45 protein-coding genes are annotated in these 46570 nt (G+C 56.5%); 25 read left to right on the top strand and 20 right to left on the bottom strand.

The features are described from left to right. From ACYUCQ_RS15130 to gmd, 3 genes are all read left to right on the top strand, one after another. On the top strand, positions 1-537 hold a 537-nt coding region (locus tag ACYUCQ_RS15130), incomplete at its 5' end, for an ABC transporter permease (RefSeq protein ID WP_460255390.1). A gap of 2 nt (positions 538-539) precedes the next feature. After that, on the top strand, positions 540-1340 hold the full coding sequence (locus ACYUCQ_RS15125) for an ABC transporter ATP-binding protein (RefSeq protein WP_460255389.1): 801 nt from the start codon (positions 540-542) through the stop codon (positions 1338-1340). A gap of 75 nt (positions 1341-1415) precedes the next feature. After that, positions 1416-2393 (top strand): GDP-mannose 4,6-dehydratase, encoded by a 978-nt coding sequence (gmd, locus tag ACYUCQ_RS15120; RefSeq protein WP_460255388.1) that lies wholly within the window; start codon positions 1416-1418, stop codon positions 2391-2393. A gap of 958 nt (positions 2394-3351) precedes the next feature. On the opposite strand, the gene ACYUCQ_RS15115 is transcribed toward gmd, so the two are convergent. Further along, the gene (locus ACYUCQ_RS15115) at positions 3352-4551 is read right to left on the bottom strand and encodes an IS256 family transposase (protein WP_460255387.1); all 1200 of its coding nucleotides are present in this window, start codon (positions 4549-4551) and stop codon (positions 3352-3354) included. A 195-nt stretch (positions 4552-4746) separates the two neighbouring features. Here ACYUCQ_RS15115 and ACYUCQ_RS15110 point away from each other — a divergent pair, with 195 nt between their 5' ends. From ACYUCQ_RS15110 to ACYUCQ_RS15095, 4 genes are all read left to right on the top strand, one after another. Next, complete coding sequence (locus ACYUCQ_RS15110; protein WP_460255386.1) at positions 4747-5472, top strand: class I SAM-dependent methyltransferase; 726 nt, start codon at positions 4747-4749, stop codon at positions 5470-5472. A 35-nt stretch (positions 5473-5507) separates the two neighbouring features. Continuing rightward, the gene (locus ACYUCQ_RS15105; protein ID WP_460255385.1) at positions 5508-6200 is read left to right on the top strand and encodes a class I SAM-dependent methyltransferase; all 693 of its coding nucleotides are present in this window, start codon (positions 5508-5510) and stop codon (positions 6198-6200) included. Between the two features lie 11 nt (positions 6201-6211). Continuing rightward, on the top strand, positions 6212-7948 hold the full coding sequence (locus ACYUCQ_RS15100) for a glycosyltransferase (protein WP_460255391.1): 1737 nt from the start codon (positions 6212-6214) through the stop codon (positions 7946-7948). A 179-nt stretch (positions 7949-8127) separates the two neighbouring features. Next, on the top strand, positions 8128-10350 hold the full coding sequence (locus tag ACYUCQ_RS15095; protein WP_460255384.1) for a glycosyltransferase: 2223 nt from the start codon (positions 8128-8130) through the stop codon (positions 10348-10350). 222 nt (positions 10351-10572) lie between these two features. Here ACYUCQ_RS15095 and ACYUCQ_RS15090 read toward each other — a convergent pair whose 3' ends face one another. Beyond that, positions 10573-11685, bottom strand: coding sequence for a PD-(D/E)XK nuclease family protein (locus ACYUCQ_RS15090; protein ID WP_460255383.1), 1113 nt, complete (start codon positions 11683-11685; stop codon positions 10573-10575). 357 nt (positions 11686-12042) lie between these two features. Between ACYUCQ_RS15090 and ACYUCQ_RS15085 the strand changes: the two genes are divergently transcribed. Both ACYUCQ_RS15085 and ACYUCQ_RS15080 read left to right on the top strand, forming a co-directional pair. Further along, the gene (locus ACYUCQ_RS15085) at positions 12043-13215 is read left to right on the top strand and encodes a site-specific integrase (protein ID WP_460255382.1); all 1173 of its coding nucleotides are present in this window, start codon (positions 12043-12045) and stop codon (positions 13213-13215) included. Positions 13216-13384: 169 nt separating this feature from the next. Continuing rightward, on the top strand, positions 13385-13615 hold the full coding sequence (locus ACYUCQ_RS15080; protein ID WP_460255381.1) for a WGR domain-containing protein: 231 nt from the start codon (positions 13385-13387) through the stop codon (positions 13613-13615). Positions 13616-14043: 428 nt separating this feature from the next. Here the strand turns inward: ACYUCQ_RS15080 and ACYUCQ_RS15075 are convergent, their stop codons facing one another. The 5 genes from ACYUCQ_RS15075 to ACYUCQ_RS15055 form a co-directional block, all read right to left on the bottom strand. Further along, positions 14044-14274, bottom strand: a complete 231-nt coding sequence (locus ACYUCQ_RS15075) for a hypothetical protein (protein ID WP_460255380.1) — start codon at positions 14272-14274, stop codon at positions 14044-14046. A gap of 321 nt (positions 14275-14595) precedes the next feature. Then, a complete protein-coding gene (bcsA, locus tag ACYUCQ_RS15070; protein ID WP_460255379.1) occupies positions 14596-16980 on the bottom strand; it encodes a UDP-forming cellulose synthase catalytic subunit in 2385 nt (794 codons plus the stop codon). Next, positions 16862-17986 carry a cellulose synthase complex periplasmic endoglucanase BcsZ gene (gene bcsZ, locus ACYUCQ_RS15065; RefSeq protein WP_460255378.1) on the bottom strand — a complete coding sequence of 375 codons (1125 nt, stop codon included), beginning with the start codon at positions 17984-17986 and terminating at the stop codon, positions 16862-16864. The genes bcsA and bcsZ overlap by 119 nt, the downstream gene beginning before the upstream one ends. Continuing rightward, complete coding sequence (gene bcsS, locus ACYUCQ_RS15060; RefSeq protein ID WP_460255377.1) at positions 17983-18702, bottom strand: cellulose biosynthesis protein BcsS; 720 nt, start codon at positions 18700-18702, stop codon at positions 17983-17985. Before bcsS ends, bcsZ begins: the two co-directional genes overlap by 4 nt. Next, entirely contained in the window at positions 18699-20786 is a 2088-nt protein-coding gene (locus ACYUCQ_RS15055) for a cellulose biosynthesis cyclic di-GMP-binding regulatory protein BcsB (RefSeq protein ID WP_460255376.1), read from the bottom strand. The genes bcsS and ACYUCQ_RS15055 overlap by 4 nt, the downstream gene beginning before the upstream one ends. A gap of 336 nt (positions 20787-21122) precedes the next feature. Between ACYUCQ_RS15055 and ACYUCQ_RS15050 the strand changes: the two genes are divergently transcribed. Then, on the top strand, positions 21123-21710 hold the full coding sequence (locus ACYUCQ_RS15050) for a transposase (protein WP_460255375.1): 588 nt from the start codon (positions 21123-21125) through the stop codon (positions 21708-21710). A gap of 215 nt (positions 21711-21925) precedes the next feature. Here ACYUCQ_RS15050 and ACYUCQ_RS15045 read toward each other — a convergent pair whose 3' ends face one another. The 3 genes from ACYUCQ_RS15045 to ACYUCQ_RS15035 form a co-directional block, all read right to left on the bottom strand. Next, complete coding sequence (locus ACYUCQ_RS15045) at positions 21926-22291, bottom strand: helix-turn-helix transcriptional regulator (RefSeq protein WP_460255374.1); 366 nt, start codon at positions 22289-22291, stop codon at positions 21926-21928. Positions 22292-22425: 134 nt separating this feature from the next. Further along, positions 22426-25359 (bottom strand): EAL domain-containing protein, encoded by a 2934-nt coding sequence (locus tag ACYUCQ_RS15040; RefSeq protein ID WP_460255373.1) that lies wholly within the window; start codon positions 25357-25359, stop codon positions 22426-22428. Positions 25360-25449: 90 nt separating this feature from the next. Beyond that, a complete protein-coding gene (locus ACYUCQ_RS15035; RefSeq protein ID WP_460255372.1) occupies positions 25450-25803 on the bottom strand; it encodes a hypothetical protein in 354 nt (117 codons plus the stop codon). Between the two features lie 405 nt (positions 25804-26208). Between ACYUCQ_RS15035 and ACYUCQ_RS15030 the strand changes: the two genes are divergently transcribed. Then, positions 26209-26418 carry a hypothetical protein gene (locus tag ACYUCQ_RS15030; RefSeq protein WP_460255371.1) on the top strand — a complete coding sequence of 70 codons (210 nt, stop codon included), beginning with the start codon at positions 26209-26211 and terminating at the stop codon, positions 26416-26418. Between the two features lie 52 nt (positions 26419-26470). Here ACYUCQ_RS15030 and ACYUCQ_RS15025 read toward each other — a convergent pair whose 3' ends face one another. Further along, on the bottom strand, positions 26471-27613 hold the full coding sequence (locus ACYUCQ_RS15025; protein ID WP_460255370.1) for a hypothetical protein: 1143 nt from the start codon (positions 27611-27613) through the stop codon (positions 26471-26473). Positions 27614-27823: 210 nt separating this feature from the next. Between ACYUCQ_RS15025 and ACYUCQ_RS15020 the strand changes: the two genes are divergently transcribed. The 4 genes from ACYUCQ_RS15020 (at position 27824) to ACYUCQ_RS15005 (ending at position 30082) form a co-directional block, all read left to right on the top strand. Next, entirely contained in the window at positions 27824-28402 is a 579-nt protein-coding gene (locus ACYUCQ_RS15020; protein WP_460255369.1) for a PEP-CTERM sorting domain-containing protein, read from the top strand. 468 nt (positions 28403-28870) lie between these two features. After that, on the top strand, positions 28871-29251 hold the full coding sequence (locus ACYUCQ_RS15015) for a hypothetical protein (protein ID WP_460255368.1): 381 nt from the start codon (positions 28871-28873) through the stop codon (positions 29249-29251). Positions 29252-29453: 202 nt separating this feature from the next. Further along, on the top strand, positions 29454-29801 hold the full coding sequence (locus ACYUCQ_RS15010; RefSeq protein ID WP_460255367.1) for a type II toxin-antitoxin system RelE/ParE family toxin: 348 nt from the start codon (positions 29454-29456) through the stop codon (positions 29799-29801). Then, positions 29798-30082 carry a helix-turn-helix domain-containing protein gene (locus ACYUCQ_RS15005; protein WP_460255366.1) on the top strand — a complete coding sequence of 95 codons (285 nt, stop codon included), beginning with the start codon at positions 29798-29800 and terminating at the stop codon, positions 30080-30082. The genes ACYUCQ_RS15010 and ACYUCQ_RS15005 overlap by 4 nt, the downstream gene beginning before the upstream one ends. A 56-nt stretch (positions 30083-30138) precedes the next feature. Here ACYUCQ_RS15005 and ACYUCQ_RS15000 read toward each other — a convergent pair whose 3' ends face one another. From ACYUCQ_RS15000 to ACYUCQ_RS14985, 4 genes are all read right to left on the bottom strand, one after another. Beyond that, positions 30139-30471, bottom strand: a complete 333-nt coding sequence (locus tag ACYUCQ_RS15000) for a ribbon-helix-helix domain-containing protein (protein ID WP_460255365.1) — start codon at positions 30469-30471, stop codon at positions 30139-30141. A gap of 86 nt (positions 30472-30557) precedes the next feature. After that, positions 30558-31178 carry an AAA family ATPase gene (locus ACYUCQ_RS14995; protein WP_460255364.1) on the bottom strand — a complete coding sequence of 207 codons (621 nt, stop codon included), beginning with the start codon at positions 31176-31178 and terminating at the stop codon, positions 30558-30560. A 241-nt stretch (positions 31179-31419) separates the two neighbouring features. Next, the gene (locus tag ACYUCQ_RS14990; RefSeq protein WP_460255363.1) at positions 31420-31728 is read right to left on the bottom strand and encodes a hypothetical protein; all 309 of its coding nucleotides are present in this window, start codon (positions 31726-31728) and stop codon (positions 31420-31422) included. Then, positions 31721-32356 (bottom strand): nucleotide-binding protein, encoded by a 636-nt coding sequence (locus ACYUCQ_RS14985; protein ID WP_460255362.1) that lies wholly within the window; start codon positions 32354-32356, stop codon positions 31721-31723. The genes ACYUCQ_RS14990 and ACYUCQ_RS14985 overlap by 8 nt, the downstream gene beginning before the upstream one ends. A 449-nt stretch (positions 32357-32805) precedes the next feature. On the opposite strand from ACYUCQ_RS14985, the gene ACYUCQ_RS14980 reads away from it, so the two are divergent. Then, the gene (locus ACYUCQ_RS14980) at positions 32806-33138 is read left to right on the top strand and encodes a type II toxin-antitoxin system PrlF family antitoxin (RefSeq protein WP_460255361.1); all 333 of its coding nucleotides are present in this window, start codon (positions 32806-32808) and stop codon (positions 33136-33138) included. A gap of 14 nt (positions 33139-33152) precedes the next feature. After that, complete coding sequence (locus ACYUCQ_RS14975; protein WP_460255360.1) at positions 33153-33671, top strand: type II toxin-antitoxin system YhaV family toxin; 519 nt, start codon at positions 33153-33155, stop codon at positions 33669-33671. Positions 33672-34000: 329 nt separating this feature from the next. On the opposite strand, the gene ACYUCQ_RS14970 is transcribed toward ACYUCQ_RS14975, so the two are convergent. Both ACYUCQ_RS14970 and ACYUCQ_RS14965 read right to left on the bottom strand, forming a co-directional pair. Continuing rightward, positions 34001-34411 carry a type II toxin-antitoxin system PemK/MazF family toxin gene (locus tag ACYUCQ_RS14970; protein WP_460255359.1) on the bottom strand — a complete coding sequence of 137 codons (411 nt, stop codon included), beginning with the start codon at positions 34409-34411 and terminating at the stop codon, positions 34001-34003. Beyond that, positions 34408-34674, bottom strand: a complete 267-nt coding sequence (locus ACYUCQ_RS14965) for a type II toxin-antitoxin system Phd/YefM family antitoxin (protein WP_460255358.1) — start codon at positions 34672-34674, stop codon at positions 34408-34410. The genes ACYUCQ_RS14970 and ACYUCQ_RS14965 overlap by 4 nt, the downstream gene beginning before the upstream one ends. Before the next feature lie 454 nt (positions 34675-35128). Here ACYUCQ_RS14965 and repC point away from each other — a divergent pair, with 454 nt between their 5' ends. Then, positions 35129-36529 carry a plasmid replication protein RepC gene (gene repC / locus ACYUCQ_RS14960; RefSeq protein WP_460255357.1) on the top strand — a complete coding sequence of 467 codons (1401 nt, stop codon included), beginning with the start codon at positions 35129-35131 and terminating at the stop codon, positions 36527-36529. Positions 36530-36569: 40 nt separating this feature from the next. On the opposite strand, the gene ACYUCQ_RS14955 is transcribed toward repC, so the two are convergent. Continuing rightward, complete coding sequence (locus ACYUCQ_RS14955; protein ID WP_460255356.1) at positions 36570-37037, bottom strand: type II toxin-antitoxin system VapC family toxin; 468 nt, start codon at positions 37035-37037, stop codon at positions 36570-36572. Then, the gene (locus tag ACYUCQ_RS14950; protein WP_460255355.1) at positions 37030-37278 is read right to left on the bottom strand and encodes an AbrB/MazE/SpoVT family DNA-binding domain-containing protein; all 249 of its coding nucleotides are present in this window, start codon (positions 37276-37278) and stop codon (positions 37030-37032) included. Before ACYUCQ_RS14950 ends, ACYUCQ_RS14955 begins: the two co-directional genes overlap by 8 nt. A 299-nt stretch (positions 37279-37577) precedes the next feature. On the opposite strand from ACYUCQ_RS14950, the gene ACYUCQ_RS14945 reads away from it, so the two are divergent. Further along, complete coding sequence (locus ACYUCQ_RS14945) at positions 37578-41216, top strand: relaxase domain-containing protein (RefSeq protein ID WP_460255354.1); 3639 nt, start codon at positions 37578-37580, stop codon at positions 41214-41216. 90 nt (positions 41217-41306) lie between these two features. Here ACYUCQ_RS14945 and ACYUCQ_RS14940 read toward each other — a convergent pair whose 3' ends face one another. Continuing rightward, positions 41307-41741, bottom strand: a complete 435-nt coding sequence (locus tag ACYUCQ_RS14940; protein WP_460255353.1) for a DUF6444 domain-containing protein — start codon at positions 41739-41741, stop codon at positions 41307-41309. Between the two features lie 189 nt (positions 41742-41930). Between ACYUCQ_RS14940 and ACYUCQ_RS14935 the strand changes: the two genes are divergently transcribed. From ACYUCQ_RS14935 to ACYUCQ_RS14910, 6 genes are all read left to right on the top strand, one after another. Further along, complete coding sequence (locus ACYUCQ_RS14935) at positions 41931-42701, top strand: hypothetical protein (protein ID WP_460255352.1); 771 nt, start codon at positions 41931-41933, stop codon at positions 42699-42701. A 648-nt stretch (positions 42702-43349) separates the two neighbouring features. Continuing rightward, positions 43350-44162: a hypothetical protein gene (locus ACYUCQ_RS14930; RefSeq protein WP_460255351.1), complete on the top strand. Its 813-nt coding sequence runs from the start codon at positions 43350-43352 to the stop codon at positions 44160-44162. 260 nt (positions 44163-44422) lie between these two features. Then, positions 44423-45025, top strand: a complete 603-nt coding sequence (locus tag ACYUCQ_RS14925) for a recombinase family protein (RefSeq protein WP_460255350.1) — start codon at positions 44423-44425, stop codon at positions 45023-45025. 179 nt (positions 45026-45204) lie between these two features. After that, positions 45205-45447, top strand: coding sequence for a DUF4160 domain-containing protein (locus tag ACYUCQ_RS14920; RefSeq protein ID WP_460255349.1), 243 nt, complete (start codon positions 45205-45207; stop codon positions 45445-45447). After that, positions 45431-45694 carry a DUF2442 domain-containing protein gene (locus tag ACYUCQ_RS14915; RefSeq protein WP_460255348.1) on the top strand — a complete coding sequence of 88 codons (264 nt, stop codon included), beginning with the start codon at positions 45431-45433 and terminating at the stop codon, positions 45692-45694. Before ACYUCQ_RS14920 ends, ACYUCQ_RS14915 begins: the two co-directional genes overlap by 17 nt. A gap of 521 nt (positions 45695-46215) precedes the next feature. Beyond that, on the top strand, positions 46216-46570 hold a 355-nt coding region (locus ACYUCQ_RS14910; RefSeq protein ID WP_460255347.1), incomplete at its 3' end, for an ABC transporter permease.

Raw genomic sequence — 46570 nt, 5'->3', positions numbered from 1 at the left:
TTTGATATGGATTCATGTTTCAGCCAATCAGATTCCTTGATTAAGGGAACTCGGATGCCCTTCACGGTTCATGCGGCGCGAAGTGTCGTCCGCAACACAATCATCCTGGCCCATAATATCGTGGTAGTGGTGGTCGTATTCGTGATCATGGGCGTGCATATGTCTTTGTATTCGCTCTTCGCGATCCCCGCCTTCGGCCTCTGGTTAATCGATGCCTTTGCAATTTCGCTTTTGTTTGGTGCGTTTTGTGCTCGGTTCCGGGATGTGCCACAGATTATCATGTCGGTGATGCAAATTGCTTTCTTCGTGACGCCAATCATGTGGTACGCTAAAATCCTCGAGAGCCATCCGGAAGCCGATCTGCTGATTCGGTTCAACCCGTTCTTTTATATTCTTGAGATTGTGAGAGGGCCACTTCTGGGTACACCCTTGGCACTTGATATAGTTCTGAAGGCATTGATCGTATCCGCCACTCTTATCATCGTCGCCGCCATCGGGTTCGCCCGGACGCGGGGTCGCATAGCTTATTGGGTATAACAATGGTCCATCTGACAGCTTTCAATATTTCAGTCGATTTTCCTCTTTATCATAGTGATAATCGATCGTTGAAAAAGACAATTCTGGGCAAAGCTTCGAATCGGTTCGCACAGGACCATAAAAACCGTCCTGTGGTTCAGGCACTACAAAATATCTCATTCACACTGAGATCTGGTGATCGCTTAGGTCTTGTAGGCTCAAACGGATCAGGCAAAACCACCTTGCTGCGCGCTTTGTCGGGGATCTATCAGCCAACGGCCGGATCGCTGTCGATGGAAGGTCGTCTCGTTTCCCTCTTGGATCCGGGTCAAGGTATGAACATGGATTTAACCGGGCGCGAAAACATTAGATTGCGTGGATATTTTCTTGGCCTTCCCCGCGCTGAAATCGACCATCTCGAGGCCGACGTAGAAGATTTCTCTGATCTGGCTCAATTCCTCGATCTGCCAGTTCGAAACTATTCCTCTGGTATGGTCGTTCGCTTGGCTTTTGCGATGGCAACAGCATTCCCCCCAGAACTTCTCCTCATGGACGAATGGATCCTAGCTGGCGATGCTGCCTTTATGGAAAAGGCAAAAATTAGGGTCGAGAGCATGGTGCGTCATGCGGATATCCTCATCTTGGCAAGTCATTCCGCACCGACTTTAGCAGAGTGGTGTAATCGGTTGATCTGGCTCGAGTCCGGAAAAATCAGAGCTGATGGCAAGCCGATGGACGTCCTAGGCAGATATCTGCCGGAACATCAGTTCCAAGAACTTGTTTTGGGTATAAATTCAGTGATCCCATTACCGTCTGCAACATAAATGATCGCAGCAGCTTGTGTTGCCCGCAAAGGGTAATATCCATGATTTTTGGCGTGAACTCATAAAGGGAATTCTATGACTGTTGCTTTAATCACAGGAATAACGGGGCAAGATGGGGCATATCTCAGCGAACTACTGCTAAGCAAAGGATATCAGGTAATTGGTGTCATGCGCCGTTCCGCGTCATCGGATGTGGTTGGCGAGCGGCTGCGCTGGCTCGGTGTGCTCGACAAAATAACATTGGTAGAAGGAAACTTGACTGATCTTGGTAGCTTAGTTCGGATTATGCAGGAGTATAAGCCAGATGAAGTTTACCATCTGGCAGCACAGAGTTTCGTGGCCACTTCATGGCAGCAGCCTTCGCTGACCGGCCTAGTGACTGGATTAGGCACGGCAACGATGCTTGAAGCTGTGAGGATCGCTCGACCGCAGGCGCGCTTCTATCAGGCTTCTTCCTCAGAGATGTTTGGAAAAGTCCAGGCGATACCGCAATCAGAGGGAACGCCATTTTATCCGCGTAGCCCCTATGCCGCCGCCAAACTCTACGCCCACTGGATGACCGTGAACTACCGCGAGAGCTTTGGCATGCACGCTTCCTCAGGCATTTTGTTCAACCATGAAAGCCCGCTGCGGGGGATCGAATTCGTCACCCGCCGGATCACCAACGGCGTCGCACGGATCAAGCTTGGACTTGAAGACCATCTGACCTTGGGTAACATTGCCGCCCAGCGCGATTGGGGCCATGCCCGCGATTATGTTCGCGCCATGTGGTTGATGCTGCAGCAAGATCGCCCTGACGATTACGTGATCGCGACGGGTCGCACCGCGAGCGTTGCCGCCTTTGCCGATATGGCCTTCGGCGTGGTTGGTCTGAAGGCTGCCGATTATATTCGTGCCGACACAAAATTAATGCGTCCCGCCGAAGTCGAATTGCTGCTCGGTGACCCCAGCAAAGCTGCCCGCGCCCTGGGTTGGAAGGCCGAGGTGACGCTCGAACAGCTCGCGACCGAAATGGTTGAGGCCGATTTAGATCGTCTCAAGAAGGGGATGTAGTGACTGCGCATATTCTGATCACCGGCGCGTCAGGGTTTGTTGGTCGGGCCCTGCTTTGCTGATTTTGCCCAGGCAGCTTCGACTTTGCGAGTGGTGAGGTCAATGTACCTCTGGTTCGCCAGTTGCTCCGTTGCGATTTTATCGAGCTTCCTGACGCGGCGTTGTGCTAAGTGGTGTAATGGGCGAGTTGGCGGTTGCTGGGTTGGATCATGGCTATGATCGCGGTGCTGTTCAGTTGGTTGAGCAGTACGGCCCTGGTTTGGTGGGATACCGGAAGGACCAACAAGTTGCAGGACCGGATCGCGACGTTGCAGGCCAATCATCGGACCTGGGTGAAGGCTGGAATGCTGGGTGCGCTGTGTACGTGCGACCCCGATCGTCGCCCTTGCATTCGGGTGAATGAGAGCGTAAGAAAATTCCAAAAGCATGCAGATTACTGGCTCATTCGTGGGTATTAAAGCGGCTCGCGCAGGCGGGTGTGACATATCGCCATCAAAGTTGATCCGGCGCGGTTCAGCAACACATTTCGTCCCAAGTTTAGCAACGGGTAGACTATTTCCAGGGGAGGAACCGGACACTTCATGCCACTGTCCGTCAGAATAAGGCAACAGGCTAAAATCGTCCTTCGGCCGTTAGCCCGACCGCTACTATATCGCCTTCATCTCCCCTTTGACCTTCTTCTACCGCGTATCGAGCAACTGGAGCAACGACTAAATACAACGCAGCCCCCAACGGCTTCACTTATACCCGTCCAATCGATTCAGGCTATACAGGGTACGGTGAGAAATTTAACCCGTTCTTGGATGCGGCAACAACAAGAGATGGCGAGCTTTTCCGCGATGACGGAGAAACGCCTCGCCGAGATTGAGCAGCGCACGGCAGCGATAGGGGAGACGCGACTGGTCGTGCCCCCCTACGTGGTGTAGGAGCGATATCCTGAGCAGCATTGGCTGCGTGTTCAGGCTGCCAGTTCTGGCATTCTGACGAGCGCAGTATCGCTCATTGGCGCGATGGTTTCCAGTGTCATGTATCGGGCGCGCTGTGTTGCCCATTCGTCGTTCTGTTCGAGCAAGAGCGCTCCGATGAGCCTGACGACGGCGGCCTCGTTGGGGAAGATGCCGACGACATCGGCGCGGCGTTTGATTTCACCGTTGAGCCGTTCTAGCGGGTTGGTGGAATGGATTTTGGCGCGGTGCTGGGCGGGGAAGTCCATGTAGGCGAGGACGTCGGTCTCGGCTTCGTCGAGCAGGCCGGCGAGCTTGGGTAGGCGCGGGCGCATCTGGTCTGCGACGGCGCGCCATTGGTTGTGGGCGCTCGCGGCATCGTCCTGGGCAAAGGCGGTGCCGACCCAAGCGGAGACCACACGCTTCTGGGTTTTGCCGGCATAGGCCAAGGCATTGCGCATGAAGTGGACGCGGCAACGCTGCCAGGTGGCGCTGAAGATTTTGCCAATTGCCGCCTTCAACCCTTCATGGGCGTCCGAGATCACCAGCTTCACGCCACGCAGGCCGCGCCTGGTCAGGCTGCGTAGAAAGTCCACCCAGAACGGCTCGGCCTCGCTATGGCCGGTGGTCATCCCGAGCACCTCGCGCCTGCCGTCGGCATTAACGCCGACGGCGACAATCACGGCCGCCGATACGATGCGGTGGTCGCGCCGGACTTTGATGTAGGTGGCGTCCAGCCAGACATATGGCCAGTCGCCCTCAATGGGGCGGGTCAGGAAGGCGTTCACCCGTTCGTCGATCTCGCCGCACAGGCGCGAAACCTGGCTTTTGCTGACACCTTCCATCCCCATGGCCTTCACCAGGTCATCGACGGAACGGGTAGAAATGCCTTGGATATAGGCTTCCTGGATCACAGCGGTGAGCGCCTTTTCGGCCATCCGGCGCGGCTCCAGAAAGGCCGGGAAATAGCTGCCGCGGCGTAGTTTGGGGATGCGCAGCTCAACCGTGCCGACGCGTGTCTCCCAGTCGCGGTCGCGGTAGCCGTTGCGCTGGTTTTGGCGATCGGCGCTGCGTTCGCCGGGGGCGGCGTTGCAGATCACCCCAGTCTCCAGCTGCATCAAGCGTTCAGCGGCAAAGCCGATCATCTCACGCAGAAAACTGGAATCAGAGGACTTCTCCAAAAGGCTGGAAAGAGCAATCTTGTCTTCGGTCATCGTGGTGGTTCCTTGGATTAGCGTTGAGAGTCGCAACCCAACTCTACCCAAAAATCGCCCCGGTGACCGCCAATCGGCCCGCCTCCGCCAGACTCTTGGCGGTCGCTACGGCAGGCCGATCAGCGGCCACCTACACCACAAGCTGGGACACGACCGACGCGACTGGCCATCACCGCTGAAAATCTTCTGACTACAGTGGAACAGCGTGTGGCTGCGGTAGAGAGTCAGTTGCAGGAAGAAACCGAGAGTCGTGCCAAGCGGGTAGATGACACGCTTCGCTTCTTGCTTGACCGCGTGGAGTTCGTCCGTCGTGAGTTGATGTTCGAGATTCGCTACAATGGAAGCATCGGCGCGCCCACGACGGTGCGGCCCAAGGCGCTGCAGCCTCATGTTCTTGAGCCGGACAAGGTCGCGGCCGCACGTGCCGCCGGATTGCTGCGTGTGAATCTCGGCTGCGGACACATCATGGCCGTTGATTATATCAATGTCGATATGCGAGATTTGCCTGGTGTCGACGTAGTGGCAGATGTCAGTAATCTACCTTTCGAGCCAGGAACGATTGACGAGATTGCCTCATCACACCTGATCGAACACTTTCCCCAGGAAGAGTTACGCCGACGCCTGCTGCCTTATTGGTACAGCCTATTGAAGCCCGGCGGAACCCTACGTGCCGTGATGCCCGACGGCGCCGCAATGCTTTCTGGCATTGCCGACGGCAGCTACAGCTTTTCTGACTTCCGCGAGGTGTTGTTCGGAGGCCAAGACTACGAAGGCGATTTCCATTTCAATTTGCTTACACCGGACAGCTTTCGCCAGCTGGTAGAGGAAGCTGGTTTCGAAGCCGTTGAGATTCCGGTCCAGGCACGCCGCAATGGCCGGTGCTTTGAGTTCGAATTGGTTGCTATGGTTCCCGTTCGGTAACGGAAACAAATGTCTAACATAACAAGGAAATAACCGTGATCGATGATATCTTCTACCCCGGGGTGCCGACAGCCGAATGGCAAATGCTGCTCGCCGAGCGCATGGCTCTCACGGGCCTACTTGCCCGGCTCAGGCCACGGCACGCACTGGAGATCGGTACCTATTACGGCGGCAGCCTCTCGCTTATCGCGCAGTTCGCCGAGCGTGTCTGGGCGGTCGACATCGACCCCGAGGTGCCAAACCGCTTCCGCGTGCCGCCAAATGCCGATCTGCGCATCGGCAACTCGGAAGGTCTTGTGGCTGGGATGCTCAACGAACTTGATGCAGCAGGGGTTGCGTTGAACTTCATTCTGATCGACGCCGACCATAGCGCCAATGGGGTTCGTCGCGACATTGAGACGGTGATCCACCGACCGACTCCGTTGCGGGAGCCTTGCTTTATCCTGATGCACGATAGCGGGAACCCGGAATGTCGCCGCGGCATCGCAACGGCGGACTGGGCTTCCTGCTCCTATGTCCATCATGTAGAATTGGATTTTGTCCCCGGTCAAATCATCGAACATGCCGTGCAGGATAACCGCAGCGAGGTATGGGGTGGACTTGCAATGGCTTATCTTTCGCCGCAGCCACGACAGCATCCCTTGGTGATCTCCTGTAGTTCGGCGACAAGCGTTGCTGCCCTGCATCGCTGTGCGGCGGACTTAAGCCTACTCGGACAGACCATCTAGCCGTGACGGAGATGCGGACTTCTGGATCGAGGCAGTTACTGATCGTCAGCAACTTGTATCCGCCGCATATTATCGGTGGCGCTGAGGTCGTCGCTCATCGCCAAGCGCTGCAGCTTCGCGATCGTGGCCATCGGGTGAGTGTTTTCGCCGGCTGGATCTCACCGCCTGAGGAGGTCGGGCGCCTTACCGTCGAGGAAGTAGATGGACTGCGCATCTACCGTACGCCGGTCGCCTCCTTCCATCCCAATGACAATTTCCATGATCCGGCCATTGCCACACGCTTCCAAGCGGTGTTGAGAGCTGAACAGCCGGATGTTGTGCATTTCCATAATTTGGCGGGCCTTGGCTTTTCCTTAATACCAATCGCCCACCGCCTTGGCCTGCCGAGTGTAGTCACCTTGCACGACCATGCCGGCTACTGTTTCCGCGCCACTGCCCTGCGCGAGGATGGGACGATCTGTGACGACGCAGAAGGATGTGCTATTACTTGCCTTGGTGCCGTCCAGCCGCGCGATGCAGGCCGCGCTCTGCCAATGCGGCTGCGCCGCGATTATGTCTCTTGGGCGCTTGGTCATGCCGACCGCCTCGTCTCACCGAGTGTCTATCTGGCTGATGCCTACCGGACCGCTAATGCCGTGGACCCAGCGCGACTCACTGTTATCTCGAACGGGATTGACCTTGCACCCTTCGACGGGATCGGCCCAAGGTCGGCGGATGACAGGGCTGGCAAAATCGTGCGCTTCTTCTGCGCAGCCTATCTGGGCATTCACAAGGGTATCCTGGAACTACTCCAGGCAGCCGCGCTGCTCACCGCGGAGCCTGATCTTGCAGGGCGATGGGCCTTGGCTATCGCCGGCGACGGCTTTTTGCGCCCGCAGGTCGAGGCAGAGATCTCGCAGGACAAGTTTGGCCACGCCGTGACCTACCTCGGACGTGTTCCCCGCTCTCGGATCATCGAGGAGCTGGCGGCTGCGGATGTGGTTGTACTACCCTCCCTCTGGCCGGAGAACGAGCCGGTAATTCTGCTGGAGGCGATCGCTGCCGGCCGGGCACAGCTCGCGACCGATATCGGCGGAATACCGCAGTTGGTGCAAGCCGGGGTAACCGGTGAACTGGTTCCACCAGCCGATGCAGCGGCACTTGCCGCCGCAATGGCGGCTTACATACGGAGTCCCGAGCGGGCGCATCGGCAGGGAGAGGCAAGCCGCACGCGCTGCTCCAGTGTCTCCGAATCGACGACGATTGACGCGCTCGAGGGTATATATGCTGGTCTCGCCAATAGTCCGTTGTCATTCGGACCCCGCGATCCCCTGATACTTTGTGCTGGGGACTGGCCGCTCCCGGAGGTCGCGGAGATCTGCAACCAGTTGTACCAGTTAGAGTCGTCGGAATGTCGTATCCGGCTTGTTTGGCACGGCTGGATTGAGTCCGAGGCTTGGCAGTATGCAGCACTGCTGTGGAACTGGAGTTCCGGTGCGGACCATGTTGCGATCCAGCGCGCCCTTCGGTCAGGTGTTTCGATCCTGGCACCGGCCGACTGCACCATGGCCGTGGGTCTGGAGGCAAGCTTTGGCGCCGCAGTAACCTACGACACCTTCCAGGAAGGTAAAATGGCACTCGCGCACGTGTCGCGCGAGAACCAGGCGCTTAAAAAGATTTGCCGCCGCACCCGACTTGCTGCGGACCTAATCGCCGCGAGCGCCCCAGCAATCCGCTACCATCTCCCGACGCCGAGCATTATAATTTGACCATACGCCCGCTTCACATCGTTATTTGTAACGAACGCCTGTTGCCACGTTTCGGTGTGGACCGCCTCCTACTCCTCCTGGGGAGAGGGCTACGCGATAGCAGTTACCGAATCACCTTTGTCTGTTTGCGCTGCGACCGGGAGGTCGTCCAGAGCGTCTCGCCCGAACTTCACATCTTAATGGAGCTCCAGCACCTCGATCTATACGGGGCGGAGCAGGCGGCTGCAGTCTGGTTGCGTGATCACTGGGTGGAACTCAACAGTGATGGCGGCCCTGCCCTCGTCGTCTCCGGCGGATGGCCCTTTTTCGGCATCGCGGATGTTTGCGCCGAGATTGGCGTGCCAAGCATCTTCATTGATGCCGGCGCCGTCCCGCATGACGGTATGCCGGATGAGGCTATACATATTCAGCGCGAGCTCCGGCGCGTGCGCGCTCTGACGCTGCCGCGTTTCAACCAGGTTCTACCGATCAGTGACTTCATCCGCGACACACAGACTCTACCGGATCGTGGTACCTCGCAAGGGGTGGAGACAGTGTTGCTTGGGGCCGACCATCTTGACACCCCTATGTTTCCACAGGCCGTGGGGAACGAGGCAGATGCGCGGGCGCTCGTGGTAGTGGACGAGCTGCTGACCGCTGGATGTAAGCCCATCATCTCTCTCGGGCGGTTCGAGCCGCATGGCTATAAGAATAGTGCAGCAGTCTTCGAGGTGCTTGCGGGAATCCTTCGACGAGAACCGAAAGCGCGGCTCCTACTCCTCGCCCGTGAGGAGGAACTCTTGCTGCCCGAGGCTTTACGGCATGCTGTGGTGCCGCTGGGGTTCATCAGCGATAAAACCCTCAGCACCATAATGATGCACTGCGCGGTTGGCTTGAGTGTCTCGCTCTGGGAGGGGTTTAACCTTCCGCTTGCCGAAATGCAGTGGCGCGGGCGCCCAGTGCTGGCCTTCAACCTGGGTGCCCATCCCGAGGTTACGGCCGATCCTTGGATGTTGTGCGGCAACTTGACCGAAATGGGAGATAAGGTGGTCTCGCTGCTGCGTGATGGCCTGCCGCCGCACATTCTAGCGGAAGATCGATTCGGCGCTTTCCGGGCACGTTTCCGCTGGAGCGACGTGATCGCACGTTACGTTAGAATTGTAGAAGGGTTGTCAGTAAAAACGGCTCGACCAGCTGCTGATCGGTCCCAATTCGCCCGCATAGTGCTCGTCGATTGCTCCTGCGCAGCCAGGGACCCGGCCAATCCCGGCGTCATCCGCGTGGTGCGCCGTACCTGCCACGAGTTGCAGCAAGACCCAGACCTGCTGCTGGTCTTCCTCCGGTGGGACTCCTGGCTCGGGAGTTATCGCTTCCTCACGGAGGAGGAGCAACACTTCCTTGCCTCCTATGGAGGTCCGACTGACGGCATCTCGCGGCTGTTCAGTTCCGCTGCCCAGGGCGCCAACTGGCCGGTTGAGAACGCATTGGCCCTGCTGCCTGGCGCTGGGATACCAATACTATTCCTGCCAGAGGTCGTTTTGGACGGCCAATTCCCCGAGCGGCTTGCCTGGGCTGTGGCCAACCACCTGCCTGTCGCGGCTATCCTCTACGACCTGATCCCTGTAACCCACATGCCGTTCTGCACGACTGAGGTCGTGCAGCAGTTCGGCGAGTACCTTGAGGTGCTCTCCTGTATCGATTGTCTCTGGGCGATCTCCGGCGAAAGCCTGCGCCAGTTTGAGCGCTATGTTAAACATCACGGGTTACCCCTCCCACCGGAACGGGACACTATTTGGCTGCCTGGTCAATTCGGTACAATATCACGTAATCCGGCTACCACTAAAACAGCGTCGACCGATGATCCTATCATTATTGTATGCATCAGTTCGATTGATCCACGCAAAAATCACCGCAGCCTCATAGAGGCATTTCGATCGCTGCTTACCCACCGTCCAGATCTTCCGCTGCGTTTAATTTTGGTCGGTCATCGTTTCGCTGGTGCGGAGGATCTAGTTGATTGGCTGGAAGCGCAGGTTCATGAGGAACCACGCATTAGCTGGAGCGGCCTGCTGTCTGATGCAGATTTGGCCGGGTTGCTCCAAAAGGCAGCTTTCACCGTATATCCCTCCCTTGTCGAAGGGTTTGGTTTACCTGTGTTGGAAAGCCTTTGGATGGGTTGTCCATGCTTATGCCATTCCGAAGGAGTCATGGCCGAACTAGCGGCGGATGGAGGATGCCTAACGGTCGATATGCGAGATGTGAGTATGATCGAATATGCTATCGAGCGCTTAGCGGAAGATACCGATTTTCGTCAGAAACTCGTTCTCGAAGCAGAAAGTCGAAATATTGATGATTGGTCTAGCTATGCACAAAAATTAGCCGCTCGCTTCAAAATAAGCGCAACCATATCAGATATTGATTGATAATATTCCTGTTGTTCGGGAGAGCCGTGAACTGGACCCTGCGGTGAGGACCAAGTTCGGGTGGGGTGCCCACGTCTTTCTCGTAAGCGCTGTTTCGCTGACCTTGTTGGCGTGAGGGTAACCGTTCGCTGCAGACCGTCTCTGGATTTTGTGAGTGTTGAGCGGGCGGTCAGGCGCTCTGGTTTATTGCCCAGGGGAGAAGTTCATTGATCCGGGTAGTGTTTATTTCCGCTGAGAACTTCTTTCTAACCGCGCCTTGGTATCACGGATGACCTGATCGGCTGCGGCCATGGCCGCTTCGAGATCGCTGTAATCAAAGGTGTGCCGGACGAACGCTGGCTCGGTCGGAACCGTCGTCACATCCGGCGGGATCGTCTGCTCAGGCGCCGGGGGCTCAAGCCTGGGTCGCCCCCTGCCGCGCCCCGGCTGTGGGCGGCGCGGTGGTGCGACATGGTCGCGCAATCGTTCGAGGCCAGCGAGCCCGAATAATTTCCGGCGAGCCCGGTGGCTGACATCGATCACGATCCCCGCGGTTTGGAACTCGTGGAGCAGGGCGGTAGCATTGTTGGTGGCCATGCCGAGCCGGGCCGCCAGGGTGGTGGCGGAGAGTAGTGGGGCTGCTGCGAGTAGATCAATCGCCAGTGCGGCCCGGCTGTTGCGTCGGCGATCACCGATGGCGGCACGGGCGGCCCGCCAGGCGCGTTCCAGATCGCGGAGCAGATCCAGCCCGTCTTCTGCCTCGCTTGCCAGGGCTTGCAGAAACAGTGCAATCCAGCGCGGGCGCCCAAAATCAACCTCGCTACTCAACGCGTGAGGTCCGGTCAGCGGCAATGGCGCGCGGATCAGGCGGGTTTTCTGCCAATACCGGATCAGGGCGCCGCGCAGGGGCGCGCGGGTGCCACCCTGATCCAGCCAGTGATGGGCGGCGTAGGCGGCTTGGAGCAAAATACCGCCTTGCGGCGGATGGGTCTCGATCGCCTGTAGTGCCTGCTGGATTTCCTGCTCCTGATCCAAATCCGGCGCGGTGATCCATTGGTGCAGATGCAAGGCGCTGCGCGCGGCCTCGAAGATCGTGCCGCGCTCGAAGGGGCTGAGATCCGGGTCCATCCGTAAGCGGAGTCCTTCCAGCAGGGCGGCGAGGTGCCAGGGATCGATCACCTGGCCATCGACGGCGGCTTGGCGGCGCACGGCGATCAGTCGGATGCGGTGCAAAAAGGCGGGGCGGAGCGGGTGGTGGGCGACGGTTTGGTCGAGCCGACCGATGGCGCTGGCGGCGCGTTCTAGGGCGCTGTTGGTGTCGATGGCGCTGGTGGGGGGCGCGGTATCGAAGAACATGATGGGTTTGACCAGCTTAGGGTTACACAGGAGCGGTTGGGATTGGGCACGGCATGGTGTGATTTGTCGGGGTAGCGCTGGTAATTATATCAGAGGGTTAAGCGTTTATATATCTAAAAATAGCCATAAAATTGAATTACCTTTTTTATTTTTCGGATATGGTTTTATGGCCTATGTATTTGTGATAAGGATAGTTGTCGATAATACATAAAACTGCTAGTTTTTCGCTCTCATCTTGTCGCAAAGCCCAGCCTGGTCGCCTCCCGCCTCCCGCCTCCCGCCTCCCGCCTCCCGCAGCGCCGTCATCTCACCATCAAGCCAAGATCGTATCTCGTCACCACGCCGGAGACCCGCTCAATGCCCGCCCCACTCGATGTCCCCCCGGCTCCCGATCCCAGCGCCGATACTGCGTCGCCACCACCTACCATCATCGCCGACGCAGTCCCGTCCGCGGTAGTGCCCGCACCCCGCGACGCCGCGACCCCTGCCGACATCATCGGTGACGCGGTTAGCATCTGGTTCGATGGCATCACCATGCCCGTGACGCTGACCGGTGACGGCTCCCTCGCGGCAGCTCGGCAGGCGGCTGCCGACTACGCAAGGCGCGCCAAAGCCGACAATACCCGTCGCGCGTATCGGGCCGCCGTTCACGCCTGGTGTAATTGGTGCGATCATCACCAGCTGTCGCCGCTCCCGGCCTCCGGCGCTGATGTCGCCGCCTTCCTCGCCGCTGAACGCGGGCGCGGCCTGACCCCCGAGACCCTGAAATTACGCCGCGCCGCCATCCGCTACCTGCATCGCGCAGCCAATCAGCCAGTGCCAACCGATGATGTCTGCGTATCGGACACGCTGGCCGGGATCCAACGCGAGGCCGCAGGGCGTGGCGAGATGCGGCGCAAGAAGGTCGCTGCCACTGCCCCGATCATCCGACGGCTGATCGCGCCGATCCAAGATGATCTGCGCGGCCTGCGCGACCGGGCCGTAATCCTGGTCGGATTTGCCGGTGCGCTGCGGCGATCCGAGTTGGCCGCCATCCAGATCGAACATCTTGAAGCGACCCCGCGCGGGATTCGAGTGATCCTCCCACAAACCAAAGGCGAGCAGACCCAGCCCGTCACCGTCCCGCTCCCCTACGGCGACACGGATCTATGCCCAGTTGCCGCCCTTGAGCGGTGGCAAGCGGCCGCGCAAATCAGCACCGGCCCGTTGTTCCGCCGCATTTGGTTGCCTCCCCAGCGTCGGGCCATCACCGCGCAGGCCGCGCCCCCAGCAATGCGGCTCGGCACCACTAGCCTCACCGCGCAGAGCATCGCGCTAATCGTGCAGCACCGGGCGATGCTCGCCGGGTTCGGTCAGCGTGATCTGGGGGGGCACAGCCTCAAGCGCGGCGCGCTGACCAGCGGTATGGAGGCCGGCGCCCATCCCGCGCGGCTCAAGCGGCTCGGTCGGCACAAATCGTATGCTATGCTTGGCGAATATTTGGAGTTTGGTGATCTGTTCGAAGGACATCCGCTCAATGGCATCCTGTAGCAATCGGCACACCCCGCATTCACGAAGACTGCGTCAGGACGGAGTAAAAATCGCGTCCGAAGCGGCCCAGCCGATGCGCCGCGAGGCTATCATCCGGCCCGCGTCGCGCCCACGCTCTGTTCGAGACGGCCGCGCCGGCGCGAGGCAGTTGACGCTGTTTCCGGAGGCCGTGACCCTCACCCGGATCCAGCCCGTTTTGAACGAGTGGCGCTACTATCAGATCGAGATCCAAGTTGATTTGTTCGGCACCATTATCCTGGTGCGACGCTGGGGGCGGATTGGCTATACGTGCCGGACACGGCTTGACCCGCATCGGGATTTTGGGAGTGCCCTAGATGCGCTGGCTACCCTCGCCCGCCGCAAACGTCAGCGCGGTTATCAGGATCAGCAGCCCGTCTGATTGAGGTGCGGCCTGGAGTCCGGGCAGTTATCCACAGAACTAGGGATAAGCCTGTGGATAAAGGGCCTGGACTTTCCAAACATAACGCACAACCCTAGAGAAATATTAAATTATTAATACACGTTTACCGCGAAAAATGATTAGGCTCTTCTTTGTGGCAATCGCGGTGCCAGGACCGTACCATTGATAATGAGGCCGTAGGGTTCGATTTGCGCCATCGATTCCTGCTCTCGCAGCTTGGCGACGTGGTTATGCTAATGCCGATCGAAACCGCGCCGATGCAGCGCGCGGAGGGCTGAACCACCATAGCCATAACAGCAACAAAAGGCTGTTTAATTTTATGGAGATCAGAACGGCATCATTTCCAAATTAACGTCGCCCACGTTTGCACCTCAGCGCAGGATCCCCCTCTGATCTAAAACGGCGAATCAAGAAGCGCGGCGGCCAAAGGGTTCGACAATCTTGTCAGATCTCGTGGACTCATGATCGTCTATCGCTTCTGATAAACGCGAACGTACTGACTCAACGATCAACTCAAGCGCACGCCCGTTTCCGGCCTTGAACCCTTCCTCGTATCCAGCTTTGTGGCCTAGCATATAGGCCTCTTCAAAAATAGCATCGAGGCGCGTCTTGATTTCTGGCGGGATAGAGACGGACATTGGAAACCTCCGGACGATTGAGATGTCGATTTATACTAAATTTTAAGAATAACACAATCAAAATTCAATAAATAAATATCTTATTTTATCTATAAAATATCAAAAATAAGACAAATAAAGCTGATTGGTTTGTTTGCTACCAATGATCATAAAATCGAGAAGCCAAAGATCCACCAGCTATTCGAATAGATCCCCCGTTCTCTGGATAGTCCGAATGAGCCCTGTCTATATGTGCGACAATTGAGCGATCCGCCCAGGGCAGTCCCTCATAGTCTCGGCCTGATGGCTAACCCAAGTCGGCGATCGTTGCGGGTCGAGATGCTACCGGTTAACGCTGGCGAGCGGATTGTCAGATTCCACGCGATCTGGGGTTTTTCGCCGGCGTCCCGAGAATTTGCGGATCACACGGACGCGGATCAACCGGGTCGAGAGCCAGATGAACCGGGAAAAATTGATCGTTCCGACCTGCACCAGGAACGCGAATGCTCGAGCCGCACTCAACCCGCCGTGTCGCCGATTGACGCGTGATACGATTGTAGCGCTGTCGCCAAATGCGAGCATCACCGCGTAGCGTTCATCGGCAGCTGATTCCAACTCATAGACAAGGCCGATCCGGCGTAATGCGCCGGTGCCTTTAGTGTTGCGTACCCGCCCCAGCAGACTCATGCCCCGTCTGCGGAAAAACACCTCGATATAATCACCGACCTTGAAGGGCGGTAAATCAGGTGGCATCAAGACGCTGGCACCGTGCCGCGACAGATCATAAGTCTTGGTCGTGTGCCATGGTCCGGTATTAATGCGGATCCATACCGGCTCGCGGCGCACGGCGCGGGGGGTTGATCGCGTTTGTCTGCGCTCAGACAGTGCTCCGAGCACATTCATCAATGTGATGGTATCGAGGAATACCCAGAGGCCGACCAGTATCAGCGCGTCGCGAAGATTGGGCTCGGTGAGCAGGCGCCATGCCCCAAAGATCACCGACACAAAATTGACCAGCGTGATGATGTAAAATGGCCAGATTAAGCTGGAGACGAAATCCTCCTCAAGGAATTCGCCTTTTGGCGTGACCTTGAAGGTCGGTCGGTTTGGATGACGGATTACAGAAAACACCCCAAAGGCGAGAAAAATCGACTGTGCGGTCTCATAGACTTGCGAGAAGAACGGCCAGCGGACCTGCCCGTAAAAATACTGGCTGTTGATCAGAGTCGCCGCATAATATGGCGCGGCGAAAATCAGTAACTCGCGTGGAGTTGTCACCGCAACATTGATCCCGAAGAATAGAAAGGCAGGAGGCATGGTCAGTAGGATCATGCGCGCGATCGGGAACAGCCAGTAAAAGGCGAAATTCGTGAACATCAGCCGTTGCATGAACCGCAACCCGGGCTTCAGCCAGACATTTTCCAGAATGAAAATTTGCACCATGCCCTGTGCCCAACGGATCCGCTGTAGGATGAAGCCGCTGAACGTTTCCGGCTGTAAGCCTGAGACCATCGGCCGATTATAAAAGGCGGTTCGCCATCCCGCCGTCAGTGCCTTCACCGATGTTTCGGCATCTTCGGTGATGGTGCGTCCAGAAATCCCGCCGATTTCATCAAGCGTGGCGCGGCGCATCACGGCAGCTGAGCCGCAGAAAAACGCAGCTCCCCAAAAATCCAGGCCCGGCTGCATGACCGAGTAGAATAGCTCGTTTTCTGAGGGCATGTTGCGGAAGGTGCGCAGATTTCGCTCGATTGGGTCTGCCGTCACGAAATTATGAGGCGTTTGCAGGAGAAACAACCGAGGATCATCGAGGAAGAACCCAACGGTGCGCCGCAGGAAATCCTCGGTTGGCACATGGTCGCAATCAAGAACGAGGACCAGGTCGCCATTGATCGATGACAGGGCTGAATTGAGATTGCCGGCTTTGGCATGCTCGTTACGTGCGCGGGTGAGATACTGCGCGCCGAAGCGTGACGCGATATTTTTCAGCGTGGTCGCGCGTTCTCGAGCGGCAAGACCGGCGGCACCGGGCTGGGCGCATTTTGCATCGGTTCCACCATCATCGAGGATATAAACTGTCAGGCGATCCGCGGGGTATCGCATCTGCGTCGCGGCGATCACCGTGGTCTCCACGATCGATGGGTCTTCGTTGTAAGTGGGCACCAGCACATCGACCCTGGGAAGATGTTCCGGATCGTCGGGAAGCGCGCGCGGACGTCTTTGCAACGGCATAGCGTTAATAATCTGACCCAATAGACTGGACACGATGCCATGACCTTCGGCGGCTAAAAGCAGAAATGCCAAGAACACATCGATCCAACCATAGCCGTAAGGCATCGTGTTGTTGAAGCGCCAAGAAAAATAGCGTGCGGTCAGGATCACGGTCAGCAGGCTGACCAGGGTGCGCGCGTAGGGATTCCGATCCTTACGCCTATATCCGCCATCGATCCGATAAATAAGAAAGAGTGCGCTGATAATGGCGATCTGACTGATCACTAGGCTGATCCCAAGCACCGGGACCATACCAGCGGATACCACCAGCATCAGCAGCATCACGGCAGCTGTCTCCAGCAACTTGCCGCGAACACGCGGTTGATCGATTGGTGCTTCAGTCAATAAGGATGCCTCCCCGATCAAATCGGATCCGGCCGGTGAACGCCCCGATCCCGAACAAGAGCAGATTTTCCGCGTAGTAAGCTGATTTGCCCGGCAGGCTGCCATCACCATCGAGTGCGTGGCGCACCCGTGCAATCTGTTGGGTCAATGCGGGCTCAATGCCAAGCCGCTGCAGATAGGGAACCAGCGCGCCAGAAAATCCGGCGTTGGCGTTACCATGATATTTGCCGCTCGCCACGATCACGTTGATAGGCGGGACTGCTCTCTCCCTCATGATCCCGGCCATGCCGGTCAGATGCGCGAGAATCTCAGGCGCTCCTGGCATCGTCGGTGGGTTCATGCCGGCCCACAGATAGCAACGGATCGCATTATAGCTGCCGATTTTGGTGCCAGGATAGCCGGTCGGGTGTGATAGTGTTCCCGGCAGCCAAGACCAATCAGGGGCAAAGCCGTTAACAGTGGTCGCGCGGATCATTGGGACAACAGCGTCAGCCAGATCTGCCCAATCGCGATTTCCCGTCATGGTCGCCAGTCCCCGCGCGAGAAATAGCGGCGTGTAGCTCGGATTAACCAGAACCGGGCTCCGCCTGGGAAAATAATCAGCCCCGGGCAGCAAGACCCGACCGATCTGCGTGATGGCAGTCTCCTGCTCGATGATCGTGCGGACGAGGTCGATGGCCAAGGAGCCATAGTCATGCCGCTGCCAGCGCATACCCGCCAGAGCGATCGTATAGGCCAACCAAGAATCGGCATCGGCAGCCGAGTTGCTGCCAAGAACGCCCCAATGTTGCCCCGTCTGCCGCCCCCATTTCCAAGCCGGCAATTTACGACCGAGTTGGCCGCCAGCGAGATTGGTGTCAGTCCAGGAAAGAATTTTCTTGAACAGCGAGCGGTCATTATCGACGAGGCTGAAGAACAGGGCGTAAGCCTGCCCCTCGGAGGTGGTGATGCCGTCATTCTCGCTAAAATCGATCACTCGCCCTTGATGGTCGATGAACCGGTCGCGATACGCGTTCCACAAGGTGACCCACGACCAATCTGCAGCACTGTCAGCCATCTCGCCGGTGAGGCCATTGGTGGCCGCTATGGTCAATAGGAGGTGGCGTCTCAGCATCATCGCAATGGCAATGTCACGCCGAGCCCGACATAGGGATGGTAGCTTCCCGGGATGTTGGTGATCGCACCCAGCGTTCCGGAGAGTTGAAGTCGATGCGCGATATCGGTGCCCAGTCGCAGGCCGATCGTGCGGTTCCGGTAATTGGGGCCGCCGCCCATATCGAACTCCGGTCCGAATGTGAAGTGTGGTGCAATCTGGTATTGGGCATAGGACGTAAACCAGTAGCTGCGTAGGCCAGTCAGATAACCGCCATTGACCACCACGGACAATTTGGGTGCGATCGGCGCCATGACCCAGAGCGATGGTTCCAGAAACCCCCTACCCCCATGAACCGCGCCAGCTGGCAGATAGGGCGACAGGCTGGTGTTGGCATAGCCAGCGGCCAGAGACAGGTTGGTGTTTACCCCCGCGATTGAGAACGCATAGCCCAAACCAAGGCTAGCGGAGGGCTGTAGACCGGTGAACCGGGTATTGGACTGGGTGAAGCTGTAGCGGCTCACGCCGATGATCGGGGCCAGGAAAAATCCCTGGCCGAGACGACCTCCCCAAACGGGATCGATCAGCCCAAAATACCCATAGTCCGATGCACGGCTGGCCTGTGCGCCACCGATCAGCAGCGACTGCGCCACCGCGACGTCCGGTGCAGCGATAAGCACAAGCAGACCGGGCAGCAGGGTGAGCAGAACCGGTTGGATTCTGAGGGTAACCCGGCTCATGACGCGCCACCCGGTTTCTTGCCAGAGCTATTGCGTTCCGCATATCGCCGATTGAGCGCCTTACGGACCACAAGGACAGTCACCACCAATAGCGCTAGGAAGCCAAGCAGCGCGATGATGATGTTACGGGTGGCAAAATAGCCGATCCGACCGGCAACGCTCTCAACCTTGAGATTGGCGGGAGCGATCGCCAATGTCTTGGTACCCGGCTCGATCACTGCAACATGCCCGCCGAGCTGTGACCAGTGCGACCATCCAATTAGCGTATCCACGCCCGATTTAAGCGACGGCCCGGTTTGGGCCGCCACCACAATCGTCCCAAGCTTGCCCGACGGGATCATGGCGACATAGGTGGCGTCGTGCTTGCTGCTCACCGCGACCACCGGTCCAGTTGGCGGGATCGAACCGGACATCCCGCGGCTCGGGCGATCGGTAGCATTGTTGATATCGACCATAAGATGTGATGGCGCCGACGCGCTGGCGCCCGTGATAATGCCGGTCTTGGCGACAATGGCAGCAGGGATCGCGGCCAATTTGCCGATGATCACCGCCCCTTCGATCGGTGCACCGGGTTTGAGCATCCGCGCGTGTAACGTGATTCCGGAATCCGTCTGGGTGATCTTCGCCGCGAGCGTTGCTGCCGCGGACAGGACCGAGGGTGAATTGCCTGCGAGTAGTAGCCGATGCGGCAGGATCTGAGCATAGCTCAATTCAGCCAGATTATCCGGGATCAACCGCGAGCCACCAGCAATCCTGACCGTGCTATCGTCAAAGAGAGTGATTGGAATGCCCTTGCTATATCCCGCCGAGGTGCACTCGCCGCCATGCACGGGTTGGTGGCGCAACGTGCCACGGAAAACCAGCTCGTTCTTTCCTGGAACCAGGACGTGCGCCGGCACTGCAATCTTATAATCGGTATAGACCCCCCCGATTGATCGGTTAAGCGGAACATTGCCTACAAAAATACCGTTGACATAAACGCCAAGCAGATTGTCCGGCGCCCCACCTGCCCCGTAGACGAGATGCGCCGTAATCAGCGCGCGACCGCCCCAGTAATCGTTCCAGAACGTTATAGGGCCAAATTCCACGTTCGGCCCAACCAGGGTCGAGGTCAACGTATGCAGGTCGAGCAAGGACTGATCGAGGTTATCAGATGGCGTGGTCTTTTGATGATTGAGATAGGACGCGGTTGAAATCGTCGCACTGTTGGCATCGGGCCATGAGAATTGTCGGGTTCCGAGCAGCCGAGCGGCGACCATCACCGATTGCGGGGAGCCGCTAATCCGTATCAGCGTGCCACCATTCGCTGTCGGCTTTATGGCAATCTTGGCGTTGGTCGAATTCTTCGGGTTCGTCGATGATGGACTGGGCGCGAGAACAATTACTGCCCGCGAGGGCGGGTCCGCGATGTCAGATTGCTGACCGGTCAGCGGCACGACATCGATCTTCACCGGCACGTAATCATAAAGGCGAGCGATCCCTTGCGCAGCGGCGACGATAATATCCGGATGCTGGCGGGCCACCGCGTTATACAGGATTGTGACCCGCGCATCCTTCTGTAAGCTGTGTTTGTCGAAAATCCTACCGAGATCAGCCAGATTGCGAGTGATCGGGCGCGGCACCGACACGATGGTGACGGTCGAGAGCGGCGACAGACGCGTCCAGAGAGACGGTTCGTCAAACTTCTCGCAGATCTGACCCGTCGTCTGCACCACACGCAGCGTCACCACGTTATAGCCCGGCGTGAAGAACTTACCTGGAATCGTGATCGTCTGGTTAATCTCAGGCTGAGATCCATCTAGCGACAGCGTCGATGCAGGATTACCATTCACGCTCACCAGGATCGATGAACGTTTCTCCAACAGACTCGGGGAATTGATGCCACGCAGATGCAGCGTCACGCTGGTGAAGCTGCGGTCGTAAGGCTCGGGTATGGTAATCTGGGCCGAGGAGATTTCGTGTTGGAATGACAGCGCGCCACCCCCCTGAAACCAAGTGATGCGATGATGGATCGTCAGCTGGTCAGGCACCGGTAAGGGCGACATTTGAGCGTCGGCCTGCGAGAAAAACAGCAAAGCTGACATGATGGAAATCAACAGCAATAACAATTTTCGGCATATCGTGGAATTCAGGCAGTCATTTGATCGGCATGGGTTCAGAAAATCCAACACTGCTCGTGATATCATGCCTGCGCTTTCATACGTCGGGTGAAGCTGGATCGCTGACGCCGAATCGACCAGCTTGGTTGCTTGTAGAGAAACTCTATTGGTCGTTCAAATACTCCTATAAGAAAGTATGCTGATGTTTCCTGGCCCATAAACGGCCCCATATAGCCATTCGAATTCTGGGGCGATCTGTCGCGGATGGGTATGTGCTTGGCTGTTGAACCGTCGATCTGATCTGTGCCCCCTGTTGAAGGGGTGGCTGCGCCCAAGCAGCGTAACACCGAAGCCGAAAAGGCCGCAGTGAAGGATGGCAAGACGGCTGCCGAGATCTGGCTGGACGATCCTGCCAAGGCGCGGCCGACTGCCGATGGCAAACCGCAGGCAGACATTGCGATCCCAAGCTTTGGCTACAAAAGCAATATCTCGATTTGCGGCACGTTCGGCTTCATCCGCAAGGGCAAGACCACGGATGGTGCGCGCTACGACGGGCGCATGCTGCGCGATGTGGTGACAGGCGACAACACCGCTTCGGACGTCTGGGCGGATACCGCCTATCGCAGCCAGAGCAACGAACGATGGCTCAAGGCCCAGGGCCGGGTTAGCCGCATCCACCGCAGGAAGCCCAAGGGGCGCCCGATGCCGGAGAATGTCCGGCGCGGCAACGCCACCAAATCCAAGGTCCGCGCCCGGGTCGAGCATGTCTTCGCGCATCAGAAGGCGAAAATGGGCTTGTTCATTCGCACCATCGGCATCGCCCGTGCCGAGACCAAGATCACGTTGGCCAACCTCGCGTTCAACATGCAACGCCTGATCTTCCACGAGCGGCTGACCACGACAGGATAGCTGCGCCTAAAATCACCAAAAAACGCGGAAAAACTGAAGCATGAAGGCATAAACCCACTCGTTCCCGCGACTCCACGCCCGCAACACAACAAACCGCTCAAACCATCAGGTTGATGGAGGTGCCCAGGTCGCTACCACATCCTCCGCCGACCGCCCCAAACCGAGAAGTCGCTTGTGTTTTACGCCGGCACGTGCATGGGGTTTAATTTTTGACGCTATTTGACGTCAACAGACCGGAGTAGAGCCATAATTTTTTTCTTAATATCATCGGGCGCTGCTTGAAATTTTTTCATGAAAACAATGTGTCCAGAGGCAAAGGCCGGTTCAACCACTTCTGTGCCTTCGGAAAATATATTTTGCTGAAGAACGGCATTAATTTCGCTATAGCGTTTTTTAGCCGGAAAATTAATGCCGGCTTCCCAAAATGATACGGTGGCTCGCGTTACGCCGAGTAAATAAGCGACATCCGCTTGGTTGAGACCGACTTGCATCCTCGCTTTTCGAAAGCGATCTGTCCACGAGTCTTCTGAGGATATTTTGAGAGTTTCACCCGAGCGCCGCTTGTGTTTTTTCTGTCCCACGTAAACATCCCTGATCAAAAAATTGAGACATGGGTTCTTGTTCGGTGTTCTATTTCTGGTTGTAGAAATTGCCTCGGACTGCCTCCCTCCGATTCAATGATCATGACGGTGTCAGGCGACGAGATCAAGATGCATTAAGGTGGGCGGCTCTCCGAGACTCGCTGACATCCTTCCCGCCTTGAAGGTTGGATATTATTGTTTATCGTAATATTTTGCTTCAAACGAGCACGTATGGCGTTTGCCGACAAGGGGCGACCGAAAAAATAGCCTTGCACGAAAGAAACGCCCTGTTGGGTAACGAAATCAAGTTGGCCCTGGGTTTCGACCCCTTCGGCCGTAACAAGAAGATTCAGGGCCGTCGCCATACCCATAATGGCCTCGAATACCGGCTGGCGGTCATCGCGACTTCGCACGGTTGATATGAATTCTTTGTCGATTTTGAGAAAATCGAAGCGAAACGTATTCAGATACGATAGTGAGGAATAACCCACCCCAAAATCATCCAGAACGAGACTGACACCCAACCCTCTCAGGTCCTGCAGGGTCCGTATGTTTGCTTCATGATTGGCGACCAGAACGGACTCAGTCACCTCGAGTTTTAACCGTTTCGCCGGCAGCCCCGATACCCGCAAGGCTTCCTTAACCACCGATACAAAGCCTCCAGGCTCCAATTGGCGCGGCGAAACATTGACCGAGACCATCACTGAGTCTGGCCACTCGAGAGCCGCCACACAGGCACGATGCAAAACCCACGTGCCGAGTTCACGAATAAGACCACTTTCTTCCGCGATGGGAATGAACTGGGTTGGTGAGATGAGGCCGCGATCTGGATGACGCCAGCGAAGGAGAGTTTCGACGCCCACAATCTGTTGGTCTGATAGCTGCACGATGGGCTGAAACATCAGTTCAAACTGGTTGCGCTCCAACGAGATCTTGAGTTCCCGCCGTATATTGCCTCTCAACTCGAATGCATTCTGCATCTGCGGTTGAAATAGCTGATAGCTGCCTCGGTTCGATTTTTTTACCTCGTGCAGCGCGAGATCTGCCTGCCGGTAAAGATCCTTAGGGGTGCTATCGGGCGTTGAGATCGCGATGCCGATCGACACGGTGCACGACAACATATGCTCGTCGAGTTCAATCGGGTTTTGGATCGCGGCAATAACCCGATCGGCGAACGCCATTACACCCTTCAAGTTCCGGATCCCGGTCAGCATAACGACGAATTCATCGCCACCGGTCCGCGCGAGAATGTCTGTTTCCCGCAGACACGACTTCAAACGGGTTGCAATCTCGATGAGGATGCTGTCGCCAACGGTATGGCCATAAGTATCGTTGATTTCCTTGAAAAAATCGACGTCGACAAAAAGCAGTGCAACCGAGTCCACTGGATTTTGTTGTGATAGGTGAATTTCAAGTTGCTTGACCTGTGTCTCACGGGTGACAGCACCCGTCATCATGTCATGCGTGGCAGCATATCGTAGCTGCTGTTGTGCTGCACGGCGCTCGGTAATATCCCGCATGAAGAGAGAGATTTCATCGTCGTTATTAACGATGGCTACCTCTAGCCATAGATCAGTAGGGGGCCAGAAAATCTCCATCGGCCGACTTGTCTCGTTTTTGAGAGCTTTGCCCACCGTGCACCTGATTTTCCTTGCATGGGCTTCGCCAAATAGATCGCTTAATGTCTTCCCCTTGAGGTCGCCCGACAATCCGAGCTTGATACCAAATTTTTTATTGGCAAAAATCACACGCTGATTGCGATCGCATATGATGACCGCATCGCTGGTTGCTTCCAGCACCCGAAACGCAGCCGCTTCCGCAGCCCGTCGGGCGGTCTCGGCAAGATGCCGGTCGGTCACGTCTTCAAGCGTGCCATACCAACGAATAATTTTACCGCGATCATCAAAGCGAGCCGAAGCCCGCGCGCGGAACCAGCCATGATCACCATTCGCCAGACGTAATCGATATTCGGTATCAAGCCGTGTGCCAGATTCAAGACAATCTCGCCACGCTGCAATGATCGCTGGGCGATCTTCCTCGATGACCGCCTCTAGCCAACCATTGGGCAGTGTCTGATCAAGAGGGATGCCGGTAATGATATGCCACTGCGGCCCGACCTCGATAATCGCGCCATCCGGTGCGGCGAGCCACGGGATTTGCGGATGGAGTTCAACCATATGGCGATAATGGTCTTCACTTTCTCTGAGAGCCGTTTCGATCTGCCGATGTTCGGTGACATCTTGAGACGTCCCTCGGAGACTGAGAATCTGCCCGTCAGGGCCGACAATAGGCTCCGCGTAGGTTAAAATATTGCGGATCGAGCCGTCGGGATAGACGATCCGATATTCCGATTTGATCGCCGTCTTTGTCTTCACCGCTTCATAAAAGCGAGCCATCACGGCCTGGTAATCGTCGGGATGAAAAATTTGTCGCATCCGCTCATAGCTGACCGGCTCGTCCCGAGGCCGCAGTCCCATCATCCACCAGACTTCGGCCGAGAACCATAAGCAGCGCTTCAACAAATCCCACCGCCAGGCGCCCATTCGGGCCAACCGATGCGCGGCCGCGAGCTCGTCACCTTTTTGGATCAATTCGTCCATGAGGAGGGACAACCGCCGCGCGTCTTCCTCAGCCCGAATATTTTGCGCTTTCAAATCTTCAGCCAATTCGCGCAGACGTGTAATATCCATCGTCGTGCCCACCATCCGCAGAGGACGACCGGTGGCATCATGCTCGATGATCTTGCCGCGGGAGATGACCCATTTATAGGAACCGTCGCGGCAGCGCAGGCGATGTTCGACCTCGTACATCGTGGTCTCACCCTCGCAATGCGCTTTGATCTGGGCCTGGACAAAAGCGAGATCGTCAGGATGAACTCGCTTGTAACTCTCCTCGATATGGCTGAGTAAAGGCATATCGTCATACCCGAGGATCGCAAGCCAACTGCGCGAATAACGAATCTCGCCAGTCAAAATGTTCCGATCCCAAACGCCAAGACCGCTGCAGTCGATCGCCTGCAACCCGATATCCGAAAAGTCATCGACTTTTCGGCCGTTGAACGCCGTCATTAGGTTTCCAATCTAGCAGGGGCCAGTGGTCGTTTTATGTCTGATATTGTGAGATTTTACCAAGACACGGCGTATTATCGCCATTTCCGACTAATTAAAAATGTCAAAAATGAATGCCAGAAACCCAAAAATCAAAGCCCAGATCATAACGGATATTATGAGAGCGCTTAAAACGCCACGCGCCTCTCTGAGGTTGTCTTCGACGAGACCGTCGCCCGCGAAATTGTTTGAACGATCCTTTGCGATCAGGCTGCTCAACTCAGTCCTATCGACTTGGTTTCCTCGTAGCAGATCATAGAGGGCAGGATTTATATCGTTCATCCTTCCCGGACGACGACGATCCACCAATACGTTTGATTCACCCGGGCGCCCGTGTCCGAACGATTGTTTGCCCCTATTACGCGAATCCATACCCAACCCCCTTTGTGAATTGATTTTTTCCACAACCTTAATATCTTTTTACATGTCAAACAACAACTCTCGGTTGTCAAGCTCTCAGCGGGGTCAAATTCGATGTTATGTTACATTTCGAGCCACGTCGGAAACCATGTTTGAGCCTTAAATTTCAGAGATTGCCCTGGCATTCTCTCCCATGATCATCCGGCGTGTTGAAGACGACAGCGGGGCATTGCTGGCAATGGTTGGTCGCGAAATGCAGCGCGGCAGCCGTCGTGGCGGCAAGGCGCATCTGACGAAGGACAGTCTCGCCACAGCACCCGCCCCGCGGCGCCAAAATTCACCCGATCATGCATTCGATGTGCTAAATATCACATCTTTGCGCCCGCCAACGCGCTATTCATCATCTCAACGCTGCACACCCCGAACCACACCCCGCCAGGAGCAACCGCCATGAACGCCATCGCCCTCACCCCCGCCGTCACCAGCACCACCACCGCCCTTCCCGTCAAGCCTTTTCGCACCGACGCAAAAATCGCCTTTTCGCGCCCGCAAACCATTGTCGATCGTGATTTCGACATCTCGCACCGGATCAAATATTTTGGCACCTTGGCCGCCACCGCCGTCACCCTGATCACCGGCGCTGTGTTCCTGTTCATGTAATTGTCGCGCCACACCAATCGCCGCGCCAAATTTCGCACCGCTCGCGAGCGCCCTATAGCCCGAATTTCAGCTCGAGCGCCGCACGGAGCGACAAGGTGGCCCCTTGCGCCATCAGCGCGGCACGAGTTTCCGCAGGCAGCGTGCCCGCCACCGCCGCCGCGTCGAACTGTGCCATCAGCGCATCCCATACGCGCTGTTCGATGGGCTGCATCGTCTCTTGATGCGCGGTCCAAAAATTCTCGGTGTGTCCCGCGAGTTGTGCCGCCACCGCCAGCGCGCCCGCCCGCGCTGCCAGCAGCGCTAAGCTGCCGGTGAAGCATGCGCCGATATGGTGATCCTCCAACTCAATGACCAAGGGCACCGCCTCCCGCGCCGCCTGCGCTGCCGCCGCATCATCCCCCGCCAGCAGCGCATAGCTGGTCAGGTTCAAAAGGCTATAGGTGAGACCATACCAGTCACGTTGGGCGCGGCTCAGAGAAACGTTGCGCTTTGCGCTCGTGATCGCACCACCATAATCCCCAAGTTTAGCCTGGAGTTCAGCGAGGTTGCCAGAGACATTGAGCACACCGTTCTGGTCGTTGAATTTTTCGTAGATCTCAAGAGAGGCCGCAAAATCCCGCCGGGCCGCTTCGATCACCGTCGCGTCGGAACCAGCGAGATATTGATAGGTTGCGAGGTTGCTCAGCATCCCCGCTTGGATCAGGTTTGGCTTGATGATTGGCAATATCGCCCGTGCCGCTTCGGCAGATCGTCGCGCCCTAGCTTCATCGCCCGCGCGGAGGAGGTAAAATGAAATCCCGGATGCTGCCAACCCGGCCATGGGCCTGTCTTGCAGCATCTCATACAGAGCCCGCGCTGTCTCAGAGGTAGTCGCCTGCGCCCGCGCACCCGCAGATGGGTTAAACGAAAGAGATAGCCAAAGCCGGGCAGCATCTTTGGTCGGCGTGTCGTGCGTCAGCTTGGTAATCGCCGTTCGCACAAAAGCGAAATAAGTGGGCCTCGCGAGCAAAGCCTGTTGTCGCAGGGGCTCCAAGCGGGCCGCGAGGGCAATCGCCAGCGCGTCATCCCCCGCATCGCTAAACACCCACTCCAGCGCCGCCAGCAAATTCTCAATCTCTGGCTCAATAGCAGCCCGCCAGATCAGCGTGTCCGTGTCCCAATAGCGATCCTGGGCCGCACCAAACAATGTGACCATGTATTCGGCATGGGCGCGGCGTACGGCATAAGGAGGAGTCCTCCGACGCGGGAAGATGTGTTGAGATCGACAACCCAGCGCCATTGATTTGTCGGAAAATTTTACACCAACCCAAGCGCGAAACCTTAACTCATTGTATAATAATAAGAAAATATTTTGGCATGATTCGTGCGTGCATATGTGTGTTAACTCACTCTTGAGGAATTGAAAATGAAGAAACTACTGATTGCGTTCGGCTTAGGCTTGTCTGCCCTCATTGCTTCGCCATCGAACGCGTTTGCAACGACGCTCGCGGCGCCGCCAATGTTTAATGGCCAGATCAGCATGAATGGGGGTGGAAGTTACACCGCCAGCGAATTTACCTTCAATGGTTCGGGCAATATTGTTTACGATACCGCCTATGGTAGCTTTGCGCCCGCATTCACGCCTGGATGCAATGGATGTGTCGCATTGTCGAATATCTCGCTCACTAATTTTACGCCCGAGACGATTTACAGCGCGACCTTAAGCGGTGAAACAACCACCTTTATTTTGGACTCTTTCTCGTATAGCGAGACGGCTAGCGGTTTCTCGTTGGCCGGTATGGGCTATGCAACGTTGACCGGCTACGCGAATTCCCCTGGCTTCTTCGAGTTGACCAGCCAAGGGGGGGAAGGCATGAACGTGTCATTCTCTTCGACAACGAACGTCCCTGAGCCTGGCTCCCTGTTGCTATTGGGAACTGGGCTTGTGGGTTTAGGTTTACTAGCCAAAAAGCGCCGCAAAAATAATTTCAAAAAGACCGTTTAATTTCTCAAACTATTTTCATTGTGAACGGAAAACCGGCAGAAACCAAAATTTCTGCCGGATTTTCTGATTACAATGATGACTAAATGACTCCATATAGCCATTGACCCAGCGGCTACTCTGACCCTCTCGGTCCTATTGATGCGCACTAGTCGCTGCTTTAATAATAAGAGATGATATTGTTCATCGGTAAGCTATGATCGCTGGTAAAGAAAAGTTGATACCCAATGAATCACTCTGGCAGCGTGATGGCGCTGATCGATATCGGAGGGTGGGTGGTTGTGAGGTTGTGTGTGATTCCAGTATGTCGGGCTGGAGAGCGATGGTGCCAGTTCAACCAATAAAGCTGACGCCAGTCTGGCAGAGCCTTATGGTCGCTGATCGCGTACGGCACTTTCAATCCGCCACCGCTGCAATCGAAGCGGTTGAAGCGTATCTAAGTTTTCCGTCCCTCAGCGGATCATAAAATCAATGAACGAAGCCATCCCACCCAAAACAGACCTCGTGATCAATTTACACGAAGATAAACAGAACATTACTATACTAATTCGAAATGAAAATAAAATCACCCTCGACGCGAAATCTCTAAACGAATTGATCAATCTTTTGTCGAAGATCCGCTGCCAAATGGTCCCCCCTGCAAGAGCTGCAGATGCAGCAAAGCCCGTGCAATTGTTGACCGATAGCACTAGTCGGCTAATGGTCGACCGCGCTGCTCATGACGCTAATTCGATCGTCATCGGCGTTTTTCATCCTGGGCCGGGATGGATTGGTGTGTCATTAGACAAAGTAGCGGCTGCTGGCTTTAGGGACCAAATAGAATTTGCGGCGAGACTAGTTTCAACCCATTAGGCCGGTAAACGGTCGCGTGTCTACGCTCTCGGCCATCTCCCAGTTTAGTGGTCGTCTATTGCCGTGGCCCTTTAGCGGCCACGGTTTCCGATCTGATTGTGCTTATTCGACTATGGGTGCCAAGCGTCCGACGCCCTCCGATCGACTGACGGATAGCAGGAAATGGCTTGCATGATTATATAAAATTTTATATAGCATAATTATGCTTGATAGCCTCGCACCCAAGCCCGCAACATTCCTGGGCACCTCGTTGGAAGACCTCCGTGCCTTCCCAGCGTCAGCCCGCAGGGAAGCTGGCTACCAACTCGACAAGGTACAAAACGGAGAGCCGCCGACCGACTGGAAGTCCATGACCGCGGTCGGGCCAGGCTTGCAGGAAATCAGGATTCGGGACGAAGCAGGCGCGTTCCGGGTGATCTACGTCGCGAAGTTCGCTGATGCGGTCTACGTCTTGCACTGCTTTCAGAAGAAAACGCAGGCGACGAGCAAGGCCGATCTGGATTTGGCGGGAAAACGCTATCGGGATTTGGTGAAGGAGTTGAAGATATGAGCGAAAAACAGACCTTTGTGAGCATCTGGGATGCCATTGAGGATACCCCGGCCGCAGCTGAAAACATGAAGCTTCGCTCTGCGCTCATGCGAGCGCTGGAAGCACATATCCGTGCCAAGGGATTGAGCCAGGCCCAGGCCGCCAAGCTGTTTGGCGTCACGCAGCCGCGTGTCTCTGATCTGCTACGAGGCAAAATCAACCTATTCGGCTTGGATACCTTGGTGAACATGGCCGTGGCGGCCGGCCTGCACGTGGAAATGCGCTTGCGGGAAGCAGCTTAAAAAACGAATGGCTGTTATCAGGTAAACTGGGTTATTTCGAACATCTCCGCCATGATTCACATTTTTTGTTTCGGCGGAGTTTGGGCATGCTTTATTAAGAGGTCCGAAATCGCTTCTGCCAACAACGATTCAGTTGTCACTTCTTTATCGACCGCCAGGGTCTTGAGCTTCTTGTGTGTGGTTGGGTCTAGTGTGGCTGTAACTTTTTTCTTCCCTGCCCGTGTGGCCGCATAAAAGCCTGCCGGTCGTGGTGCAATGTCTGGTTTAGACTGGGCTGATGTCAGTGCCTCAGTTGCTGAAGAAGCCGGAAGTGCCGCTACCATGGGAGATGGATCAGCCTGAACGGCTTGGCGCATGGTCTCGGCGAGGCTGGGGCGCTTTGCGTTCATAAATGGTTCCTTTTCGTGCTGAGAAAAATTGGATTATTGCCATAATGCCGTTTTGCCGGATTGCTGGCAATAAGGCGTTGTGGCAACTAGGCAATTACGCTCCGAAGCCAAGTATAAAGTGAAATTATCTCATCGCCCGCCTTGCCGTCTTTTTCGTATTCCTGGGCAGTTAGCCCAGCGATCAACGAATGAGCGTAGGCGGCACGTTGCTGCAAAGCGACTGGCGCTACATTGAGCCCATGCACTGCTACCGCCGCCCGCGCATCGGCCAAAACATTAGGCGCACGTACGGGCATGCTATTGAGAACCACATGGGCCGGCTTGCCTGCCAGCTTCACGATACGTGCCGTTGTTCCTATGGCGCGTAGATCAAGAATACCGGGCCTACACGGAATCAGGATTAGGTCTGCAGCTTCTGCTGCGGCGAGGGCAACCTCCCCCGAATGGGGTGCGGTGTCGAGAAACGCTATATCTGCGCCCCCGCTCTCGGCAGCCTGGATCGCTTGTGGAAGTCTCGAGGCCGGTACGGAGATCACAACCGGAATTTCATCCTTGCGACTATCCTTCCATCCCGCAGCGCTTGCCTGGGGGTCGAGGTCTATCACAACGGCAACGTGCCCCAGCCGGTGGGCCGCAACAGCTAAGTGCAAGGACAAGGTGGTTTTGCCAGACCCCCCTTTTTGGCTCAAAATTGCTACTGTTTTCATAATGCCTCACTGCCGGTTTGCCAAATTGCCAGCAATTTAATTTGCTGTATTGTTGGCAATATATAGAAACCTAAATAGATTCGCTAGGCTCTAAAATTGCCAGCAATTAATGTTGCCGGGTTGCTGGCAATTTTCATGAAGTGTTACTTCTCCGAGCCGCTAGATCTGGCCACTTCGCCCGAGTGCTTCCCGTAATTGGCTGTCGTAGTCAAATTTCTTGCAGCTATCTTGCTGCAATCTCTTAACGTTTGTTGTCCCGGTCGTAGACATCGAGGGCAGCTTCCAAAACCTCTACAATCTTGAGGCCGCTTGCTTTCGCTATTTCTCGCACTCGATTATCAAAATCCTCAGTCACCCGTGTGGCAAATGCTACTGTGCGGTTGGTTTTACGCAGTGTCCTGCCATCAATTTTCCTGGCGGGAGCCTTTGCCTCACGTACCGGCGGGGGTGTGGGGGCAACTTCCGGCGCGGCTAGGTTTGGACTGGCTTCGCTAAGCGAAGGAGGCGCGCCCAGTCCCCTGCCCTTTTTGAACTTGGACAGATCAGCCATCAGAGTTCACCTTTTCAACAAGCGCTTGCATAAGTGCGTCAGCTCTGGCGTTCAAAGCGGCAAATTTTGTCTCTGTAACGGCGTGTCCGCCGTTTTGTGCCCGGCGGTAAGCTGGGCGCTCCGGCAGATAACCAGACAGCACAAAATAACCCGCTTCTTCAAGAAATGCGCGTGCGTCGGCTTCTTCGGCATCAGTTCCGATATGATTTAGGGCGAAAGCTAGCCGGTCGGTCAGGATGCCCGCTTTAACTAGGGCGTGAAATTCTCGGACGGCAGGGCGTAAATCATCGAGGCTGGGACCGGAGGGCTGGACAACAAGCCCAGCGGCCTTGGCGATTTCCAGCGTTCCTGCGCTGGTTCTGGCGGGGCCGTCGATAATAAGCAAATCATAGGCAGCGGCGGCCTTGATGGCCTGGGCGGCATTGCCGAAGGGCTCAACACTCACCATCGGTTCGATCCCAGCCGACAATCGAGCGCGCTGCCAATCTAAACTTGTCCCCTGCTGTGTATCGAGATCGGCTAGCTTGACCGAGAGGCCACCGGCGGCGGCTTCGCGAGCCATTGCTCTGGCTAAGGTTGATTTGCCGACCCCACCCTTTTGCGACACGAACGCGACCACGGTCCCCATGAGTATTCCTAGCTGCAATCTTGCCGCTATATTTATTATAGCCGCGAGATAGAAGCAAGTTTATCTCTTTAGATAAGTGACAGCAATAAGATAGCTACAATCTTGCAGCTATCTTATTGCTGAATAGAGGGTTATCCAAGCGATATTGCCCTTTGTTCCAGCCGCCGGAGGCGGATTGATAATCGGCGTGCGTCCTTCGCCTCTACAGGTCCAGAAGGCCCCGGTGCGCAGGGCGGGCCAAAAGCGCGCAGCGGCACCGGAGCCACGCTCAGCCCGAAGGGCGAGCATGGCGAGGAGCCACCTTTTGACGCGCCAGAGCACCGTGACATCGTAACTTTTACCCGGTGCAGGGGGAACAATCATCCGTAGTGACGCGGTCTACGACAGGGCCTATTGCAAAAGTAAGGAGAAAATCTTACTTCAGGGCTATGATCCACAGGAATCAGCTTATGCAAGTCATTGAAGAAGTTTGCACGATCACAGCCAAAGGCCAAACGACGGTGCCGAAAGCTGTTCGGCAAGCGCTTGGGGTTGGCTATGGTGGCCGTATTGCGTTCCGCGTAGAGGGAAGTAGCGTCACGATTCATGCTCTTGGGGATGATGACGAGCATGATCCTGCGTTGTCGCCGTTTCTAAGCCTGCTTGCGGCCGATCTCACGGCCCGGCCTGCGGAGGCCGTCCTTCCGTTTGATCCTAACACAGTCTCCCGTTTGGGGGCCTTGGCTGAAGGGATTGGGGAAGTGGATCTCAACGCCCCCATTGAAGGGGATGTTTCGCTATAGTGGGCCTGCCCGCGGTGGAACGGCACGGATGGAGCCTTTATGCCCACCCGCTGTTTCTGGACCAGTTGGAGCGGCTTCTGGCGAGCGTGGAACGCGCTAAGCAGTCAGACCCGGAGGGATGGCGGCGCAAGGCTGACGCCCAGACGTTAGGGGCAATCCATGCCTTGGTGTTTGACCGGATTCCGCTAGACCCGCTCGCGCTCGAATTTCGTCAGGGCAACACCCTGGGAAAAGAGCATCGGCACTGGTTCCGGGCGAAATTTGGCGGCAGCCGCTTCCGGCTGTTTTTCCGGGCCGACTCACAGGCCAAGGTGATTGTTTATGCCTGGGTGAATGACCGTGACACGCTACGCAAGGCCGGCGCGAGTACAGACCCTTATGCGGTATTCACCAAGATGCTGGCGAGCGGCAACCCGCCGGATGGCTGGCTCGCGCTGATGGTCGCCGCTCAGGCGCCTGATGCGGTAAAACGCTTTGCCGCATCAGAGAAAACCGTAAGCACCACCCGAGCCGCCCTTGACGAAACGCCATGACCTAGCGCTCACCTGCGGCGTCATAAAACCGAAATTCCTGGACATTTGGGTTTAGCTGCTACTGAATGCGCCTTACCTGAGGCGGCGCGCGATTCCCACTGCCGTCTTTGGGGCATGGAGGCGTGCGGCCCCTGGACCGGAACGCCAAGGCGCGGATCATTGTTTACGCGCGCGCCTAGTTGGCGCGGCACCCGCGGTTTAAGTGGCGCCCGTTTGTGAGGTGCGGATAACCCATCATCGTCATTATAAAGGTAAAGTCGCGATGCAATTCACGTAATAAAATTTCTCTAATTACTACTTTTTCGTTGTCCATCATTCAGTGCGTGTGACTACGGGCAACCGGCGCGCCTTAAAAAAGCGGCAAATTGCGCCTGGACTTTCCGGAACAGGGCAGGGGGTAGAAACCCATAATCAAAAAGCCCGGGTGCAATAGGGCGAATATCGGGCCCCGGCCAGGCAAAGCGGTTTCCTTCGCTGACAACGATCCATGAGCGAGCATCGTCTAACCCGAGGCGCCGTTTGGTTGCCGCCGGAATTTCAACCGCAGCTTCTGGGGTGGTGGGCATCGAATGGGTAATCGGAGCAACTGTTACCATCGGGGTGCCGTTGTTGTCCTGGATGGCAACAATGATGACGCAAGGTCGGTCTTTGACGCCTTCTGCCCGTCCTTTTTCATATTCGGAGTGCCAAAGATAAGCATAGGATATGACCAAGCCGCGCTCAGGTTTTGGAAGCGTCACGCAATGTCCTGATCTAGTTCGGCATTCAGGTGATCGTGCCGTGCGTCCATGCCGCCTTGAGTGATCGCTTGGATTTCAGCTTCGTTAAGGTTTTCGGTTTTAAAGACGACGCGCTCGCGGCTTTTGAGGCGCTGATATTCTTCCACGGACAGGACCACCAGACGATCACGGCCATTGCGCGTGATCGACAAGGGCTGTTTGAGGGCTTCATCCTGATAGCGTCCGAAATTCCTTTGGAACTCGACGGCGGATACGGTCAACATTGCTTAAGGTCCTTTTGTTGCGTATAATCCGTATTATACGCCCGATTCTAAAGAATGCACGCATTTATTCTGAGTTGCGCGCGCAACCACTGGCCGCGCGCGCTGATAAGTTATTGATTATTAATACAATAATTTTGCATCGCGCTTGTCGCTTTTTTAGTGACCTGCATAAGAATCGGGGTAATACAAGATTCGGCGCTGCGAATCGTAAGCCGTCATGCGGCGCTATCGGGAAATGGAGGACGAGCTTTGACGACCTGAGTTTCATTAGAAATGCGAAAGCCCGCCTTGCCGGGCGGGCTTTGCGAAAATTCGTGACGGGCCTCATCGGCAACCGTTCGGGCCTTACATTCCCGAACATAGCCATTGAGAGCTCTCTTGCCAAGCAGAAATTGCCGTTTCTGCTGTTGAGATTGCTTTGCCTGTCGCGATCCACCCAGAATGGAGGATCACGATGCCAAGTATGGGCTCCGGTTCGGAGCAGAAAACGACGATAAAACAACCCTCTAATGGTTTTCGTCGGTTGTCACCGGCGATGCTGGCGACGAGCAGGGTTGCGGAAAATTTCACTGGATTGTCAGACGGGGAGGGGGGGCCAGGGTCGATTTTAGCCGCGTTCAAGGCGGCTGCACCCTATCTTGGCCTGTCGCCCCGCACGGTTCATGCGGTGGATTGGCTGTTCCGGTTCACCCAGAGGCAGGATTGGGAGCCTGGCAGCCGCCCGGTGGTATGGCCGTCCGCCTTCATGCAGGGCGAGGCGCTAGGGCTGAGCCTGAGCCAGGTGAAGGCGCTCAACCGTCATTTGGTTGAGCTTGGCCTCCTGGTGATGAAGGACAGCCCGAACGGCAAACGCTATGGCCGGCGGAACAAGGCGGGGCGGATCATCGAGGCGTATGGTTTTGATCTTTCGCCCCTAGCCGTTCGCCTAAAGGAGTTTCGGGCGGTGGCGGAGCGGGGCCGAGAAACCCGCGAGGAGATTCGCCAGCTTCGCCGGCGCGCGAGCATTGCGAGCACCGGATTGCTGCAAATCGCGGCGACGGCGGCGGAGTATGGGGTTCTCGACCCGGCCTGGCAGTCACAGGCGGAGGAAACACAGAAGCTGGCCCACAGGCTAGCCAAGTCCGACCGTCTCGCCGATCTTCGCGCCGGTGTTTCGCTCCTTGAAGTTCGGCAGATGGAGGCGCGGGAGCGTTTGGAGGCGCTTTTGCCTCGTGATGCGAATGCAAGCTTTTCAGGCAGTTATTCTGTGGAAACCGGCCCCAAGGGGCCGGAAATTAAGCCCCATAATACATCTACAAACCAAACCTTTGATCCTTCGGATACAGTAATTGCTCGGGAGAAAAGTAAGTCGGTTTCGGGTGAGCGGGAAAAACCCTCCGCCTGGGACGGTTTGGATAAAGGCAGCGTGGCGGCGCGGCATCAAAATGGCGATACGGCACAGGCTGGACAGGCTCGCACTGGCGGTGGAGCGGAGAGAGCTGCTCCGCGCCGGGAAAAAGGCGCAAAAACGGATAGCGGCACGATCATGCGGATGACGCCTGACGAGCTGATTAGGCTTGCCCCGCGCTTGAAACCCTATCTCGCGAAGGCTTCTCCGGCCTGGTCTGATATTGTGGATGCGGCTGACTGGCTGCGGCATGATCTGGGTGTGTCAAAAACGCTGTGGGGGGATGCGTGCCTGGCGATGGGGCGCGAGCAAGCCGCGATTGCCTTAGCGATCGTCTCCACCAAACCGGAGGGATATTTCCGGGGGAGTGCCGGGGGGTATTTTCATGGGATGGTCGCGAAAGCGCGCGCTGGCGATCTCAATCTCGGCCGCACAATCTGGGGAATGCGGAGCGGCAAATCGGTCTGATCCGTGAAGGAGGAGAGTGACCAGGGAGGGGGATGGTTTCTCAACCCCCCGGGTCAAATTGATCCTTTTCAGGAGATCGCTGGTGATCACGATCCTGGGCGGTAGGGGTATTTTGTTGTGCTGACCCACCCCGAATAACGACGACGTTTACTCCTGGCACCTGGCTCCAAGCGGCATCGGCGGTGATAGCGGGCAAATTCCGTTGTTGTGCGAGAGCCAGGCACGCGCGATCGCCGAGTGACAAGCCGACTGATCGTGTGGTTTTTCGCAATTCTCCGGTCAAGCAAGCTTGATCGGTGGTGAACGCGACAATTTCGACGCCGATTGCCTCGATGGCGAGCCGAGCCTGATCTTGAGGCATTCCGCGTTCGCAGAGCTTGGTGACGATTTCGGCGACGTTGACGGTCGAGATGAGTGCGCCGGGAAGGGTTTGTGTCACCCGCTCGGCCCCCGGCTCTCCCAGAAGGAGGGCCAGAACAGCGGAGCTGTCGAGAACAGCGTTACTCACTTTTGGCGGCCAGATGACGTTCGGCGATGAGTTCCTCAACGAGGCCTGCGTGTTGTGGAATATATTGACTGACGAGGTCTTGTGCGCGTTGCACGGCGGCATTGATTGGTTCGAGTATGATCGTGTTGTCGACGAGGCGGGCCAGAATTTTGCCGCCCTTTGGGCACCCAAGTTTTGCGCGCATGGCGGCGGGGATGATGATGCGCCCGGTGGGTGCGACGGTGAGATTGACGGGTGTCATGGGGTTGGTCCTTATGTACCATAAAACCAAAAACTGTCATATATTATAAAAAAGGCAAAAATCAATAAAAATTTCATACACAAAAACTCGCCCCAAACCAACATCAAACCCTATTTACCCTTATCCCGATCTCTGCCTCCTCCAATCCTTTCCTGCACCTATCCCTGCTGCTCCAACTGCCGCCATCTTTCTTACTTCTGCCACACCATCCCGACGGCACTCTTTTCTTGCCTCTTTCGCGTCACTCTGATATTCATAACCGCGAACAAAAACTAGCGAGCACACAGGCACCCTATTCAATGCCAGCACGATCAACCAGAACGACCAGGGCCAATTGGAAGCGATTTTTGCGGCATCTTGCCCAAAAGTACGGCCTTGCCGAGGCCGCCCGGGTTGCGAAAATGGGCGTCGACGACCTTGCGCGTGTTCTGAATCGACCGGGAATCTCCGGTCGTTGGGGTGGTCGCTTGGCCACGAAACTGCGGCTTATCGGCGAGTGTAGCGACGCGGCCCTGCACGACGTTTTTGCCAAATCCCGGGTTGTGATTGATAGACCGGGTGTGAGTCCGCCGGAGGTGTATAGTCTTCGGTCAAAATTTGACGGCGCAAAGGAGCGATCTAGCCCGTTGAGGGCGACCGCTAAAAAGGCAGCGCGACCGCCGGTTGACGCAGAAACTGTAACCACGCCCACGCCCACGCCCACACCCGCCCCTGACCCGGAGCAATCGGCTGCGGTGGGAGATCAAAGTGCGTTTTTCGGGCTTGTCTTTGGGCTACCAAAATCGGTCAGCGCGCTGGCTCTTTTTGATGACCCTCAGGTTCTGCTGGCGCTCGAGATGGCGGTTGCTGCGTATCGGGACGCAGCAATTGCAACTTTTGATAATCTCGCGAGGTGCAGGTCGGGTCGGGCGGGTGCGACGAGTGAGGCCGGGGAGGGGGTGATTGCCGCCAGTTGGATTCATCGGGGAAACGGCGAGGGCGAGCCCCACTGGCACGTACATATATGCCTGAGCAACGCCACCTGGAGGTCCGGTGACGAGACGGGGCGGGCCCTTGATTCACGTATGATTTTCGCAGCAAAGCGGCTCGCGGAGGCGTCTGGTCTGGCGGCTATGGAGGCGGTTTTGACAGAGCGACTAGGGCTCTCCCCTGACGCGTGGGTGCGGCATGCGGTTGGGTCTGTTGTCGTGCCGGAACTCGCGGCGATGGCGGGTGTTGCCGCGCAGCTATCGGGGTCGCGGGCGCGACTTGCGGCGTGCGAAGTTGAGACGCGCGGATATGGTGGTGACGCGACACGGTGGCGGGCGCATCGCGCTGCGGCAGCTAGTGCGGCGAAAAAGGCGCACACTTTGACCCCGGAGGAAATCGAAGCCCAAGTCGATGTGGCGTGGTCAGGTGGCGCGCGCGCGCGGGAGGCGCAGCAGGAGGCGTGGCATAGCGCTGTCGATCCGGATGTATGGCGCAAGGCCCGACAATCGTTTGCGATGCAGCGCGATCGGTCTGTTGGTCCTGTGGCCGTCCCGGCTGAAATTGTGACTGCGGCAATGGATGATTTACTCACCCGCATCAAAAATCCGTCGCTATTCGATTTTGCCGCAGTAGGCCGGAGTCTGGGCCTATCTGAGGCTGAAGCGCTACGTCGGGGGGCGCTCCATTTTGACATGGCCGTTCGAGCCGGCGTCTTGATCTCCGATGTGGCGGCCTCGCCGATTGCTGAGGCGCTTCTGGCGCGTGAGTCAATCGTGACAAAATCCCTGCATCAGGCGTGTGGGGTCGGTGGATCGGCGAGCATCGCGCGCGCGGCCGTTGACGCCGATCTCGCGATTCAGTCTCGCGCGGAGGCGCTCGCTCGCGCCCGCGGTCGCGGGTTTCCAGTCGGGGTACCGCCGGGCGCGAGCGATGAGCAGATCTTGGCCATTCAGCTGGCCGCACAGGGTCGAAAACTCGGGATGATCGTCGGCGTCGCCGGGGCTGGAAAAACGCGTGCGCTTAAAGCGGTGACGGACGGGGCGAAGCGCGCGCGGATGCGCGTTATTTCTACGGCCCGCAACGCCGCGCGCGCAACAGAAACAGGTGAGGAAATCGGGGCGCATTGGGCCGCTACGCTGGAGACGCTGCTTGCGGATTCCCGCATCGGCGTTGACCAGCCGACGCTGATCGTCCTCGATGAAGGGGCCGTCGTCGACAAAGTGCATGTGGAAGCTCTGCTAGCCCTGGCAGAGGATCCGGCTCGTCAAGTGCAGATTGTTGCGCTTGGGGACCGTAAACAGGCGCAGGCAATCGACGGGTTTTCCGCTTTCACCTCACTCATTTTTGGTGCTGAGCGTGCCGGGGGGGTGGTGCGCCTGAAAACTAGCCGCCGCTGTGCGCGCTGGGCGAAAGAGGCTGGTGAAATCCGGGCTGGCGAGGGGGGGTTTGTGCTTGATCGTGCGCTTACGGACGGGCGGCTGATCACGGCGACGACTGAAGCCGAGGTTGTGAAAATAATGGCCGCGACAGTTGTTGCGCACCGGGGGTCCGTTGCTCTGACGAGCAGTAATGCGCAAGCGGCGGCCGTAGCGCGCGGGGTTCAAAAGTTACTTGGAAAAACTGGAGTTTTTCCGATAAATTACGGGAACCGAGCCGCTGTTGGCGACCGCATTCGCACCCGAAAAAATAACCGTGATCTCGGGATCATGAATGGTGACGAATGGACGGTCGAGCGCATCGAGACCGATTGCCTTGTCGTGTCGGGAAAGCGCGGCAAAAATATCAGGCTGCCGGCGGCCTATTGCCAGGCTTTCGTCGAGCTCGCCTATGCAGCGACCATCGATTCTGCTCAAGGCATTACCGCCGAGCGCGCGATTATACGTGTCGATCACTCTATAGGTCGCAGTCGCCTCTATAGTGCTGCGACGCGGGGTAAAGCCCCGCCAATTTATGTGGCGACGGGTGGGGATGCGGCTGAAATTCTCGCGGCAGCCGTTTATCGCGACGATATCGATCGGACGGCGAGTGAGGTCGCGGCCGAAATCACCACTCAAGCCGCCCCACAGGCCGAAACCGAGGAGCGGCAAGCCGCAGAGGCGCACCTAAGGGAGGATCTTGCAATCCTGCGCGACGCGGTCGACGATATCAAAGCCTCCAATTTGATGACGCCGGATTTGGTTGCGGCCCAGATCCGAATTGTCGAGTTTTATCGATTTAGACGGGAGCAAATGTGTGCTGAAGCCAGTGAGCAGGAGCGCCTCGGCGCGCTGCGGCACCAGGTTGATCGGCAAGTGTCGCGCGCTGTCCGTGACCGGGCGGTGGCGGCTCACCTAGTGGAACAGGCGCGGTCGCGGATCGCGGCGATGGAAAGAGACATCAGCAAGCGAGGTCCCTTTTCATCGCCGATTTGGGTCCAGCAGCAGCGCGCGCAGGATCTCGCGGCGCTTCGCGGCGAGGTGACGAGGCTTGCACGTGAGGCAGAGGCGGCACTGCGCAAAGAAAAATCGCTTAAGCAATCACTTGCTGAGCGTATTTCCGCGTTGGCAACCGCCGCCGATGCCGTGCGGTGGCAGGCCGGACGCGCCATCGAGGGGGCCGAAGCCGCGATTACGCCAGACTTACACAAAATAATTGAAGCTGTTCTGAAGGCCCGTGGCCAAGCGGCTGAGCCTCAGGCACCACCATCACCACCCGAGATACGAAATCCGGCGGTGATTGTCGCGGAGCTTGAGGTGATCAAAGCAAAAGCCGATCAAGCGTGTAGCCAGCATGGGAAGACTATCGATACGCTTAAAACCTTGCTTAAGGCTGGTGACCCGGCGATCATCGCTACTGAGGATCACGCCAAAGCAATTGCTAGCCGCTATCGATTGCGGATTGCCAGCCTTGAGCAGGAGCTTAAGGCCGCAACCCAGACTGAGGCACCGCATCGATCAACCGGATTTTGGGGAGCTGGTCCGAAATTTTAACGAGCGCGCGGCGAGCTGGGCCGGATGAGCGACTGTAATCGTGGAGGCTCCTCACTAAAAATAGAAAAATTCTGGCTATAAATTTTCGACTCAATAAATTTGTATCTGCTCATAGCGCTGCGCGAGGCGCTGATCCGCATCAGTCAGCCCGGCACGGCAGTGCTGGCAATGCGCGGCTTTCGCGATCACCGTTTGGTCGGGGGTCTCGGCAAGCAAGCGACCGCCACCCTCACGGCCGAGACTGCCTTTGCGTGGCCCCTTGCGCGGAGATTTCTCAGGCCGGTTTGGCTTCTGCCCGCGCGATGGCGGCAGGCTCGAATTATCCGGCCGCTTCGCCGGCTCGTTCAGCCGCACCTCCAACTCTGCAATCCGGCGTTCCGCAGCAGCCAGCCGGACCGTCAGTTCCTCGTTCCGCCGCTCCGAAACTTGCAGTGCTTCCCACAGAGCGCGGATCAGCGCGTCTTTCTCAGCGTGCGACAGAAGGGATAAATCAGGAAGCTCGGCCATGCCTCCGTCGAATCCCATCCGCCGTGGTCACGTCAATTCACCATCGATTCAACACGCCGCACGGCGGGGATGAGCAGATACATAAGTTTTGATCCGACAAATAATAAAAATTTTTTCCTTCATATTTTTTGTCGAACCCAGTTTTTTGCGTTTGCAAACGGATCAAGAGTATTCTGCTATTGTCAATAACGCAAAGGAGAATTGACAATGAATACTTCAAATATCGGCAGTTCATACCGCGAGAACTCTAATATAGTCGCTTTCGCAGCCCATCATCTCTTTCTAGATGCTGTGGCGCGGCAGTTTTCAGGGCATGGTTACTGTGCGTCTTGGCAACCCGATCCTGCCCATGGCGATGGGCCATTGATTAAGCCAGGGATCACGGTCATCGAGGCGCACACCGACTGGCTCCCGGAAATCGCCCTGTATCTCGCTGACCTTGCCGAAAGCGATGGTATCCCATACCTCGCCGATCCGTGCTCTGAAGAGCTAGCCAGGTTTATGACCGGCCACCATCAGGCAATGCCGGAGATGATCTCCCGATTTATGCCGGCAAACATCGAATTGATGGGACGGCTGGGGGTCACAGCCCCAGTTGCACCGCAGCCCTGGGTTGGGTCGCCGCTGGCGATTTTGCCGGTCGAGCGGGACAATGACACCCTTTATACTGCCGAGAGCCTATTTTCTGTCCAACGGATGAGAGCGCTCCACGCGCTTAAGGGGGCTGGCGCGAGTGTAATAATCCTCTGCAATAATCTGGAGGATTTGCCGATGCTCGTTCTCTCGGCAATTGATCGTCGGTGCGTAGCAGACGGTTTGCGGGTCGATAGCGCGATTTTCAGAAGGGTCGTGAGGGAATTTCGGGGGGGCGCAATCGTTCCCCTTAATCCCTGGTCCGAGGTTGACCGCGTCGTGAGCCCGCTTTGGCTTACCGATTATATTGCGCGACTGCCTCGGTCTCAGCCAAATTTGGGTTAGAAGATGTTGCACTTACCCCGGCGCTCGCGCCGGGGTAGGTAATTGGATTGGCCGATTTTGATCCGCGGCTACTCGGCCCGCGATTTTGCTGCAGAATCTGGAAGAGGCGCCGCGTGAGAAAAGATTAAAAGGGCCCGAAATTTTTTCTTGCGTTTCGCGGGAAAGGATGGGATTTAGACATCGTTCTGATACTGTTCTTTGGTTCGTAAATCGAGTGGTCGCACTTTCGCTCCCATGGATCCCTTGGAGAGGGATGCGAAGATCCTGACGAAAACCGCGCCTCTGTGCGCGGATGACCCACCGCGCTGAAATCGCCAAGCCACCGGCAAGCGCTTCTCGCCCTTGTGCGAGGATGATCCGTCCCGACCCTGTGTGCGGGGATGAACCCGATTAGCTCGCCTAAGTGCGAAGATGAACCAGAGATGCCGCCAAGAGTCTGTTGGTGGAAATTATCTTGCCTATGTGCGGGGAAGATTCTGTTTTTCTAACTCACTTTCTGCCTCAACTGAGATGGGTCTGTGTGTGCGGATAAACCGCTGCTCACCATATCCGCGACCACCCGATGCTCGATCTCGGAACATCCGAGTCTGCGGCAGATCGTGGCGCCGCAGCGGTTAGAAATGGCCATCGATCTTGTTGCATTTAATCGTGCCCGATAATTACAATTTGCCTTATACGTGGGGAGGCTTTACCGGTGTCCGTAAATTAGGGTTTGTTTCTTGCGCGTGGATAATTTTGTCGATCACTGCTATTGATCTGAATTTGGTACTTGAATTTCGGCCATGTCATGTTATCAAAAACGATATGAAAATTGTTTCATTTTTACTTCTCCTTATCGCTTCAGTATCGCTTGTCTCATGCGGTGCCACGGCAGCACAGAGACAATATCAAAGCGATGTTACGATAACTCACCAATCTATGGAGGCATTAAAGCTTTGTGCGGATCAAATAGCCCAAAGTGGGAAATACAATCAGCTGGCAAAGCACATGCCCATAACGAGCACTCACGCATCTGTTCTTCAGTTGGCAGATACTTCTTACATTTCTCAACAAGATATCCCACTACTTTCTAGTTATGAGCATAGGGTAGGATTGTGCGAAAGAGATTTCTCGTCAAATATAAGTTTGGTTGATCCAGAAATTGGATCAATTGCATCACAAGGTCACCAACTCCAAAAAAACAATGCGGCAATTTTTATTGATGGTAAAGAAAATTGGGGACAATTTGTTGAAAGAAGACAAGATATAAGCGCGCGCGTCTATCAGATTATGGTTCAAATTGCCAATCGAGATACTAATGAATTAAATGCTGAAAATCAAATGGAATTAGAACAACGCCAGCAAGCTTTGGAAAACATCTCAAGATCAATGCAGAATCAAGAAATTATTAATCAAGAAAATCAGCCAATTACCACAAATTGTAATCAATTTGGTAATTCTATTTCTTGCACATCAAGATGATAGTATGAGAGTGTGGACTCATTGCAGATAATCACCGATACCGCATTATGCTAACTGTATGATGGGTTTGCCAGCCAGTGCGGCTCTGAGGTCAGGGGCTGATCCTGGTGTGCCGACTAGAGGGCGACGTGCTACCTGATTGGGTGTCCGGAATCGACCGTTTACGGACAGTTTGGGATTGACTGCTCATAATATAGGGTTGACCTGGTTTTGCACATGGTTGAGTATAGGACATCCATTTCGGACGAATTGACACCCTCATGGCCCGCGCTTTCCTCTACGCCCGCGTCTCCACCCTCTGTCAGACCACGGAAAACCAGGTGGCAGAGGTCAAGGCCGCCGGCTTCGCGGTTCAACCCAGCCGAATCATCACCGAAACCATCTCTGGTAGCGCGCCGGCGATGCAGCGTCCCGCATTCCGCCGTCTGGTTGATCGGCTGGAAGCCGATGACGTGTTGGTGGTCACTAAGCTCGATCGCCTTGGTCGCAACGCCATGGATGTTCGCACTACCGTCGATGCGCTGGCCGCCATCGGTGTCCGGGTTCACTGCCTCGCCCTGGGCGGGGTCGATCTGACCAGTTCGGCCGGCCGAATGACCATGCAGGTGATCGCGGCCGTCGCCGAATTCGAACGCGATCTGCTGGTTGAGCGCACCCAAGCCGGATTGAGCCGCGCGCGCAGCACCGGCAAAACGCTGGGTCGGCCCGCCAGCCTGACCGAAGATCAGAAACGGCAAATTGTAGCGCGGCTTGATGCGGGCAATTCGGTCTCGGCCCTGGCGCGCGAATACAAGACCAGTCGGCAAACCATCATTCGAGCACGGTTTCTCTTGACATCAGCGCCCAGCGAACGAACACTCTAAGCCAGAGGAATGAACTGAATGACCCCAAACCACGTGCCCGATGAGACAGACACCGAAGCGTTCGTTGCCACCGTCAAGCGTGGTCTCGCCTCGATGGGCGCAGGTCGCACCGTCCCCTACGAGGACGTGCGGAGATGGGTTCTTTCCTGGGGCACGAGTAACGAGTTGCCCAAGCCTGAATGCCAGTAATCTTTCGCCATGAAGGCTTTCGTTTCTTCTTCTACGCTAATGAGGGCGACCCTCGGGAGCCGATTCATGTTCATGTCGAGAAAGACGATTTGGAAGCTAAATTTTGGATACATCCCGAGATTTCTTTGGCATACAATGACGGTTTCAACGCCAAGACCCTCAGCCGCCTGGTTGCCGTGCTTGAGGCCAACCGGCAGCGAATCATAGGAGCGTGGGATGTCTTCTTTACCTAGAGCCCGTGAAGTGCGGTTTGACGAGGACTCAATGTGGGTTTCACTGGATGATGGTCGGGTTCTCGGTGTTCCATTGATCTGGTTCCCGCGGTTATTTCGCGCGACGGCGCAGCAGCGCGCCGACTGCCGGATCAGCTCGCGTGGCCTTCACTGGGAGGCACTGGACGAGGATATTTCAATTACCGGCCTACTCGCCGGTCGGGGCGACCAAACCTATAGGCCGCTTCCGATACCGTCAGCCGCATGACGTTTCGGAGGGCTTCCGTAATAGGTAGGCCTCTCTCCACCAAGTATTTGCCCGGGTGGGCCTAATGGGGACCTTGCGGGGTGCTTTGACCAGTCTTCGGGCGTGCATGACTACCGGCTCAGCCTTCCCTCGCGCCGGGGACTACGCCGTGACTTCCTGGCGACTATGCGGTGCATCGTTTCAATGAACCCGCGGATCCAGTCCCGTACACCGGTCTTGATCGGGTCAAAGCATACCGCCCCATCAAACAGGCTGGCTTCCGGCGTCGATGTGCTATTCTGCTTCATGTCGGAGGCAGCAAAGGTTCCGTCGGCGTAGCCGATGGAAAGCTGCCGGAGGTGTGATCTCCATCGGCGCGCAAATGCCGAGTCTGGTGGTTGAACTCACCCGGAGATTACGCCACCCAGAATTTCCCCACACTTCACGACGCGACCTGGTTGGGGATAGAAATTTACAACGCCCTGTTGTAACTGAAATCGCGTTGCGCACGTTCTCGGTGATTTGTGAGGAGCAAAAGGTTAATGACGGAACTATCTCCATCCGATACGGCACTGAAGGCTTTCCGCAAGCAGTCGCACTTCACGCTGTCGGCTGATCGCGGCTGGGTGCAACGATTTCAGCTTGCCGGCACGGACTTGAAGGATGGGTTCCGGCTCTGGCGACTGATCTGGACCTTGGCGCTTTCCGATATCAAGCTCCGCTATCGAGGATCAGCACTCGGCCCGTTTTGGCTTACTATTTCAACGGCAGTTCAGATCGGCGCGATGGCATTCCTCTATGCTGACCTATTCCATACCGACATCCACACCTACCTACCTTATCTGGCGATATCGATCATTTTGTGGAACTATCTGAATATGTTGATTTCAGATGGTT

It is taken from the genome of Acidiphilium sp. MT5 (assembly GCF_054767495.1).
This window is presented reverse-complemented; position numbering and strand designations above follow the sequence as displayed.

Excerpts from the sequence above, each read along its gene's own strand:
- ACYUCQ_RS14980 (WP_460255361.1), top strand. The coding sequence starts at position 32,806 with ATGCAAGTCATTGAAGAAGTTTGCACGATCACAGCCAAAGGCCAAACG.
- gmd (WP_460255388.1), top strand. The coding sequence starts at position 1,416 with ATGACTGTTGCTTTAATCACAGGAATAACGGGGCAAGATGGGGCATAT.
- ACYUCQ_RS15095 (WP_460255384.1), top strand. The coding sequence starts at position 8,128 with ATGGAGCTCCAGCACCTCGATCTATACGGGGCGGAGCAGGCGGCTGCA.
- ACYUCQ_RS15115 (WP_460255387.1), bottom strand. The coding sequence starts at position 4,551 with ATGACCGAAGACAAGATTGCTCTTTCCAGCCTTTTGGAGAAGTCCTCT.
- ACYUCQ_RS15055 (WP_460255376.1), bottom strand. The coding sequence starts at position 20,786 with ATGTCAGCTTTGCTGTTTTTCTCGCAGGCCGACGCTCAAATGTCGCCC.
- ACYUCQ_RS15125 (WP_460255389.1), top strand. The coding sequence starts at position 540 with ATGGTCCATCTGACAGCTTTCAATATTTCAGTCGATTTTCCTCTTTAT.
- ACYUCQ_RS15010 (WP_460255367.1), top strand. The coding sequence starts at position 29,454 with ATGCTTGATAGCCTCGCACCCAAGCCCGCAACATTCCTGGGCACCTCG.
- ACYUCQ_RS15100 (WP_460255391.1), top strand. The coding sequence starts at position 6,212 with ATGCGGACTTCTGGATCGAGGCAGTTACTGATCGTCAGCAACTTGTAT.
- ACYUCQ_RS15020 (WP_460255369.1), top strand. The coding sequence starts at position 27,824 with ATGAAGAAACTACTGATTGCGTTCGGCTTAGGCTTGTCTGCCCTCATT.
- ACYUCQ_RS14920 (WP_460255349.1), top strand. The coding sequence starts at position 45,205 with ATGCCAGTAATCTTTCGCCATGAAGGCTTTCGTTTCTTCTTCTACGCT.
- ACYUCQ_RS14990 (WP_460255363.1), bottom strand. The coding sequence starts at position 31,728 with ATGGCTGATCTGTCCAAGTTCAAAAAGGGCAGGGGACTGGGCGCGCCT.
- ACYUCQ_RS15040 (WP_460255373.1), bottom strand. The coding sequence starts at position 25,359 with ATGACGGCGTTCAACGGCCGAAAAGTCGATGACTTTTCGGATATCGGG.
- ACYUCQ_RS15085 (WP_460255382.1), top strand. The coding sequence starts at position 12,043 with ATGCCCGCCCCACTCGATGTCCCCCCGGCTCCCGATCCCAGCGCCGAT.
- ACYUCQ_RS14925 (WP_460255350.1), top strand. The coding sequence starts at position 44,423 with ATGGCCCGCGCTTTCCTCTACGCCCGCGTCTCCACCCTCTGTCAGACC.
- ACYUCQ_RS15005 (WP_460255366.1), top strand. The coding sequence starts at position 29,798 with ATGAGCGAAAAACAGACCTTTGTGAGCATCTGGGATGCCATTGAGGAT.
- bcsA (WP_460255379.1), bottom strand. The coding sequence starts at position 16,980 with ATGGTGATGGCAGCCTGCCGGGCAAATCAGCTTACTACGCGGAAAATC.
- ACYUCQ_RS14985 (WP_460255362.1), bottom strand. The coding sequence starts at position 32,356 with ATGGGGACCGTGGTCGCGTTCGTGTCGCAAAAGGGTGGGGTCGGCAAA.
- ACYUCQ_RS15075 (WP_460255380.1), bottom strand. The coding sequence starts at position 14,274 with ATGTCCGTCTCTATCCCGCCAGAAATCAAGACGCGCCTCGATGCTATT.
- ACYUCQ_RS15090 (WP_460255383.1), bottom strand. The coding sequence starts at position 11,685 with ATGTTCTTCGATACCGCGCCCCCCACCAGCGCCATCGACACCAACAGC.
- ACYUCQ_RS14940 (WP_460255353.1), bottom strand. The coding sequence starts at position 41,741 with ATGGGATTCGACGGAGGCATGGCCGAGCTTCCTGATTTATCCCTTCTG.
- ACYUCQ_RS15015 (WP_460255368.1), top strand. The coding sequence starts at position 28,871 with ATGAACGAAGCCATCCCACCCAAAACAGACCTCGTGATCAATTTACAC.
- ACYUCQ_RS14965 (WP_460255358.1), bottom strand. The coding sequence starts at position 34,674 with ATGTTGACCGTATCCGCCGTCGAGTTCCAAAGGAATTTCGGACGCTAT.
- ACYUCQ_RS15000 (WP_460255365.1), bottom strand. The coding sequence starts at position 30,471 with ATGAACGCAAAGCGCCCCAGCCTCGCCGAGACCATGCGCCAAGCCGTT.
- repC (WP_460255357.1), top strand. The coding sequence starts at position 35,129 with ATGCCAAGTATGGGCTCCGGTTCGGAGCAGAAAACGACGATAAAACAA.
- ACYUCQ_RS14995 (WP_460255364.1), bottom strand. The coding sequence starts at position 31,178 with ATGAAAACAGTAGCAATTTTGAGCCAAAAAGGGGGGTCTGGCAAAACC.
- bcsZ (WP_460255378.1), bottom strand. The coding sequence starts at position 17,986 with ATGATGCTGAGACGCCACCTCCTATTGACCATAGCGGCCACCAATGGC.
- ACYUCQ_RS15030 (WP_460255371.1), top strand. The coding sequence starts at position 26,209 with ATGAACGCCATCGCCCTCACCCCCGCCGTCACCAGCACCACCACCGCC.
- ACYUCQ_RS14915 (WP_460255348.1), top strand. The coding sequence starts at position 45,431 with ATGTCTTCTTTACCTAGAGCCCGTGAAGTGCGGTTTGACGAGGACTCA.
- ACYUCQ_RS14945 (WP_460255354.1), top strand. The coding sequence starts at position 37,578 with ATGCCAGCACGATCAACCAGAACGACCAGGGCCAATTGGAAGCGATTT.
- bcsS (WP_460255377.1), bottom strand. The coding sequence starts at position 18,702 with ATGAGCCGGGTTACCCTCAGAATCCAACCGGTTCTGCTCACCCTGCTG.
- ACYUCQ_RS15025 (WP_460255370.1), bottom strand. The coding sequence starts at position 27,613 with ATGGTCACATTGTTTGGTGCGGCCCAGGATCGCTATTGGGACACGGAC.
- ACYUCQ_RS14950 (WP_460255355.1), bottom strand. The coding sequence starts at position 37,278 with ATGACACCCGTCAATCTCACCGTCGCACCCACCGGGCGCATCATCATC.
- ACYUCQ_RS14935 (WP_460255352.1), top strand. The coding sequence starts at position 41,931 with ATGAATACTTCAAATATCGGCAGTTCATACCGCGAGAACTCTAATATA.